Raw genomic sequence first — 57671 nt, 5'->3', positions numbered from 1 at the left:
CAGTGGGTAATCGGGGGATGGGATCAGCACTTCGTCCGCGGTGTTCAATAAGCCCTGCATGGCCATCATAATCAGTTCTGACACGCCGTTACCGATATAGACATCTTCGATATCGACGCCATAGATCCCCTGCGCTTGATAATGCTGCACAATTGCCTTGCGGGCAGAGAATAATCCTTTTGACTCACAGTAACCTTGGGCACTGGGAAGATTAAGGATTACATCGCGCACAATTTCTTCCGGTGCTTCAAAACCGAAAGGTGCAGGGTTACCAATATTGAGTTTGAGGATCCTATGGCCCTCGTCCTCTAAACGTCTGGCTTCCTTGTGCACTGGGCCGCGGATGTCGTAGCAAACAGTATCCAACTTGTTGGACTTGATGATGGGGCGCATTTACACCTCGAAACATGCAGTTAATTTTGGCTTAAGTTTGTGCACCATAACGAAATTATCTGGTTTAAGGAAGGGGCTTTGGGTATAAAAGCGAGTTTTTTTCATTAAATATTTCAGTTAAATATGCTTTAACCAAGCATTAAATAAATTAAAACAAGTTTTATATGCTGAATCTTTGCAGAATATAGAATTATTAAACTATCGACTTTAGCGGGGATAGCCTTTGTAACTATCAAGCTGCTAACTTGAGCTTCGGCTCATTTTTTCGAGACTGCGAAATCCCCCTCGGATTAAATGTTAACAAAATTGTTAATCAGTTTTTGCTTAACCGCTGATTTATTGACGGTGATCTGAGTTAATGCGGGTTTATCTAGTGTTCAGTGATTTTTCGATATTTAGGCAGATTAACTGAATGCTTATTAAGCATTTAAGGTCAAATAAAGATTTCTTCTTTGAGGTTTAAAGTTTTTTAAAATCATATGGATATTTCATTTTTTATTTCAGTGCCAAAAATTATTCTTTGTTAGCATAAATTTATAGTTGACTCGATATTCGATGCGCTTTATTTTCTGCGCGATGTTTTCGGCAGGGCACCTAAGATAACAAGCTTTTAGCAGGTTTTATCAGCGGAGTTAGTCATCATGAAGCAGCAATATTGGCGTGAGATATCGAGGCGATGTCTGGCGCTGTTCTAAAAACTTTTGCCTTTTAGGCGACTTATTTAGAGGACCTAAGTGCATGTCTGAACCGACAGCGTTAAGTCTTATTCCACCTGTGGTGGTATTGGTGTTGGCCATTTGGTTACGCCGTCCCATTTTATCTTTGATTATTGGTGCGGTAACTGGCTTTTTGTTACTCGATCCGACGCAAGTTTTAAATAATTTCGCAAGTACCTCATTAAAGGTCATGACCGATGAAACCATCGGTTGGTTGATTTTAGTGTGTGGCTGTTTTGGTGCCTTGATTGCGCTGCTAGTGCGCACCGGTGGCGCCTTAGCGTTTGGTCGAAATGCATTGAAATTTGCCAAAGGGCCAAGATCCTCCCTGTTTATGACTTTTATTCTCGGGATTGTGATTTTTATCGATGACTATCTTAATGCGTTAACCGTGGGTGAAACCATGAAACGTGTAACGGATAAGTTTAAAGTCTCCCGCGAAATGCTTGCTTATGTGGTGGATTCAACGGCGGCGCCAGTGTGTGTGTTAGTACCACTTTCCACGTGGGCGGTATTTTTTGGTGGTTTGCTGGTCGATAACGGTGTGGCTGCAGAAGGTCAGGGCATAAGCGTTTATATGCAAGCTATTCCCTATATGCTTTACGCTTGGTTAGCCGTCGCCATGGTATTACTTGTGTCATTGGGGATTGTACCTGCAATTGGTCCGATGAAAAAAGCGCAGTTACGTGCTGCAAATGGTGAACCTGCTGAGGCGCAAGTTGATTTAGACCAAGTGCAAACCTCTGATGAATATGCAATCGCGGCGATTGAAGAAGAGTTTAAGCATGCTGATAATCAAGGCAAGCTGCATAACTTTTTAGTGCCGATTCTGTTGCTGGTTGGCTTCACCGTTTATTTTGATATCGATGTCTGGAAAGGGTTATTAGCGACACTGGTTATCACGCTACCTTACTATGCAGTTCAGCGCTTGATGCCATTATCAGAGATGATGGATCAAATGATTGATGGCTTTAAGAGCATGTTGCCAGCCATTGGTACTGTAATCGCCGCATTTGTGTTTAAAGATGTGTGTGATGCGATGTTGCTACCACAGTATGTTATAGAGTCCTTAAGCCCATTTATGACGCCTAAGTTGTTGCCTGCGGTGGTGTTCTTATCGATGGCGATTCTGGCCTTTGCAACGGGTTCTAGCTGGGGGATTTTTGCGGTAACGATTCCTATCGTAATGCCACTGGCGCAATCGGTTGGTGCAGATATTCCATTAGTGATTGGTGCGCTGTTATCTGCGTCATCATTTGGTAGCCAAGCTTGCTTCTACTCAGATTCAACCGTATTAGCCGCACAAGGCTCGGGTTGTAATTTAGTCAGTCATGCAGTGACTCAGTTGCCCTATGCCTTAATTGCCGCTGTTATTGCATTCTTTGGCTTTATCCTGATTGCTTAATGTTTGACTTAATTAATAAAAAACCAGCTTCGGCTGGTTTTTTTATGCCTGAGTCATCATGAGATGTTAAATTCCTATCGAATTAGTGTGGGAGAATAATAAAGTCTCAATCCTTAGGGTGACTTGCTCACCCTTTATTACTCTCCGACATCTCAAAACGTCAACACACCCTAACTATTTGTTATTCAGTGGGAGTGCTACGCACTTTAGATAAGGCTAAGGGGGAAGGCATTGTGTGATGCTCTGCCAACTGCCTTAAATGTCGTATATAGCGCGTTATCTTGTAGTGAATATCTGCCGCCCTTTGTGAACCTTACAGGCAGTCTGCATTGCCTTAAAATGCAAAAAAGGCGCTGATGCGCCTTTTTATGGAAAATGAACCAAGGTTATTTCTTATCTTGTTCATTATCTGCAGGAGTCGACGACTTTTCGGGATTTTGCGTTGTGCTTTCAGCTGTTTCAGTTGAAGGGCGAGAAGTGGGGCCAGTTTTGAGCTGTTTATCTTTATCGTGTTGACCAAACTGTGGCAGTTTGAATTTGGCACTGTATTTCAGCGCGGCAAGATTGCTGGCAATCACACCTACCACCAAAATAATAATGATCCATACTTCTAAGTCCGACATAACAACTCCTTATTGAGCAACACCCTGATTAATCAACAGCTAAACGCTGCTCACACTTACGAATATCTTCCGGGGTGTCAACTTCGATAGAGTCGAAGGCGCTGATAGCGACCTTGATTTTATGGCCGTATTCTAAGGCGCGCAGTTGTTCTAACTTTTCCAGATCTTCAAGGCGGCCTAATGGCAGGGCTGCAAAGGCCTGCACAAATCTGCGGGTATAAGCATACACGCCTAAGTGTTTGTAAACAGGGTAGTCTTTAGTATCGCGACCAAAGGGAATACGTGCGCGGGAGAAGTAGAGCGCATAATAGTCGTTATCAAAGACCATCTTCACATGCATAGGATCGTCAAGTTCAGCTTTGTTGACAATTTCATAGCCGAGGGTCGCCATTTCAAACTCGCTAGGGTAACGTTCGAAGAGGCTAATAACCTGCTCGATGGAAGTGGGGTCGATAAGCGGTTGGTCGCCCTGCAGGTTGATGACCAGATCATCATCCTTCAAACCTAATTGGTTGATGGCATCGTTAATACGATCTGTGCCCGATGCCGCATCTGGGCTAGTCATGACCACTTTGCCGCCAAAACCTTCAACGGCGCTTTTGATACGCTCATCATCGGTTGCAACATAAATATTGGTGAGGCCTTTGGCTAACGACGCGCGTTCGTACACGTGTTGGATCATCGGCTTGCCGTTAATCGGGGCTAAGGGTTTGCCCGGGAAGCGGCTAGAACCGTAACGCGCCGGGATTAACAGAGTGACATTCATTAAATTATCCTATTTTATCAAAGATATGCAGTGTAGATAGACAAAAGGGCTCACAATGAGCCCCTTGTCATCTGCTTGAGAGCTTAAATGCGACGGAACAGGGCAGTCAACATTTCGTCAGTGACTTTCTCTTCCCATGTTGGGCCGTACACGTTTGCCCATAATGGACCCATGCTCTTAGTCACCGCAACCATTTTCGCGATAGTTTCATCTGGCAGATCTTTACAGATGTTCTTCGGCAGGGTGATGTTGTGTTTCTTCATCATCTGACGGAACTCAGCCACACCTTCTGGGTAGAATTCTTCTAACACGTCAAAGGCGATACAGTTACCGATACCATGGTGGTAGCCGAGGATATAAGACAGACCATAAGATACCGCGTGGCACGCACCTACTTGGCTATAAGCGATGCTCATACCGCCCATAAATGACGCCATCATCAGCTTGTCGTCTTTTTCTGGGTGATCTTCTAAGTACACTTGGCGGCAAAGCTCCATGGCTTTTTCAGCATAGGCTTTAGAGAATTCGTTTAAGAAGGTACCTTCTAAGGATTCAACGCAGTGGATATAGCAATCCATACCGGTGTAGAACCATTGGTCAGTTTCAACGCCGTCGATTAACTCTGAGTCCATGATGATTTGGTCGAACACAGTGTAATCTGAGTTCAGACCGAGTTTACGCACTGGACCACATAATACCGCGGTGCGTGACGCTTCAGCACCGGTACCAGAAATCGTTGGAATACCAATGTGGTGAACCGCTGGTTTTTTGATTAAATCCCAACCTTGGTACATAGCTGAGCCGCCTGGGTTGGTCAGCATTAACGAAACGGCTTTGGCTACGTCCATGGTTGAACCGCCACCTAAACCGACAACGCTTACTGGCAGTTTGCCGTTAAAGGCTTGCACTTGTTCAGTCAGGGCATCGATTTGAATCGTGCTTGGCTCTTCATCAACGTTAACCCAAATCAGTAAGTCTTGGGCTTTGACTGGAATGCGTGCTTCGAGTGGTTTGCCTTGGTGAACGTCATCGACTAAAAATACCACGAAGTCATCGTCGGTTTTACGCTGGGCAGCTAAGACGTCGTCTAACTGGGCGAAAGAGCCACGACCGAAGATCATCTTTTCAACTACTTTAAAATTTTTAAAACTCATTGCAAAAACTCCCGTTTAATTATTGGGCAAATGCTTTCTTAATGTTTTCAATACGCTCGGCAATCTGAGCATCGGTCCAAGACAATTTAATGAGCATAGAAATAGTGCGGCTCATAATGGCATCAGATTTCGGCACAGAAATTTGAGTATAGTCAGGTCGGTCGGCGATTAATGTGATTGGTAACGCAGCAGGGGCCTTAAGCTCCTGAATGTGTTTCCAGTTTTTCAGATAATGCCAGTTGTTTACGTACCAGTAGAAGCAGCCGTCTACACCATTAGCAGCTAATTTTTTGCTGATCTCTTGGGTACGCGCTTCGGTAGGTAACATAAAGCTTAAGAAGCCGGCTGAATCACCTTCAGGATCGGGGATTTCACGGAAACTGACTTCAGGAATGCTCGCCATAGCTTCTTTAATGGCTTTTTTGTTTTTACGTTGAATGTCGATAATGGTATCGAGTTTACGTAACTGGGCTAAACCTAAAGCCGCATTCATTTCAGAAATACGGAAGTTCAGACCCATAATCGGGTGTGACTCGGCGCCACGGTCTTTACCAATATGGTCATGGCCGTGATCGGAGAACTGGTGGGCGTTATCGTAAATTTCGGTGTTATTGGTGATCACCGCGCCGCCTTCACCACAGGTGATGGTTTTGACTGAATCGAAAGAGTAACAACCTACATCACCGATAGTGCCGAGGGCTTGACCTTTATAGCTACCGCCGATGGCTTGGCAGGCATCTTCAAGTAATACGAGGTTGTGCTTTTTGCAGATGGCTTTGATTTCGTCCATTTTGGCCATCGAGCCGCACATGTGCACTAAGTTAATCGCTTTTGTGCGTGGAGTGATTACGGCTTCAATGCCTTCTGGTGATAAACACAGGGTTTCGTCGATTTCGGCAAAAATCGGTACAGCACCCGCCATAAAAATCGCTTCTACTGACGCAACAAAGGTAAAAGGTGGCACGATAACTTCGTCGCCAGCGCCAATGCCCGCGGCCATCATTGCCGTTTGCAGCGCGGCTGTACCGCTTGATAACAGATGGGCATGCTTAACATTCATTTTCTCGCAGAGCAGTTGCTCCATATCGCGAGTCTTCCAGCGATCATTACGCATATGGTCGAAGTTATAACGGAAGGTAAAGCCGTGCTCCATCACATCGGCGACTTCTTGTTTTTCTTCTGGACCAAATAATTCAAAACCGGGCATGGAAGGTATCTCCTTAGAATTTGTGGCGCATGGTCGCGCTGCAATTAACTGGCGGATTATAACTGGGCAAAAGATCCCTTGCGACGTTTTCTTGATGAAAATAAGGTCATGTTGAGATTTTGAGCTTAGTTTTTGCTCACTTAGCAAAATTAAGTGAATGAAATGATAAATCTTGTCTACTACGATGAGGTTAAATGGTGACGTTGGGGATGAATTATTGCAACGGCCTTGCAAATCACTAAAGGGTTAATGTGCTTAACGGTGTTAAAAGCAAAAACCTGCACATTGGCAGGTTTTTGTGGTGTAACAGTATCGTGCAATCTAGGTTATTAACCTTTTATCGCAGTACGAGAATTTATACGATTGGCGCACGGTCCACTGTGACATCAAGATCCGTTAATAGGCCATTATCGATACCGTAAATCCAGCCATGGACAGCCAATTCTTGGCCGCGAGCCCAGGCTTCTTGCACGATAGTGCTGCTAGTGACGTTGGAAACCTGTTCAATCACATTGAGTTCACACAGGCGATCAAAACGTTTGGCTTCATCCATTTGCATTAATTCATCATGATGCAGGCGATAGACATCGCGTAAATGGCCGAGCCAGTTATCGATAAGTCCCAGGCGCTGATTTCCCATTGCCGCACGTACACCACCGCAGCCGTAGTGACCGACGACCATAATATGTTTCACTTTAAGCACATCGATAGCATATTGCAGTACTGAGAGACAGTTAAGATCGGTATGGATCACCATGTTGGCAATATTGCGGTGAACAAAGACTTCACCTGGCATTAAATCGATGATTTGGTTAGAAGGTACTCGACTATCTGAGCAACCAATCCAGAGGTATTCAGGATTTTGTTGTTTCGCTAATTGCTCAAAAAACTCAGGATGTTCTTGACTGATGCGTCCGGCCCAACGGCGGTTATTATCGAATAAGGGTTTGAGTAGTTTCATTTTAACCTATTGTTTCATCGACATAATAAAATGTCTGTTGCCCTAAATGATGCAAGCCGCACCTATTTTCGCGCCTGAGTATACCAGTAAATTTGCCGCGGCTGGTCTATCCAATATCCTTCATTGGCCCATGGTGTATTGGGCCTTTAGTTGTCATTGCAACACCCTAGATAGAAACTGACGTAAGTGCTCGGTGACAAATTTAGCTTGTTCTAGGCTAGAAATATGGCCAGCGTTTGGAATATGCACTAATTGGCTGCCATCGATGGCATCGCTCATCAGGTAACTCTCGAGTACGCTGCGGGCCTTGTCTTCTACGCCGACCATGATTAAGCAGGGCTGAGTAAATTGTTCGGCAAATTCTAGGGTATCGCGGCGGCCAAAAATGATCCGCCCGAGTTTTACAATGCTGGGAATGCGTTCTGGCCTTAACGAAGCTAAATTGGCTTCAAAACAGTGTACCAATTCGGGATTATTCGCTTTGGCATTATCAGCAAAAAACAGTGGTGAAATTGCGCTGATAAGCTGTGGTGGAATACTGCCTGCGGTTTGGATCATATCCAACATGCCAAAATATTTGGCTCGGGTGATTTCTGGCTCAAAACCAATAAAACTGTCTAGCATGACAAGCGCCTTGACGCGAGTTGGCGCTTTAAGTACTAGCTCTGCGCCCCACATGGCGCCAACGGATAAACCGATGAGTGAAAATGTCTCAATCTCGAGGGCGTCCATCAGGGCTAACATATGCTCACTGATATCTAGCAGACTATGACAGTTTTCCGGTACGGCTGCAGATTGACCGTGTCCCCAGAGATCGGGCACGATGCAGCGATAGCTTTTGCATAAGTTGGCAATCTGTGGCGCCCACATGGCGCTGTCCCATAGGTAGCTGTGACCAAATAACAGGGCAGGGCCTGTGCCAATATCAAGGTAACTGAGTTGGCTACCTTCGATGCTAATCTGTTGTCTGTATGAAGAAAAATCCATAAAACCTACTTAATCTATAAAACAAAAAATGCGAAGTGAAGAAAGCTAAAACGTGGCGTAAAAAGCCATTAAGGCTGGGCAATCCGATGTACATATTCCGCCACTAACTCGGGTAACCGCCGGATCACGGCGTCTTTTAGCAACATATCGCTATGCGCGATAATTTGCGCCAATGTTTGCACCTCAAATTGGGGTAACAGGGCTTGAGACACGGGGAAATAGCTGATATGCCAAGGCTCTGCACTTACCGCGCTTTGGCCACGCTGAAACGGAAAATAAAACCCAAAATTCTTGGCATTAGCCACTAGCCACAGGTGCAAGCGTGCGCAGGGGCCGCCATCACGGTATTCCGCCTCTACCAGACGCAGAGATTTGGCCTCAATTTGCTCGGCATCAAATACATCGATATCCGTGCCCCAATGGTGACGCGAAGCACCGGGCAATGCCGACCAGAGTAAAATCAAATCGACTAATTCATCATCGCTGAGTGGACTGATATCCACGGGCTGTTCATTGATATCCAGTACTGCACGTTTACCACTGGCCTTGGCGTTCCAAATGGCGAGTTGCCGATCGAAGGGGCGATAGGCTGAGCAAATCGCCAGCTTAATACCGTTTTTAGCGGCACAGTCCGCCATCGCCTTAAAGGCGAGGGCGGTTTGGGCTTCCAGCCTAAAGTGGGTTTCGCTAGGATGGTAAGGACTCAGCAGTTCGACTAGCTTCAGCCTATCCGTTGATTCTTGTGTAAAATCAGCGAATAAGCCGGTGTTTAAGCCCATTTCTAAACCGCTAGCTACACTATTCTCTATCCCACACTCTATCCCATAAAGTTGGGCGGTGTTGGCTAAGCGTGGCGTCGTGTTTAACACAGTAGCTGTTCCAAAATCACTTCGTAACACAGCGCTAATTGCTCTAGATCGTCGACCTTTACGCATTCATTCACTTTATGGATAGTGGCGTTCACAGGACCGAGTTCCAACACTTTTGCGCCCGTTGGCGCAATAAAGCGCCCATCGGAGGTGCCGCCGGTGGTTTGCGGATCGGTGTCATAGCCTGTAACTTGACGAATGGCATGGCGGGTAGCGTCTAACAGTGGGCCTTCGCCGGTTAAAAAAGGCAGGCCATTGAAAGTCCAATGGATGTCGTAATCCAGTTCATGGGCTGTTAATAAAGCTTCCACGCGTTCGATTAATATTTCGGCGGTCACTTCGGTGGAATAGCGGAAGTTAAACATCACTTCCAAGGCGCCTGGGATCACGTTCGATGCGCCCGTACCGCCGTTAATATTGGCGATTTGCATACTGGTGGGCGGGAAGAATGCGTTGCCATTATCCCAATGGGTTTGGCTTAACTCGGCTAAAAAGGGGGCGGCTTTGTGAATGGGATTATCCGCAAGGTGCGGGTAGGCTACATGGCCCTGAACGCCCTTAACGGTTAAATTGGCGGTGAGACTACCACGGCGACCATTTTTAACCACATCACCGAGTTTTAAGGTCGACGAGGGTTCGCCCACCAGCGCCCAAGTAATTTTCTCATTACGCGCTTCTAAGGTGTCGATAACTCGAGTGGTGCCATTGATAAATGGGCCTTCTTCATCGCTGGTGATCAAAAAAGCAATCGAGCCGGGGTGATTTGGGTGCTTAGCCACAAAACGCTCGGTCGCGACGATCATGGCCGCCAGAGAGCCTTTCATATCGGCAGCGCCGCGACCATAAAGATAACCGTCAATAATGGTTGGCTCAAAAGGCGGTGTGTGCCAGCGGCTTAAATCGCCCGCGGGCACGACATCGGTATGGCCGGCAAAACAAAATACAGGGCCCTCATTACCGCGACGCGCCCACATATTGGTGGTGTCTTCAAAGACCATGGGCTCAATATTAAAGCCTATGGCGGCAAGACGCTCGGCCATCAGGGTTTGGCAGCCTTCATCCAGTGGGGTGACGGAAGGACGGGCGATCAACTCTTTTGTAAGTTCAGTTACTGGCCTAGTTGTTGAAGAGTGCGCAGCGTCAGTCATAGGGAAAAGGCCTTCTTATATTCGGCTTCATTAAAGCCTAGGAGCACTTGTTCACCCACCACCAACACCGGGCGTTTAATTAACGTGGGATGAGTGAGCATCAATTGAATGGCTTTAGCTTGGTCAATATTGGCTTTATCCGCATCACTTAAGGCGCGAAAACTGGTGCTACGTTTATTAAAGACGGTTTCCCATCCGGCAATTTGACACCAATGCTGCAGATCCTTTTCTGCTAATCCATCCTCCCTAAAATCATGAAAATTAACTGGGAGTTGATGAGTTTCAATCCACTTACGGGCTTTACGTACCGTATCGCAATTTTTAATACCATAAAGAGTCAAGATGATGTTCCTATCGAGGGGCGCCGATGGCACGCATTGATTTTGCTCGCATTGTGGCATTGTGTGTTGGATGCTACAAGGGGATATCGGATTGTTCGGCTAAGTATTGAGAAAAAGATGAAGTGAATAAAGGGAATCGAGTTTTGTAAGTCGTGACGTTTAAATCTATTAACTTTTAACTCTATTTAAGACGTTTTGCGTTTATCTTTTTGTCCACATAACATAAATAAATGCCCATCGATGGATGGGCATTTACTACTATGTGAAACAGCCTAAATCAAGCATAAGCTAGGATTTAGAATTTTTGGTTGTAGCGAACATAGTATTCACGGCCAATAGGATCGTACAAGTAGGTGTCATATCCTGGGAAGCCCAAGTTTTCATTCATTGCAGGTTCTTCGTCGAGCAGATTACGAATACCTACATTCACCTTAGCATTCCAAGGTAAGTTGTAACCTGCTTGCGCATCTAACAACCACTGGCTTGGTGTTTTGCCATAGTCCTCATCTTCTTGGCTATCAGTATAACGGGCAAACAATGATGCCTCCCATTCACCTTGGGTCCAAGTTGTGCTGAGGTTGGCACGGAATTGTGGTTGACCAACATCACCGACAATATCTTCAAGCTCGGAATAAGGACCATCCTTTGACTCCCAGCTTAATACGTAGTTAGTTTCTGCGCCGAAGCGGAAATCACCCATACTGGTTTCAAGTAGGTAACGAATATTGAAGTCAATACCAGAAGTTTTTAATTCACCGAGGTTCATCTTCTGTAGAACAACATAATCAATTTTACCTGTTACAGGGTCTCTAAACAGAACATTTGACATATCAAAGCCATCACGCTCTTGGTTGATGACGTCTTGGGTTGACATGGTGCTAATCACATTGTCGATTTGAATGTCATAGTATGAGATTTCAAAATCTAATGCGTCGGTGACGTTCCAGACCAAGCCTAAAGAGAGTGAAGTCGACTCTTCGGGTTCTAAGTCATCATTCCCTTGATATTGAGCTTTGAATTGTTCTTGCACGCAACCATTTGGATTACCTGGACATTGCGTCCAGTCTTTGGCCCAAAGATAGGTTTCTGAAGCTGTAGCGTATAAGTCATCAAAGGTCGGAGCTCTAAAACCTGTGCCATAAGAGGCACGAACTAACAGCGAGTCCACGGGACGGTAACTTAAACCCACTTTAGGATTAAAGGTACTGCCAAAATCACTGTAGTCATCGAAACGTGCAGATAATTCTAAATCAAGTCCATCGATAATCGGGAACATGGTCTCAGCAGAGAAAGATAACACTTCTCTTGATTTACCTTGGATATTGTCGCCACCTGAAGTACCGATAATATTACCTAGGTTTGAACCCGCATCATTAGTCTTGTCGTACTCGGTACGCATAAATTCAAAACCGATGGCTAAGGGGACTGTGCCTGCTGGTAATTCAAATAAATCAAAGCTTGCACCACCATCGATTCCGTAGGTTTGGACGCGACCAGTGAAAATGCCTGTATGGGCGGCTTCTTGCAGTTGTAGCTCGTTTGAGCCTTCAACATAACCTGTACCCGCTGCAAAGTAATCTAATTTACCATTATCCAAAAACTCTTGGATCATATTGGCATTGGCTAATCCAGTTTGAATGGTGGTGACATCTGAGCGAATCCACTGAGCACCTAAGTTCCAAGCGGTACCGCCTAAGATGTCACTATGACCTTCAAGCGAGGTTAAGAAGTTGATATCGGTATCTTCAACATTAGTAACACGTGGCCCAAGTGGTGTCGTGCGCATTCTTAAATTGATAGTATCACCACCAATTAAATTACCTTCAGTATCATACTTCAGTTGACTTTTTAAGTAATCGTTGCCGTATTTATTAACTGTCGCTAGATAAATATCACTGTTTTCTTTTGTCCAACGCAATTTAGGAGCATAACTGTTTGGTGCGGCGGCATATTGCCCCTCGGTCCAAACGCGGCTCATCATTAAGCGGTTAGTCCAGTTAATATCTTCAGTTAACTCGTGGTCTACTTTTACGAAGGTTGAGAAACGTTCTTGTGCCGCCATCGTTGCCGACTCTGCTGCAGCATTATATGAACAAGTTTGATTTCCATCAGGTCCTGTGACTAAAGAGTTTCCCTCACCGCAACGTTCATCTGCAAATGATACTGTTTGATATTTTCCGGTTGGTTTTCCGTCCGCATCTAAAATTGGTTTTGTTTTATCAACATAAGAACCAGTACCTGGCCAGCCATGAGCGCTATAAAGGGTATCGCTGTAATCGCGATCCGCATCGTAAAGTGCTGCGCGATTATAGTATTCAACCGAGGCAACCATATTGGTTTTTTCGCCATTGACACCAAAAGTGAAACGAGCATTTGATTTCTCTGCTCCACCATGTTGAGTCGCACCTAAATCTGCATCAAATTCAACACCTTCAAATTCTTTTTTGGTGATAATGTTAATTACACCAGCAACTGCATCGGAACCATAAACCGCTGATGCGCCGTCACGCAGAACTTCAATACGTTCAATCGCTGCCATGGGGACAACGTTGAGGTTTTGTGTACCGCCACCAAAGGCAACCGACGAGCCCATACGACGACCATCGATTAGCACTAAAGTGCGTTGTGAACCTAAACCACGCATGCTTACTGTGGATTGTGAAGATTGTCCAGAACCAAAGCCTGATGCTTCGCGGAAAGAGCCAAAGCTGTTTTGCGATAGGTTACGCACAAAATCAGACACAGTAGCTGTACCAGAAGCATCAATTTCTGCGCGGCTGATAACTGTCACTGGAGAGGATGTTTCCATATCGGTACGTTGGATTCTTGATCCGGTTACAGCGATACGTTCAACTTTATCAGCATCTACAGCACCTTGTTCTGCAGCCATCGCAATCGGTGCAATCGAGGTGGATACTAAGGCTAATAAACTAAAACGAACCGCACGAGCTACGGTTGTTTGCGTAGTCATATTTTCATTCCCTTAACAATGCCGTGATGATCAGGAAGGTTTTCATCAAGGCTTATATTTATTTGCAACTGCCCTCCATAACCAGAAAATTATCATTAACAACTTTAATATCAACAGCTTAATTGTTGATCTGTTGATGCGTAAATGTTGCAGTTGTAATCCATGGTCGGCTAATTAAGTGAGATGCAAAATAAATAATGACGGCATAGCGTGCGTTTTGGGGTGGTTGTATCTGAATGTAACTAAACATTGTGTTTACAATGTCAGTTTTTGTACTAGGTCTTTAGTTTGATTGAGTTTTAGATTCTGTGAGCTAAATCAAGTTGGGATAAAAGCGGTAAATTGGGAGTATCTTATTAACTGTTGAAAATAAGTGCATTATTGTTGAGGCTTCAGAGATTTAACAAATCTCAACAGATAAGCGCATAACTCGGGCATTTTAAACTATGGCTTATTTCACAGTAGGGAGTTGGGTCCATTGGGTGGTATAGCGAGGAGAGAGTTGGCCACGCTTCATGCCCCAATCGGTATTAAGCCCTTGTCCTGCAAATTGGATCTTGGCTTTACCGCTGTGATTAACACAATCCAGTAGTTTCATCAATTCTTTACTTTTAGGTTGTGGTTTGACTTCATCAAATAATCCTAGCTGAAACACACCTGGTGCATAAAAGTCCCCCAGCATCACACCAGCCTTGGCATAAGCATAGCCATCACGCCAAAGTCTAGATAACAGCCGCTGTGCTAATGCAATGAAATCGCGGGTATCATCACTGGGATAAGCTAAGTTGCCCGTAAGTACCTGACTGCATTTGGGCTGAAGCTCAGTGAAATAACTGGTGCGAATAAATACAGATAGGGTGCGTGCAAGTTGGCCCTCTGCACGCAGTTTTTCGCAGGCTCGACAGGTATAGTCATTGATGGCCTGTTGCATTGCCGTGAACTGGGTAATGCGTTCGCCAAAGGATCGTGAACTCACGATTTGCTGTTTTGTTGCCACCACCTGCTGAATATCATCACAGGCGATACCGTTAAGCTCGTACACCGTTCGCTCAACCATGATGGAAAAATTGTCTCGGATAAGTGTAGGGGGAGTATCTGCGAGTTGCAGGGCGGTATGTATGCCCATCAGTTTTAGACGTTGCGCAATTTTTCGGCCAATGCCCCAAATCTCATCAATGGGAGTGAGTGCCATTAACCGGCGTTGGCGCTCCTTATCGCGTAAATCGACAACGCCTTGGGTGGCGGGATACTGTTTTGCGGCATAGTTAGCTAGCTTGGCTAAGGTTTTGCTCGGTCCAATTCCAACACAGACACTGATGCCAATCCATTGCTGGATCCGCTGACGAATATCCGTGGCTAACTGGTTAATATCTTGACACTTATCGAGCCGAGACAGATCCAAAAAAGCCTCATCGATTGAGTAGACTTCTACCCTAGGCACCATTTGCTCGAGAGTGGTCATGACGCGATTTGAAATATCGGCATATAGTGCATAGTTGGATGAAAAAACCGCCACATTGTGGGCGCGGATCATCTCCATCACTTGATAAAACGGCACGGCCATTTTTATGCCTAATTGCTTTGCCTCCAATGAACGCGCGACGATACAGCCATCGTTATTTGACAGCACAACGATGGGTTTGTCCTGTAGATCGGGCCGAAATAAGCGTTCGCAGGAAGCGTAGAAGTTATTGCAATCAACAAGGGCAAATAGCGAAGCAGTCATTTGAGTTTTTTCACCACACAAGTCACCACACCAAATAGGTTTAGCTCGGAATCATAGTGGATGGTAATGGCTCTAAATGCCGGATTACGGGGGATTAATTGCACTATCGGACGTAATTGCAATTGTTTAACGGTGAATTCACCATCAACGGCGGCGACCACAATATCGCCATGTGCCGCTTGCAATGACCTATCCACCACTAATATGTCGCCGCTGGAAATGCCCGCATCCACCATAGAATCCCCTTGTACTTTTACAAAAAATGTCGCAGTGGGATGTTTGATACAAAGCTCATTCAGATCAAGCGATTGCTCAATATAATCATTGGCGGGAGAAGGAAATCCCGCCGCCACCGATGTACTAAAGAAAGGATATTGGATTTTTGATTGTTCAGGAGTAACCATGATCATATGCATCTACATCTACATACTGTACATATACACAGTATAAGCTAACTTTAGCACATGTCGAAGGCGTTTATGTCATGTATTTGCTTAAGTAAACAATCACCCTATTGGAGTCTCGTGATCAAGCGTGCTCTTTGTGGCTCAAGCTCATTCAAACCTTGTTGATAGCGGTCTAAGGTTGGAGTGCTAGAGCAGAGGACAAATTTACCTAGCGGGTTATACATAAACTGACCGACGACAGCGATAGACAAATGAGCAGGGCAAGTCTGCAGAGGTGTTGTACCATCTAAAATCGCCGCGTAGCGATTCGCTGTGTCTTGATGTTGCATTAACGGCGTAAGTAACCATTGCGTCACGGTTGCAGTGATATCTTCATCATCAATTGTCTGTAATGCTTTGGTCATGCCTGTAAAGTAATACCATTCACCCGCTTTCGTGCTATCAAACGACATCACAGCTGATGGAATAGGCATTTGCCAGCTACCGGGAATAGCGCTGTTGAGTTGAGCGTGTGGTAATTGTTTCAAGACCAATTCGCCAAATTTCATATTTGTTGTGATGCCGTTTTGACTAACGATTTTTATGAGTAGCACATGGGTGTTGGCTGCTACGCGTTGCCAAAACAACATATCTTGATTAATCACTTCGGCAATCTGCTGCGCAGGCATGGTTTGAGCGTGAGCCAGTAAATCGATGAAGTAGAGTTTTTGTGCCGTGAGCAGATGTGAAAGTGATGGAGAAGACAAAAAGACATTAAACTGGCTGCCTTCTTGCCAAGTATCTAACTTAATTAATGTTTTATATCGCGCGATTAATTCGGCGTTTGTTGCGAGGAGTTCGTCAAAAGGCGTTTGTTCTGTCAGTACAGGGAGACAACTGGACATAAAATCATCACGATTAATGCACTCGTTGAATGGTGTTTGCGGTTTATCTATTGGAGTTGTGTTTCGTGTTGGGGAACGTTCCAAAATGCCAAGCTGTTGTATGGTTTTGAGTCGAGAAATCCCGGCATCCATAGGTGAGGCGCCACTATTCACATCAAAGCCCAGTGCATAGAGATACGCATTCTGAGCTTGGTTGTCGGCTAACGCTTTATCACTCTTTTGAATTGCGTCTAGGTAGGCTTTAGTCTGCTCTGAAGCTGGGCTATCTTTGATGTTGATGGCGACAAGGATCAGATAAAGACTCACTGGCACCAAGAATAGCGTGAGCAAAGTCCATTTGATTACGTTTTTTAAATGCTTCATCAAAACTCCATTTATTGACAAATTAACAAAATTGTAAACATATTAACATTTAAACCGACTTCTGTAAGTCAATTTTTTATTAAAGCAACTGCAATAAAAACAAGTATTCACGTAAAAATCAGAGAATGCGTTTACAGTACACAAATGGATGATGTGGGGCGAATTGAAGGAATTAAGTCGGTTCTGAATGAATACTACTGCTTTTCATCATAAAGCCCGCACAAAGCAATCTTGTACGGACTTTATTGACTCGAATCAGCATTAAAAACTATTTCAATGCCTCTGGGACGATAGGGTAGTTATCCCATACTCGACCATCGCTCATTGAACGCACCAGCTTGATATATTCAGCGTGGGTCCAGGCGAGCGGGGTGGCGGAGTTAGTGCCTTGGCCGAGTTGATATTGATAACGTGTGGCGTTACCTACACCATCCCATGCTTGCTCGGGGAGCATTAGACCCGCGTTGGCGAAGGTTTCCATCCCTTGTACATAGGTATTGATAAGTTGCTGCTTGGTTTGCAGTCCTTTCGTGCCAGTCAATTCTCCCTTTGCCCTTGCTAACGCCAACTCAAAATGGCCTCGTTCGCCAGTGAAGAAGGGCCATACGCGGCCGCGTTGGTTGTCGCTATTACTGCCCGATTCGGCGTAGTTCGCCCCCGTGACAGTATCTTCACCGTAGCCATCATTACCGTAACGTCTAAAGCCCGGAACACTGCTGCCGTCTTTTGCGGTAAAGCTATATTTGAGGCGGAAATTGTCTTCTAGCTTAGTGTTATCCACTAGCGCAAGACTTTGATTAATCAGCTTATCGGTGGCGCCACGCACGCCATAGCGCACCAATTCTAAAAAGCCTGCATCGAGGATCTGGCGTTGATCTAATCCCGCACGGCCATTATTAGCGGCGAGTTTCTCGGCGGTGTTTGGCTCACCGTTGGGACTTAAGCGTAGATAATAAGGCGCATTAATACCTTGGCTATCCGTGAGCAAACCTTGGGTCGTCACTAAGTGTTTTTCAAGTTGTTGATTAAGCGTTTTGGCGTTTGCGAGATAACGTTGACTGGCATCGCTGTCGTTTACTGCCTTGGCAATATCACTTGCGGCCACTAAGCCTGCGATCACTGCAGCGGTAGTGGAGGGGGAGTAACCCGCTTGTTCTTCCCAGCGTTCTTGCTGGGTTTTCGGTGGCGTAATTTGGGTGTGGTTCCAGTCGAGATTCACCTCGCCGCCGCTGACTAAAAAGTCCGCCGCGGCTTTTAGCATCTCTTGATACCAATGGCTCAATTCCGCTTGGCTTAGCACGCCTGCTTGCCAGAGTTTCCAGCCGAGCATGATCGGCATCGCCGTTTGGTCAAGCTGTACGCCCACCCATTCAATTTGGCCGTCAACATGGGTCTTTTGTAAAAACCAACCGGGTGTGCCGCTAAAGCCTGGGGTTTTATTGCTCACTTGCACCTTTTTAAGGTACTCAAAGGCGACCTTAGGCGTTTGGGTATCGCCCATGGCGAGAAATGCCATGGCGCACTGGTAAAAGTCACGTGGCCAAACGGCCTTGTAGCCTGTGCTGGGGGTGACTGCAGGGACGGTATCGCCCCAAGGATTAGAAAGCGATGCGATAAGGGCGCCCGCGTAGGTTTTATCTTCCTGCGCTTTGAGTACCATGGCACTGGTATACAGCAGTTTGCCATTATCTGTGGTGCTTTGCGCCATCGCAGGCATCGCGGGTAGCGATTGTAAATAACTGCGCCAACCGGCGTTGTATTGGCTCAGCACCGCATCATACCCCGCTGTTAAGCTGGCGTTGGCATTGGCTAAACTGCTGGCTTCATCCTGGCCAAATCCAATCGCTAAATTAATATTAAGCGGTTGATTTGGTGTTACTTCTGGATAACTTGCAGTAAAAGCGATATTGCCTTGAGTACGATTATCGGCGGCACTTGTGGCGCTATACAAGGTATCCAGTGTGCCGTTGTCGGCTAAATCGGCAAGTCCATCGGAGATACCCTCAAAGCCCGTGGTCGCCTGCGCAAAATCGATATCCGATTTAACCGTCATCACGCTGCTGTGGGGATCAGCGGTGCGAGCGATAAGGGCTTGATGATCGATTCTGCCAATATCATTCGCCCCCGCATTATCAATATGGGGATTAACGTATAAATGCGGTGTGATGCCCGCTTCAAAGGCGGTAAACGTCACCCGCATCATCAGCGTATCGCGGTCGGGATCGGTAAAAATGTGTTTTTCTATCTGATACTTACCTTCAACATCACGATTGATTATCTTATAAGCCAAGGATTGCGGTCGGCCATTAGCATCGGTATCTAAATATTCAATACTGCTGATCGTGTTGTCTTTCTCGGTATCGACAAAGCCATTTCCGGTGATCACAAATTGCAACTCTTTGAGCTGAGCATTGTGAATTAGGCCATACATGGTCTCGGTTAAAATCCCCTGCGCGATGGAGAACCACACTCGGCTAATGGGATTTTGCGCACTATCTTGGTATTGCTCTTGAGTATAAGGCTCGTATGAGGTGCCAATCCCGGTTTTGCCGGAGAACGCCCAAGTTGGTGTTTTGCCGGGGGCGCCGGGGGCAATTTGTGCATTTGCGTCTGTGGATTTGGTGACGATCGGTGTTGATGCGTCTGCATTGGGGGCCGAGGGTGAACAGCCCGTTAAACTGGCAACGCCGATAAGACTTGCGGCGATTGCAAGCGCAATCGGCTTACGGCTTAAGTTGCGGCGGTCTGAAAAGCGGCTAACTGTTGTTGATTCCATATTCATCAAAATCTCCCCAATCAATAGATGGTGCTTATTGCGATTTATTCTTGTTGTAAGCTAAGTGGCTATACGTATTGGCGTTTAGTTGTCCAAACGCCTAAACGGTATATTTGCCGAGTTGTAGGATCTGCGATTTACGCTTGAGTGTGCTGAGTATTAGGTTGCTCAACAAAGAGCACGGCAATCCCGGCGCAGAGCATCAGGATGCCGCCAGTGATCAGGGCGTAGATGGGCTGATCATCAAATAATCCATTAAGAATTACGCCTAAAACACTGGCCGCGAGTAGCTGTGGGATCACGATAAAGAAGTTAAAGATCCCCATATACACGCCCATTTTTTTCGGTGGCAAGGTGCCCGATAACATGGCGTAAGGAATCGAGAGAATCGAGGCCCAGGCGATACCCACGCCAATCATAGGCAGCCATAACAGGTTGGGATCTTTGATAAAATAGAAACTGATCAAGCCAAAACCACCGCAGAACATATTAAAGGTGTGGGTCAGTTTGATGCCGATACGTTTAGCAAGCAGTGGGATAAATAGGGCTGCAATGGCCGAAAATCCATTGTAGGAGGCGAACAGTACACCCACCCAATCGGCGCCATCGTTATAGGCCTTAGACAACACATCGCTGCTGCCAAAATGGTAGGAGGTCACCGCCGAGGTGGTGTAAATCCACATGGCAAATAGCGCGAACCAAGAGAAGAATTGCACTATCGCTAACTGATGCATGGCCTTAGGCATATGGAATAAATCGTCGACCACGTTAAACACTATACCCAGTTGTGTGCGCTGGCGCGGTTGGGATTGGCTTAAACGAAGCGCGCAATAGAGCTGTAATGGGCCAAAGGCAAAAATCCCTATGCTTAAAATATACAACTGTTTATCTAAATCCTGCGTCCACACCGCAAGAGTCAGTAGTGCGCCTACGACCATCCAAACGATAGCGGCAAATTGATAATCCTTGTGTGTGCGGCTGCGTTTGCATTGTTCTTCCACATCGGTCTTGGTTTTAGCATGGAAAGCCGCAAGCTCCTCGGGAGAGTACTCCTTGGTTGAAATCACTGTCCAAGTCACTGCAATAAATAGCACTGTACCGCCAAAATAAAAGGCATAACGCACCGAATCGGCAATTTCCCCTGCGGGCGCCGTATTGGCAACATGAAAAAAGTTGCTGAGAACATAGGGCAGGGCCGAGGCCACAACCGCGCCAATGCCGATAAAAAAGCTTTGCATGGCATAGCCTTGGGTGCGCTGTTTAGGAGGCAAATTATCCCCCACAAAGGCACGGAAGGGTTCCATGGCGATATTGATTGAGGCATCCATAATCCACAGCATGCCCGCCGCAATCCACAGCGTAGGGGAATGCGGCATCACAAAAATCGCGAGAGTTGTACAAATGGCGCCGATTAAAAAATAAGGCCGGCGGCGACCAAGGCGCCCCCAAGTGTTATCACTGAGATAACCAATAATAGGTTGAACTAGCAGACCCGTTAACGGTGCGGCAATCCACAGGATCGGAATTTCATCAATGGAAGCGCCAAGGGTTTGGAAAATGCGACTGACGTTGGCATTTTGCAGGGCAAAGCCGAACTGGATCCCCAAAAAGCCAAAGCACATATTGAAGATTTGCCAGAAATTCAGCTCGGGTTGCACCTTATGCACGGCGCATTGCGCCATATTGGACGAAACATTCTCTAATGGGGTAATCGTTTGTTGATCCGCAGACATGCAACTTCCCTTCAGTAGCGGGCAGCAAAGGGCTGCCTTGAGTCATTTATCGTTATAATTTGAAAGCCTAATCAATGGCTTTTTGCTCAGTTTACGCATTATTGTGCTAGTTCCCTGCGGTCGAGAAACAGACGTCCTGCGAGGCTGAAAAAATGGCGAATACACCTCTCCCTCAGAAGCATATTCGCCAATAAATTCAATTCATACTGTTAAGCTAGAAGCTGATGTAAAAGCTAATGAGTAGAAAAGAACCTAAGTCTGACAGCTATCCTCACAGGCTGCTACCAGAAACGACCTCACAGTGTTCAACCCCACAAGCAGAGGGTGGAACTAGCGAATTTATAGTAGCCGCAGCGCTAATTGGCACACAACCGCTTACATACGTATTCATCATCCATTGATAACTCAAGTTAAACAGCTGTGTAACCTAATAGCGGCCGATTTTACACTCCTGTGGGGGCTTGTGGGTAAAATCAATGGCAAAAGTCTCAGCAGCAGTAAGCAATAGACGTATGCTATTGATACTGCAAAAATAATGGAACAGTATGTCAGCAGATGCTCTCCTGTGGTCTTTCATTAGCACCTGTGTAAATTTATTATGTTTTTGAATATAAAGGATATCTATGTTTGTTATTAGCTTAACCTACAAAAAGCCACTTGCTGATGTTGAGCTGCATTTGGCGGCGCATATTGCTTATCTTGATGCGTATTACGCCAAGGGCGTTTTTATTGCCTCAGGCCGGAAGGTGCCACGCACGGGCGGCGTGATCTTCGCTAAGGCGGAGTCGCGTTCGGTGTTAGAGGCTATTTTGCAGCAAGATCCCTTCTACATTGAAGACGTGGCTGAGTTTGACGTGGTGGAATTTGTACCTACCAAAGCCGCCCCAGGATTAGAACAACTCATTGAGGTGCTTTAGCTATCGTTTGCTAAAGAATCAAATAGCGCACTGTTATTAATTGATTTAAAACACTCTTTTAAAAAAAATCAACTGCTTAGTCTACCCCCCTTGCAAGAGCGATAATATCATCGGCAAGCACAATCATCAGTACGCTTGCCGCTTTTTGTGTTGTCACTAAGCCCGATAATTTGAAGCTATCGAGAAAACACGCCCTAACATAGAGGCAATTAATATCAATCCTATTAAATCTCTATTTATGCAAGGGGAGTTCAACGCGCTTTAGGCAAGGCGAATGCTTCGTAACCTATAATGTGTAAAAATTAACTGTTTACACCGATGATATTTGCTATAAATGCAATAATTGCGGGTGTTGGCGCGGGAAAGAAAATGAAAACTCGGTCCGATGATTTAGAAATACTGCTTGCTGTCGTCGACAGTGGGGGTTTTTCTGCGGCAGCTGAGCTGTTAGATATTCAAGTTGCCCGCGTGTCTCGAGCGGTGAGCAAAGTTGAAAGCCAAGTTGGCGTTTCAATTTTAAATCGCACGACTCGCCGGCTCGAATTAACCGAGGAAGGCCGCCAATTTGTTGAAACCATCCGGCTTGGCTTATTACAGATCCAGCAAGCTGAAGAGGAGATCATCACTCGTGGAGAGCTACCAAGAGGCCGTTTGCGCGTCGATGCCGCAAGTCCCTTTGTGTTTCATCAATTAGTGCCGCTTATCCAGCCGTTTAAGCAAACCTATCCCGATATTGAATTGGAACTGACCTCCAACGAAGGTTTTGTGGATTTACTGGAAAAGAAAACCGATCTCGCGATCCGCATTGGCAACCTAACGGATTCGACTTTGCATGCTAGGCCGCTTGGGAAAAGTTTGCTTTACATTGTGGCCTCACCAGATTACCTCGCTAGGCGCGGTTTTCCCAATAAAAGCAGCGATTTAATTCACCACGATTCGCTGGGATTTTCTACTCCTAAAACCCTCAATGATTGGCCACTGAAAGGATTTACTCGGCTTACGCCTACATTAACCTCGAGTAACGGTGAAACGTTAAGGCAGCTTGCATTAATGGGTAATGGTATTGCCTGCCTATCGGGATTTATGGTGAAAAAGGATATCGCGGAAGGGCGTTTAATCCCCTTATTGGAGAGTGAAAAAATCACCAATAGCGGCCGAGAGCAGATCAATGCGGTGTACTATAAATCTTCTACCGTCGCGAAGCGTATCTCTGCCTTTATTGATTTTATTCAGCCAAAGCTAGCCCTGTAAGGCTTCATAACGATATCCATCCTACTGGCTTGGCCGTGGACACTTTTGCATTTATAACAAAAATCATTTGTCTTTATTGCGCTAAATGTCTCTTGTGGAGTTTGCTAGTATGCCTGCAACGAAATGAGAGGGTTATATTATGACGCAATCACTGTTTCAACTGATCAGCTTGGGTGCATTAACACTCAAAAACCGCATCGTTATGCCGCCAATGACTCGCTCTAGAGCCAGTCAGCCTGGCGATGTGGCCAATCATATGATGGCAACCTATTATGCCCAGCGCGCGAGTGCAGGACTTATTATCTCTGAAGGCACACAGATTTCTCCAACTGCAAAAGGCTATGCTTGGACTCCTGGGATTTATACGCCCGAACAGATTGCGGGCTGGCGTATTGTCACTGAAGCCGTACATGCTAAAGGCGGAGCGATTTTCGCTCAGTTATGGCATGTGGGCCGAGTGACTCATCCTGACAATATTGATGGTCAACAACCGATTTCTTCATCCGCATTAAAAGCGGAAAACGTAAAAGTGTTTGTCGACAACGGCAGTGATGACCCCGGTTTTGTTGATGTAGTTGTGCCTCGGGCCATGACAAAGGCAGATATTGCGCAAGTGATCGCCGATTATCGTCAAGCGGCGCTCAATGCCATGGCGGCTGGCTTTGATGGTATTGAACTCCATGCCGCTAATGGCTATTTGATCAACCAATTTATTGATTCAGAAGCCAACAACCGCAGCGATGAGTACGGCGGTAGTCTTGAAAATCGCCTACGTTTTCTAGACGAAGTGGTTGCGGCATTGGTCGATGCCATCGGTGCTGAGCGTGTAGGTGTGCGCTTAGCGCCCCTTACGACCCTCAATGGTACAGTGGATGCGAACCCGATTTTGACCTATACCACTGCCGCTGCGTTACTTAACAAGCATCGCATTGTTTATCTGCATATTGCTGAAGTGGATTGGGATGATGCGCCTGATACGCCAGTCTCTTTTAAACGTGCCTTACGAGAGGCGTACCAAGGCGTTTTGATTTATGCGGGTCGTTATAATGCGGAAAAAGCGGAGCAGGCTATCAACGATGGTCTGGCTGATATGATTGGTTTTGGACGACCTTTTATTGCCAATCCGGATTTACCCGAGCGGCTACGACACGGCTATCCCTTGGCTGAGCATGAGCCAACAACGCTGTTTGGTGGTGGTGAAAAGGGATTAACTGACTACCCAACTTATCAAGCTTAGGAGAAATTATGTTCAAGGCATTCAAAGGTCAAGCATTAGAGACCAAAAACCGTATCGTGATGGCCCCAATGACTCGCTCACGTAGTACCCAGCCGGGAGATGTGCCAAACGAGATGATGGCCACTTATTATCGCCAGCGTGCCAGTGCAGGATTGATTATTACCGAAGGCGCGCCTGTATCTGCGGTGGCGCGGGGCTATTCAATGACGCCAGGTATTTATACTCCAGCACAGATTGAAGGTTGGAAAAAGGTCACTGAAGCGGTGCACCAAGAAGGTGGGAAAATCTTTATCCAACTCTGGCATGTTGGTCGTCGCAGCCATTCGAGCGTGTCTGGCGCTGAGCCGCTCGCACCATCAGCGATCAAAATTCCAGACCAAGTATTCGGCCCATTGCCTGAAGGTGGTTTTGGCATGATTGAAACCCAGCAGCCTAAGGCGATGAGCGAGCAAGATATCCAAGCGACTATCAGCGATTTTGTCCAAGCAGCACAAAACGCGATGTTAGCCGGTTTTGATGGGGTTGAAGTGCATGCGGCCCATGGCTATTTATTTGATACTTTTTTGCGTTTAGAAAGCAATCAACGGCAAGATCGCTACGGTGGCAGCCAAGAGAATCGGCTGCGTTTTTTAGTCGACACTTTACAAGCCCTTACACAGACCATTGGATCAGGGAAAGTCGCTGTGCGTATCTCTCCCCATATTGGCGAGGGGTTTACTGGTGATAACCCTGAAATCATCCAATTAACACTTGCCTTGTTACAAAAGCTGCAACCTATGAAGCTTGCCTATGTGCATTTTTCTGAAAACATCTCGCGCTATGTGGAAGTCTCTGACGCTTTTCGTCAACAAGTGCGCCGTGTGTATCAACACCCCATTATGGTGGCGGGGAAATTAACCAAGCAATCTGCTCAGCGCTTACTCGACCAACACTACGCAGACTTTGTGGCCTTTGGCACGCCCTTTGTGACGAATCCGGATTTAGTCGCGCGCTTTGCCCATGACTGGCCATTAACCGAGTTTGATGCTGATGCTAGGCTTACCTTGTATGGCGGCGGTGAAGCAGGTTATATCGATTATCCTGCCTATCAGGCATAGCTTTAAAAAATAATGACTTAGCTTAGGCGCTAAATGTTCTCTTGGTGCCTAATGTTAAAAGAGCGTTGTAAAAATTGTGCTTTGTTTAAAAAGGAATTCCCATGGAACAACATCAAGTTTGGGCATACCAAACTAAAACCCACAATGTCACCTTGAGTTCTATGGACATCCCCGCCTTGGCCGCGGATGACATTTTGGTGCAAAACCAAGCCATCGGCATCAATCCTGTGGATTGGAAATTTATCAAGGCAAACCCCATCAATTGGTCGAATGGCCATGTGCCTGGTGTTGATGGTGCGGGTGTCATTGTCAACGTGGGGGCGAAGGTCGATAGCAAGATGTTGGGTAGGCGAGTGGCCTATCACACCTCGCTAAAATGTCACGGCAGTTTTGCCGAGTTTACGGTTCTCAATGCCGCTCGAGTGATGACGCTGCCCGATAATCTGTCATTTGAGCGGGCGGCTGCACTGCCTTGTCCTCTGCTTACCGCATGGCAAGCATTTGAAAAAATACCACTGACAAAACAGCGCGAGGTGCTGATCGTTGGTTTTGGTGCTGTTAATAATCTGCTGACGCAGATGCTGAACAATGCGGGTTACGTCGTTGATCTCGTGTCTGCAAGCCTAAGCCAAGCGCTCGCGGCAAAACGTGGTGTCCGGCATCTTTATCGGGAGCCATCCCAAGTTACACAAAAATATTTCGCCATTTTTGATGCTGTCAGTAGCAAAAATGCCGCGGCACTCGTGCCATCGTTAAAAGCCAATGGACACATAATCTGTATCCAAGACCGCATTCCCGCGCCGATAGATCCCGCATTTACCCGCACGATTTCTTACCATGAAATCGCCCTCGGGGCGTTACATGACTTTGGTGATCGTCAAGATTGGCAGATCCTCATGCAACAGGGGGAAGCACTATTAACGCTTATTGCCCAAGGTAAAATGGCGATCGCAGAGCCTGATATTTTTAGATTTGAGCAAATGATGGAAGCACTAGACCATAGTGAACAAACCAAATCAAAAACAGTGTTAAGCCTAAACCAGTGATAGCACTTTTGCTGATTGGTTAGGGCGTTGTCGATTTGAATTCCTTACGTGACCAGAGAGGAGCTTCAATAACATTGTTAACTGAGTCAGAACAGGCATTAAGGCGTCACTCAACCTGTGGCGCCTCAAATACCTAAGGTCAGATATAGGATGTTTGCGGGAATTTATCCGATATTTTGCCACTGAGTTTGCTATCATGCCGTTTTCCCCTTGAGACCTTACGCAGGTTTCCGCTGTTCGAGTCCCACTTTTATGTCTATTCAAACACTGTTATCGACGGCTTTGGCCAAGCGCCATGGTTTTTTCTTACAAGCAGAACAAGATCATACCGATTGTTTTCGGGTGTTCCATGGCACAGTCGAAGGCGTCAGTGGTTTGAATGTCGACCGTTATGGCGATACTTGGTTGGTACAGAGTTTTCACCAAACCTTGACCGTTGAAGAGTTAGCTGAAATAGCTGCGGTGCTGACGCAAGAAGTGGATTTGCCTGTGGTGTATAACGATCGCTCCGCTGGCCATTCCCGCGTGCTTAATGCATTAAGTCCTGAATTGGATGATATTGCCTGTGCCGAGTTGGTGATGCAGGAAAATGGGATTAAATTCACTACTAAACTGCGTCACGAAGGACAAGATCCTTTGTTATTCCTTGATATGCGTATTGGCCGCGAATATGTGCGAGCACACAGTCAAGATAAAACCGTACTGAATTTATTTTCTTACACCTGTGGCATTGGCACCGCAGCAGCCATGGGGGGCGCCGAGCGGGTAGTAAATGTCGACTTTTCTTCCTTCGCGCTCGCAGCTGGGCGAACCAATGCCGAATTAAACCAAGTGTCTGAGGTGTGTGAGTTTGTACAGAGTGATGCGTTTCCGGCCCTGCGCCAATTAGCAGGTTTGAGTGTGGGAGGGCGCCGCAATCAAAAATTACCCAGTTACCCTAAATTGGCGCAAACCCAATTTGATCTGGTATTTCTTGATCCGCCACGTTATGCCAAGAGCGCCTTCGGTATTGTCGATTTAGTCAATGATTATCAAGGGTTATTTAAACCCGCGTTATTATCAACTAAAACGGGTGGCACCATTGTATGTTGTAATAATGTCGCCAAAGTGGACCGTCGAGATTGGTTTGATAGCCTAGTACGCTGCGTTGAAAAACAAGGCCGAAGTGTGACTGAGCACACTTGGCTTGATCCCCATGAGGATTTCCCGTCATTCGATGATAATCATCCCCTTAAAATTGTGGCGTTGACCTTAAATTAATCGCATTGCAAACCTAATAGGGCGACCAAGATGGTCGCCCTATTACTTTGCTTAATTTTAAAGAGCCTTAAAGCGTATTGCCGTGCCGCCACTGCTGGCTAGCTGTAATGTCAGGCTATCTTTAGCACTCACTTCTTTAGTTTCAATTACATAATCATAGGGATTGGTTTTCCAATCTGCTTTGGCGCCATCGCGGTAAATCTGCGCTTGGTAGCGTTTGTGAGGATCGAGAAAATCCAGTTTGACCGTGACCGTGCGTGCGGTTTCATCTGTTAGGGCACCTAAGTACCAATCTTTTTGATCCTTCGCTTGGCGGGCAAACACCACATAATCACCCACTTCGCCAGCCAGTGCGATACTTTGATACCAGTCTGTTGGTACATCGCGGATAAACTGGAAGGCATCTAAATGTTTTTGATAATTGCGTGGCAAGTCGGCGGCCATTTGGATTGGGCTGTATAGCACCACATACAGGGCGAGTTGCTTCATTAAAGTGGTTTGCACGCGGTTTTCGGCATCTAAGCCCTTGGGGGCTAAGTCAAAAATCCCCGGGGTAAAGTCCATTGGGCCTGCCAGCATCCGGGTAAAGGGCAGCATGGCGGTGTGTTCTGGATTATTTGGCGGACTGCCCCAAGCATTATATTCCTGTCCGCGGGCACCTTCGCGGGCAAGCCAGTTAGGATAGGTGCGACGAAGCCCAGTATCTTTAATCGGCTCGTGGGTATTAATGCTGATATGGTGCTTAGCGGCTTCGGTGACACTGTGCAGATATTCGCCGACCATAAACTGACCGTCGTGCCATTCGTGACGGGTAATACCGTTCTCATCGATGCGTTTGATTTGTCCACCGTCAGCCACATAACCCGTTTTGACTTGGGTGACGCCATGCTTTTCATAAAGGGCGAAGGCATCACCCATTTGATTACGGTAATGGGTCACTGAACCTGCGGTTTCATGGTGGCCAATTAAGCGCACACCTTTTTGTGCTCCGTAGGCGGTAATGGCCGGCAAATCAAAATCATCATAGGCCTTGGTAAAACTGAATTGATCGCCATTATGAAACCAATCGCCATCCCAACCTTGGTTCCAACCTTCGACCAAAACGCCATCAAACTGGTACTTGGCGGCAAAATCGATATAGCGCTTAGTTTCGCTAGTGGTTGCGCCGTGTGTTGGGCCCGAGCCCCAAGTATTTTCATTGAGGTGCATACCCCACCAAATGCCGACGTATTTGCCGGGTTTAACCCAAGATACATCCCCCAGTTTATTGGGTTCATTCAGGTTGAGGATAAGGTGAGAATTCAGCAGTCCCGTAGCCTTATCGGCGATTTGAATTGTGCGCCAAGGGGTATAGAAGCCCGCTTGGGTTTTAACGCGAATGCCATCTGACCAAGGGGTAAGATCGGCCTTGAGCTTGCCATCGCGCTGTTGGTCGAGTGTCATCGAAGCAAAATCTACTAACGCCGCCTCGTGAATACTTAAATGGGTGCCATCGACCAGTTTAAAGGTAAAAGGAGTATGGGCTCGGTCGACTTGACTGAGCGCGCTGGTGCGATACAGATATTCGTAGCGGTTCCATCCCCGAGACGGGATCCACCAGGCGGTGGCTTTATCGCTTTGGCCAATATTAAATTCGGTCAACTCATCTGTGATTGCTAATGGGGTATGGGCTGGCAGAGCGGCTTGCTCGGCTAAGTGGTAGCGAAAACCAATACCATCGTCAAAGGCTTTAAACTCGAGATTTAAGTTTATTTTACCGTCGGTTAATACCACACTCAGTTGATTGTGTTGATCTTTAATCCATTGCTGCTCACCCCAAGGTTGCTGCCATTTTTCATCTGTGCTGGCGCTGTGGCTCGATTTGATCCGTAGACCTTGGCCTAATTCGCCAATCGATTGAAACACTAATCCCAAGCGACTTGGCTCTATGATTGTCTTACCGTGAAAGTCGATTTTATATTCGGCTCGGCCAGTATCGTCACTCAAGCTGATTTGAATGTGTTGATTCGGCGAGCTGAGAGTAACAGTTTGAGCCACAAGATTAGCACTAAAAAGGCTGCTGACGGCAAGGGCGATACACATAGGGCTTAATCGTCGTTGTAAGCGCGTTTGACTATATAAATTCTGCTGAAGCGTAGTTAACTGAAAAGGTTTGGCCTTGATGAACATTCCTTGATCCTTGTTTTTATAATGAATGTAACTCACAGCATACTAGTGGCGATGGCTTTTTAACCGCAACGGCTTGCATACGTATTCAACTTGTTCTGAGTAGGTGTGGAGTGAAGTGCGGCTAGGGCATCAACAAAAGGTGTGGTTTACTTTTGACTCGGGTAAAATGCGCGCCGTCATTATGATTAACAGCGCAATCTAGCGTGTTAAAAGCCGCAGTAGTTAGGTCAAATCGTGAAAATTAGTCAACGTTTACAACAGATAGATCGCATGATCCATGGTCATTACGATCATATTTGGGATTGCTGCTGCGATCATGGTCTACTCGGCATGTTATTACTGCAGAGAAACGCCGCGAAAAAGGTGCATTTTGTTGATTGCGTGATGCCCTTAATGCAGCAACTTTCTATTGAATTACAACGGTTTTTTCCTCAACATGAGGAAAGTGCTGCGGCGACGCTTGGTGCTAGCATCTGCCAGAGCCAGTGGCAAGTGCATTGCCATGATGCAGCAGCACTACCACTTGAATCCAGTGACATACAAGCTAACCACTTGATTATTATCGCAGGTGTCGGTGGGGAGTTATTGGTTGAACTGGTGCGCAGCATTTTGGCGCGCCATAGTCATCGTCGACTCGAGTTTATTTTGTGTCCCGTGCATCATAATTATTATGTGCGCAGTTCATTGGTCGAATTGGGGTTAGTTCTTAAGAGTGAATTGTTACTCGAAGAAAATCAGCGCTTTTACGAAATACTGCATCTAAGGCACGCGAAAGGGTCTTCATCGAAAAAGGAAGACGACATACAGTTGAGTTGCACTGGTTCCATTATGTGGCAGGGACTAAACGAGGATAAAAAGCGGCAGGCTAAGCGTTATCTAATGCAGACGATTGGCCATTATCAGCGTATCCCAGAGAGTCGATTGCCCAATAAACTGCCTATTTTGGCCGCTTATCAACAGATTTTGCAGCAATTGAATGACGGCGGCTAAGCTATAGCCTACTTATGTCCCAAGGCATCAATGCTCACTTCGCGAGTACCTTGCATAGCAGTTTTACTCTGTAAATCCATCAAGTTGGTTTATGCTAACAGGCCATCAATCTTGAGTTTTATTATGCGTTTATTGAAGTCCACCCAAGCTGCCAATATCGATCTTAAACAGGCACGGATCTTTTATCGCCAAGCGGCCCGTGCCATTGTGTTGTCGGGGGAAGATATTTTGCTGCTCTATACCCAAAAATATCGGGATTATGGCTTACCTGGTGGTGGTGTCGATAAAGGTGAGAGTCTTGAAGTTGGGCTTATTCGCGAATTACAGGAAGAAACCGGCGCTATTGCTGCTAATATTATCGCGCCCTTTGGCCGTTATGAGGAATATCGACCTTGGTTTCGTGAAGGCGCTAACGTAGTGCATATGGACTCCTATTGTTACCTGTGTGAAATTGATATGAGTTTAGGTAACCGTGGCTTAGGTGAGCCAAGACTCGAAGCCCATGAGATAAAAAATGGCATGCGACCAGAGTGGATCAATATCCATCAAGCCATTGCCCATAACGAAGATATTCAGCGCACCTTCCCCAATAAAGGCCAATCTATCGTTCGGGAAACCTTTCTGCTCAAACGAATCGTCGAAGAGTTGCTGTAGATAAAACCATGCTTGATGGGGTTATCAGCATAGTCGCATAAGTGCAGGTATAAAAAGCCATCCTGAGGATGGCTTGTGAGGATCTGTTGTGAGAGCAGCCTAGCGGCTAAATCACGGTTAAATAAATACAAAAGAAATGGCTCATCGCGCCCGCCAATACAAATAAATGCCAAATGGCGTGATTGTATGGGATGCGTTTACCGACATAGAAGAGCACTCCTAAGGTGTAAAACAACCCACCTAATAGCAGAAGCTTAAATCCTAGCGGTGACATCGCCGCAGTCAAATCGCCCATTACAGTCACACACAGCCAACCCATCACTAAATAGAGCACTAGGCTCATTTTTTTAAAGCGATGAATAAACAAGGTCTTAAATAAAATCCCACCAATAGCCAAGGACCAAATCGCCGTAAGGATAATGGTTGAAAGCTGTCCTTGCAGGCTGATTAACATTAGAGGGGTATAGGTACCCGCAATTAAGCAATAGATGGCACAGTGATCGGCAATTTTGAGTTTATGTTTCCAGCCTATATGCGTCACGCTGTGATACAGAGTAGAACTTAAAAACAACAGGATTAGGCTTGTGCCATAAATAATAACACCTGTGAGCTGAATGTTAGTGAGGTGGTCGATACCCTTGAGGATCATAAACACTAAGCCGACCACACCCGCGATCACCCCTAGGCCATGGCTGATGCTATTGGCAATCTCTTCACTAAGGCTATAGCCACTGATATTTAATGGTTTTTGATGACTCATTTGCGGCTCTATCAAACTCTGGCTTGGCATGCTGTTGATCCACTCGATGGCGATAATGCCTGAGTCTATCAGTTGGTAAGTTGGAATGCTATATTTGGCTTACACGTGTAAGCTAATTTATTTGAGGTTCACACTATCAAATAAGACTTAGGTGAGCCCACATCTAGTTGTATAACATTATGGTGTTTGTTTACGACTGAATCATGTCAGCACCTTGGAACTTTGTGCGGCGCGCTTTCTCTAATCCCCCGTATGATGTCATGGATTTTTTATGTACTTAATCCATTAAGTGCTAAGGGATGAATTTTGCCAGTTCGAACAAACATTGCCCCAGAAGATGGCCTCAGTATTGATGTGCACGGCCGCGTGACAAACAACGAGACCGCACTTTTTTCCGCTATACCTTTTTGTGCTACGTCTTTCAGCGCAACAGCCTCGGGTGCTACAGATTTGAACGCTAAACCTTTTAGCGCGTTGAGTGTTCATACAGAGTCTTTGGCGAGCGATATAAACCTTAATTTGAGTGAGACTAACCAAAGATCAATCGATAGCGCATTCCACATTTCTTCGGGATTAAGTTGGCGAGAGTGGTCGCATTATTGCAATCTTAAGCCATTGCTTTGGGTCATCTTGGGTCATGGCTTACTGCTGTTGTTATTGATTTTCCTATGGCGAAACCAGTCTCAACAGTTAGGGTTGTCTTTTACTGAATCTTCAGTTAACGCAGGTACTGCAACCAAAGCGTTAAAAGCTTATTTTATTTATGCACCATCAACACAAACCGCTCCAGTGTATTCGGATCAAAATATCGCCATGAAAGACTATGACGTTTCTAGTGAGCCGATAATTTCGCCGCTTAATACTGTAAAGCAGACAGCTGATGTTGAACCAGTTACAAAAGTGATACCAAAACTTGCAGAAACGCCGACACCTAAACCGATGGAGCAGATTGCAAAACCTCCCGAAGTCAGCGCTGCTAAATCAAGCACATTAGCGCCTAACACATCAACACAGGGGCAAACCCAGCAGAGTACAAAAGAAGCGGTTAAGCCTAAAAAGGCAGAAATTCAATCAAGCTCGGCACAAGCGGCAAAAACTCAGTTGTCTGCAGCCGATGAGCAAAGCGGAGGGATATCAGGCAGCGTAGGTTTATTTACCCAGCGTTATTTTGAACGTCAGCGTGAACAAGCCTTAGATGATTTAGTGTTAGAGCAAGCAAATCATTACAGCAAACGGTCGAATTTATCTGAAATGAGTCCCGAGATGGAGGTGCTTATTGTCCCTAATGCTGAGGATTTTAGTGGGCCAACTAGCTTAGATTTAGAACTGGATCCCAATCGAATTGTCCGTCAAGGTGATACCTGTTATCGGGTTGTCAAAGTAGGTACTCCAATTAATCCCTATGCAGAGAACTTAGGTTTCCCCTTCGATTGCAGTGGCAAGAAAATGAACCAAGAAATTGATGATGCCATTAAGGCGCAGCTTAATAAAATGATGGTAAAGCGGCCAAAAGGCTAAAAAATAATGATGATAAATTTTCAATCAAAATAATGATAATGATGATCATAAAAGTTAAATAGCATTAAATGCTTTAATATACAATTAGTTATGTGTTCTTTGTTTTTGATTGATAGTTAAGTTTTTGTCCTTAAATTACGCTTGTTTGTTCGCAGCGCTTCTGCCTATACTTTTGCCCATCTTGTCGGAGTGCCTCTTGGCTGAGACCGTTTATTCGGGATCCGTTGAACCTGATCAGGTTAAAACCTGCGAAGGAAACAAGCATAATAACTTCCATTAAATCGTTTCAGCGGCAATCTTTTGCCGTCTATTAACCCATCGATTTAGTCGTTATTGAGTCAGTAAATCCACTTACGGTTTACCAGGCTCAGCTCTCAACACTCAAGTCTCCAGACAAGCAACTCCATTTTTATTTGTTAAAGTGAGATTGCTTATGTCCAGTTTAGAATTGTCCTCAGAATCGATTGCCGTGAACACCCAAGGGCAAACTAGCCGCCGTGCAGCGCGTGCCCAGGCGCAAGCCTTTATCGATACCCTTAAACCATTACAACATCCTAATTCGCAAAAACTTTATTTGCAGGGAAGCCGTGAGGATTTACGTGTAGGGATGCGGCAAATTCTGCAAACCGATACGCGCATTGGCGGCTCGGCGATCGCACCCAACGTTGAGAAAAATCCTCCCATTCCGGTGTACGACTGCGCTGGCCCGTATTCCGATCCGGCTGCGCAAATTAACGTGCGCCAAGGTCTAGCTAAGCTCAGATTACCGTGGATTATTGAGCGCCAAGATACTGAAGTGCTTGATTGCGCAACCTCAGATTTTACCCAGCAGCGCTTGAAGGATGATGGGCTCGATCATCTGCGTTTCGAAGCTGGCTCAAGTGCGATTGTTCGTCCTCGCCGCGCCTTACCGGGTAAACGCGTGAGCCAACTACACTATGCCCGTCAAGGGATTATTACCCCTGAAATGGAGTATGTGGCGATTCGTGAAAATATGGCGCTCGCCCAGGTGCAGGACGAAATCTTAAACCGCCGCGGCCAAGGTGAATCTTTTGGCGCCGTAATAGGTAAACCGATAACCCCTGAATTTGTCCGCGACGAAATTGCCCGTGGGCGTGCCATTATTCCTTTAAATATCAATCACCCCGAAGCCGAGCCTATGATTATTGGCCGTAACTTTTTGGTGAAAGTCAATGCCAATATCGGTAACTCGGCGGTCACGTCCTCCATCGAGGAGGAAGTGGAAAAGTTAGTCTGGTCAACCCGTTGGGGCGCGGACACTGTGATGGACTTGTCCACTGGCCGGTATATCCATGAAACCCGCGAATGGATTATCCGTAACTCGCCGGTCCCCATAGGTACTGTCCCAATTTATCAAGCACTTGAGAAAGTGAATGGCGTGGCCGAAAACCTAACATGGGAAGTGTTTCGCGATACTTTGATTGAACAAGCGGAGCAGGGCGTTGATTACTTTACCATCCATGCAGGTGTGTTATTGCGTTATGTGCCGATGACCGCCAAGCGGGTCACTGGGATTGTGTCCCGCGGCGGCTCGATTATGGCCAAATGGTGTTTGAGCCATCATCAAGAAAACTTCCTCTATACCCATTTCCGTGAGATATGCGAGCTGTGCGTTGCCTACGATGTATCGCTGTCATTAGGCGACGGTATGCGACCTGGCTCCATTGCCGATGCCAATGATGAGGCGCAGTTCGCCGAGCTTGAAACCTTAGGTGAGCTAGTCAAAATCGCCTGGGAATACGATGTGCAGACCATTATCGAAGGGCCTGGGCATATCCCGATGCAGCTCATCAAGGAGAATATGGATAAGCAGCTTATCCACTGCGCCGAGGCGCCTTTTTATACCTTAGGGCCGCAAATTACTGATATTGCGCCGGGTTACGATCATTTCACCTCCGGAATTGGGGCGGCGATGATTGCATGGTATGGCTGCGCCATGCTCTGCTATGTAACGCCAAAAGAACACTTAGGTTTACCCAATAAGCAGGACGTCAAACAAGGGCTGATTGCTTATAAGATTGCTGCCCATGCGGCCGATATTGCTAAAGGCCACCCGGGCGCGCAGATCCGCGACAATGCGTTATCTAAGGCGCGTTTCGAATTCCGTTGGGAAGATCAATATAACCTCGGGCTCGATCCTGACACTGCGCGAGCCTATCACGATGAATCCCTGCCACAGGAATCGGCCAAGGTCGCGCATTTTTGCTCTATGTGTGGCCCTAAGTTCTGCTCAATGAAGATCACCCAAGATGTGCGCGACTATGCGGCAAGTTTAGCGGCGGGTACGTTAGCAGGGGCTTCGTCAAGCCAGAATGTTGAGAGCGCTGAAGCGTTTGCATCGATAAGCACTGCTCCACAAGGGCAAGCTAACACAGAAATAATCCAGCAGATCATCGTCAAAACCCAAGATGAGTTAACCACAGCCATGGCGCAAAAGTCGGCCGAGTTTGCGGCCTTGGGCGCTAAGCTGTATCTGCCGCTGGACAATGCCAATGCTGGCAATGAATCGGCCAAGCATAAGGACGGGACAAAGCTGCAATCTAAGCCGCAGGTTGCGAAGGTATGATGATGACCCCTACTAAGCATTTCAAACACTTACTGCCTAAACCTATTGTCTGGACTATTGCCGGTTCGGACAGCGGTGGCGGCGCGGGGATCCAAGCCGACTTGGCCACCATCAACGATTTGGGTGGTCATGGCTGCAGCGTGATTACCACATTAACGGCGCAAAGTTCAGTGGCGGTGGATTTAGTTGAGCCAGTAAGTGAGGCGATGCTGCTCACGCAGCTTTCGACCCTGTTAGCCGATCTACCGCCTCAGGCGATTAAAATTGGTTTACTTGCGGATCAGCAACAATTGCTGTTACTTGCAGATTGGCTCGCGAGCTTTAAAACTCACTATCCGCATGTACCCGTTATTCTCGATCCTGTAATGGTCGCAAGCTGTGGGGATGAACTAGGGGATAGGAGTACGCCACTGGATTTTAGCTGCTTTAAGGGCTTGATTAGTTTAATCACACCCAATGTGAAGGAGTTAGCCAGACTCACATCATTCGCTGATGATCAAATCACTTCGTCAAAAATGACGAAGGCTGATTTTGCCGCTGCGGCAATACAATTAGCTGAGCAATTAGGCTGTAGTGTGCTCGCTAAAGGCGGGGATATTCGTTTTGAGCCACATCTGGCTGAGGACCTGTTGGTGTGCCACGATGTTGCAGGTTGCTCTGAGCTTGATAGTCATGGCCATTTTTGGCTGGTTAGCGATCGTATCGACACCGTTCATAACCATGGTAGTGGCTGCACTTTATCCTCGGCGATTGCCTCGGTGCTGGCCTTTGGCTTTGTATTGCAGGATGCGATAGTGGTCGCTAAGGCTTATGTCAATCAAGGGCTAACCCATGCGGTGGGTGTGGGTCATGGCCCAGGGCCTTTGGCTCGCACTACTTGGCCGCATACATTAACTCAATACCCCAAAATTGTGGCGGTTTGCGCAGATAAACAACCGCAGCCTTATGCGTTTAAACGGCTTTCCGCAGATTTAGGGGTTTACCCTGTGGTTAATAACCTGCTGTTACTGGAGCAATTATTGGCTGCTGGCGTAAAAACTATTCAGCTGAGGGTGAAGTCTGACGCAGGAATTACTGCGGCAGAACTTGAAGCGCAAATTCAAACCGCGATTGCCTTGGGCAAGCATTACAATGCTCAGCTTTTTATCAATGATCATTGGCAATTAGCGATAAAGCATGGGGCATTTGGGGTTCATCTTGGCCAAGAAGATCTCGCTATGGCGGATCTTAACGCCATTCATGGCGCGGGATTGGCGCTTGGCATCTCGAGTCACAGTTATTTTGAGCTGCTGCGTGCCCATCAATATGCGCCATCTTACATCGCCCTTGGGCATATTTTCCCGACGACGACCAAGCAAATGCCGTCGGCTCCCCAAGGATTATTCAAACTAACTCAATATGTTGAGTTGTTAAATGCGCACTATCCCTTAGTGGCAATTGGTGGCATAGGGCCTTCGAATCTTGCCAAAGTCAAAGCCACTGGGGTGAGAAATATTGCCGTGGTGCGGGCGATTACAGAGGCGGATGATCCAACTGCAGCATTGGCCGAGTTGACTCGGACATGGGAGCTGGGCCGATGAGCGCAACCGCACAAAAACGACCATCACTTGATGATAAAGATTTTATTCGTTACTCACGGCAAATTTTCCTTCCTGAAGTGGGTGAAGCGGGACAGCTACAACTGAAACAGTGCCATGTGGTGATTATTGGCTGTGGCGGACTTGGGCTACTGGCCGCGCAGTATCTCGCTTGTGCGGGCATTGGCTCAATCACACTTGTGGATGACGATAGGGTAGAGTTATCCAATTTACCGCGGCAATTACTGTTTAGTGAAGCTGATATTGGTCAGCACAAAGCATTGGTTGCTAAACAAAAATTGGCAGTGCTTGCACCCAATTGTCAGTTATTTGCCTTTGCGCAAATGTTAACCCTTGATTCAGCGGAGAGCTTGCTTGCGCACGTTGCTACAGCTAATCGGCAACAATCAGCTTTACTGCTTGATTGCACCGATAATCTTGCTGCGCGCCATTCTATCAATCAACTGTGTATTGAGCATGCCTTACCTTTAGTAAGTGCGTCTATTGCCGCCTTTAACGGCCAATTGTTTGCGGTTGATCAGCGGCGATTTCCCGCAGGGGGCTGTTATCACTGTGTTTTTCCAAATGATACCTACGCACCACAAAATTGCAGCAACCAGGGTGTGCTAGGTCCGAGTGTCGGCGTGATGGCCTCCATGCAGGCATTACTCGCGATACAACTATTGCTCTCAGCCACCGCTCCCATTTTAGATCACTCAACAAAACCACAAGCCGGAGGAGTGGAGCATCTGCTCGGGCAATTTTGGCGCTTTGATGCTAAGTCGCTGCAATGGCATTCAGCACGTTTGACTCGAGATTCCGAGTGCGAGGTGTGTGCACCTTCTTGGAATGCAAACACCGCTCAGGCTCTCAAATCTGTCCATAAATGAGGTTTGTTGTGATTTTAATTCATCTCAATAATGTTCCCCAGACACTTCAACAACCGCTGAGTTTACAAGCCTTGTTAGAAGCACAAAATATTAGTCAACAATCAGTCGCCTTAGTGCTAAATGAGACCGTAGTGCCAAGGCATAGATGGTCATCAATCCTCTGTCATCATGAGGATAAAATCGATGTGTTTGCCGTGGTCGCAGGAGGTTAATATGTTAACAATTGCAGATGTAGAATTTGAATCGCGATTATTCACTGGCACGGGTAAGTTCAGCTCAAGTCAGCTGATGCTTGAGGCGATAAACGCTTCAAAATCGCAACTTGTCACTATTGCAATGAAAAGAATTGATTTAAAAACTGGGGCCGATGATCTGCTCTCGCCACTTCGGCAAGCGGGCGTGCGGCTCTTACCTAATACCTCGGGAGCGCGTAATGCTAAGGAAGCGATATTTGCCGCTGAACTTGCGCGGGAAATGCTGGGAACACAATGGGTTAAACTTGAAATTCATCCCGATCCAAAATACCTGATGCCCGATGCGGTCGAGACGCTAGCTGCGGCCAAAATCCTCTGTGAACGCGGCTTTATTGTGATGCCTTATGTGCATGCCGATCCCGTACTGTGTCGCCGCTTAGAAGAGGTTGGCTGCGCCGCTGTGATGCCATTAGCAAGCCCAATTGGCACCAATCAGGGGCTGGTGACGGAGCCTTTTATCAAGATGATTATCGAGCAAGCAAGGGTGCCGGTGGTGATTGATGCGGGAATTGGCGCACCATCCCATGCAGCCCACGCGATGGAGTTAGGTGCCGATGCCGTGCTGGTTAACACTGCTATCGCGAGCAGTACTTCTCCCATTCAAATGGCGCAGTGCTTTAAGGATGCGGTGGATTGTGGGCGCCGCGCCTATGAAGCGGGGCTTGGGCGAGTACAAACTCAGGCTGTGCATACCAGCCCGTTAACCGGATTCTTGCAGCAATGAGTTTTGTCGACCAATTTCCCCGTATTGAACGGGATAAGTTATTGCTGGCGTTGTATTCCTGCACTGCCGCTGATGTTGAACGTGCCCTAGTTCAACCTGAAGGCAACTTGCAGAGTCTACTCGCTTTGTTGTCGCCTGCAGCAGAGCACTATATCGAAGAGATGGCGCAGCACTCGGCGGCGCTCACTCGGCAACGCTTTGGGGCCAATATCGGGTTGTACTTACCGCTGTACTTGTCCAATCTTTGCGCTAACGAATGCGATTACTGTGGCTTTAGCATGAGTAATAAACTGAAGCGTAAAGTACTGAATGAACAGGAACTCGCTACCGAAATAGCGATTATAAAATCCCGCGGCTTTGATTCTATCTTGCTGGTGTCGGGTGAGCATGAAACTAAGGTCGGGATGGATTACTTTCAGCGGGTTTTACCTTTAGTAAAACAACAGTTTAGTTATGTGGCGATGGAGGTGCAGCCGCTTGAAGAAACCCATTACCGTAAGCTCGTCGAGCAAGGACTCGATGCGGTGATGGTGTATCAAGAAACCTATCAAGCCGCGACTTATGTTAAACATCATACCCGGGGCAAAAAACAGGACTTCGCCTATCGGCTTGCAACGCCCGATCGCGTTGCCCGTGCGGGTGTCGATAAGATAGGCCTAGGTGTGTTACTAGGATTAGATGACTGGCGGCTTGACGCGTTGATGATGGGCTATCATCTTGATTATTTAGAGCGGCACTATTGGCGCACTCGTTTTAGCATTTCGTTGCCACGTTTGCGACCTTGTACCGGCGGCACAACGCCAAAAGTGCATTTAACCGATCTGGGACTCGTGCAAATGATCTGTGCTTTTAGGCTCTTTAATCAACAACTTGATATCAGTTTATCGACCCGCGAGGCGCCTTCACTTCGGGACAATTTACTGCCACTTGGGATAACGCAAATGAGTGCGGGGAGTTCAACGCAACCAGGTGGTTACCAAGCACCTGACAGCCAGCTCGATCAGTTTGAGATCAGCGATGAGCGAACTGTTGAGCAAGTAATGACTCAAATGCGACTCAAGGGGTTTAATCCCGTCTTTAAAGATTGGGAATCCGCTTGGATTGCACCTAAAATGCGAGTTTAAAAATGTGTTAAAGACGACATTAAAATGCGGTTATAACGGGTGATAAACCTGTACTTTATACTCGGCTTGGTTAATAATTAATCGAGTGTTCACTAGGTGCAGGGATCCCTTTATGCAAATCCAATCAGCTTATGCTTCCGGTCTGCAAGGCTTACAATCGGCCCAATCTGGGCTAACGCAGGCAACGATTGATGTGGCCAAACCTAGCCCAGCGCAAAGCGCGGCACCCACCGAAACCACTAAGGCGGTTGATGAACCCGATAAAACCTCGGCGTTACTGACGGCAAACGAATCATTGAGACAAGGGGAAGCGTCGAGCGAAGTGCTTGAACGTGGTTCTGAGGCCATAGGTTCGATTATTAACATCAAGGTGTAACTATGTCGGTTATGGCGCTTTCATCTCAGGTTGGGGCGCCATCCTCTTCTTTTGTGGGGGCGGATAAGTCTTTAGAACTCAGCAGAGAGGCTAAACCTCATACTGGGCAGACTTATCAAGGTGGTGCAGGTCAAGCGGTTTCGATGTTTGCCGCTCAAACTGTGGGCCTTAACGCTCCCAAACTTGAAGCGAATGGGGCACTTGAACCATCATTGCACAGCCTTAGTCCTGTGATAAACCAAGCTATACCTGCTGGCGCGGTTAAGCCTAGTATATCGTTATTGAGCGGTGGTAATCTATCTAGTCTTTCTCCTAGCATTACTGACACCGGACTCGCTCAAACGGCGATAATGGAATTTGATACTAGTTTAAGTTCTTCTGTTCAGCGTTATTCAAACAATGCGAGTTTTAATCTATTAACGGGTCCACGATCGATTGCGGGAATGAGGGAAGGGCAAATTGCCGCCTCACCAACCACATCAACGCAAGGTGCTGCAATTTTAAGTGCATCGGGTGTGAGCCTCGCTGCTTTCTCGGGGGTGAATAGCACAATCGCAGACAGTACTATATTTGGCAGCGCTATCGGAACAACCATAGGCACCTCAACAGGGTTAACGAACTCATTCCCAGCCTCTTTGATGGGAGAGGTTTTACCTTCATTTGTTACGCCTTCTGTAGACTCCTCCGGTACTAATAGCGGAGCGAGTTCAGTCATGAGTCCTTTTGCGGCAGACATGACGGCGAGCGGAGTCACAGGTATTAATTCAACGGTTAAAACTGTGAACGATGTCACCGGCTCAATCAGTGCATCATCTCCTAGTAGTACCAGCGAGACCGTTTCGCCTAACAGCGGTAAAAAATCCAATCCTAAACAATCCAATCCTAAACAACAGTTTAATGCCATATTTGGTCGATCTGAAACGATAAGTGGACAAACAAATACTGATGAGTCTACCTCCGCGGTGCAAACAAAAGATCAGCAAGTTAAAGATGAACAAACCCAGCAAGCAAGAGAAAAGACCGCACAAGAGCAAAAACAGAAACAACAAGCACTAGCCGCGATTTTTGCGAAAGAGGCTCAACAAGCGCCAGCTCAGCAATCACAGGAGGAAACTAAAACCCGCGAGCAAGAGTTGGCGAAGGAACACATTAAGCAAGCTCAAGAAAAGGTGATTGAACAACATAAAGCGCAAGTGGAAGCATTAAAATCAAGGGATTCAGAAGTGAAAGCCCATGAGCACGCTCATGCGACTGTAGGTGGTCAATACGCGCAAAGTCCAAGTTTTAAATATGAGAAAGGCGCCGATGGGCAGCGCTACGCGACAGACGGTGAAGTACAAATTGATGTTTCCATAGTGCCTGGCGATCCATTAGCAACCATCAATAAGATGAAGCAAGTCTATGCGGCGGCAATGGCGCCAGTCGATCCTTCTTCTGCGGATATTCGTGTGGCCGCAGAAGCGCTTAAAAAAATGAATGAGGCCAGAACCAAGTTAGCTGAGGAGCGTCAGCAACAGGTTGCTGATCAACAAACCACTGAGACGTTGATTGGCGCGCAGGCGCAAATTGAAGGATTGCCACCGCTTAAAGAACGTCAAATCCAAGTAACGGGTGAGGTTGATGCTCAGGGCAATATCGCGGCGCCTCAAGATGAACCTTCATCTCCTGTCACTGACGTGATTGATAAGATTAAGCAAGCCATTACTGCGCAGATTGCGTCAAGTAAAACGTCCGATGCTATTGATGGTACAGCAGTTGATACTACCGATACCATTGAGCCACCCACTGCCACGCTTGCGATTGACTTGCCGCAAGCTGCTGAAGATAACAGCACGCAGCCTTTAACGAATACAGTTGCCTCACTCACTGTGATGACTTCATCTAGCCAAGACTTACTGCAAACAGGCCGTTCTGCGATGCGTTTTTATGGCTCGGTTGCTTTCGCCAATCTTACCAATAGCGATGGTATTAATGTGAGTCGAAGCGGAGTAAACACTCAAGTCGCTGCAGCGATAACCCATTCAGAAGAACCAAAAAATCAGAGTAATAGTGAGCAATCAAGCAAGCTAACTCTAGATTCACCCCATAGCCAAGACACTCGCGGTTTGTTTAATGCTCAAACCTTAGCTTTGCATCGTCCACGTTTTTTAGATGTGAGTGTCTGATCTGTCGCCTAGCGTCAATTCTAAATAATTGTCCCTGTTAATTGCCTACGCTACTTAACCTGAACTCGGGGTAACGAGTGTCGAAAAACCTCAATTTAACAAACTAAATCAACGTCATAAGTGATTATTTTGAAAAGATAAATCTATTTTATGACTGAATGCGCAGATTTTTGCGCATATCAAGGCTCTCTGTTGTACGCCATAGCTCGCTATGGTTGGACCAGAGCAAAGCAGAGAGGCCCGAAAAGATGCCTATTCAGCCGATCGACTTGTCCTTTGATTATTTTAGTTATTCTAGGTGGTGGGGACGTTTCAGGGTTTGTCTGGCAAGCCCTAGCTCTTACTTTCCATCATAAGAGCCTCTCGTCATTTGAGTAGAATAACGGCACATCACTCTTCGTTTCATGAGCAGAGCGTGCGAGAACGAACAAAATTTAATTTCGAAACGTCAACACGCCCTAGAGTAAACAAAGCCGCTTATATCGTATTTGGGGCTTTCACCCCATGGTGTTTCAAAATATAGGACGCAAGCAGTTTAGACGCGGGTCCTTGCTGATCGCGGTTGGGGATAATAAGGCTAAGCATAATGCGCCGTTTCTGGCTGCCCTGCAGGTGTAAACGGACTAATTTACCCGCGGCCAATTCTTCTTGAATAAGGAATGATGGTATCCAACAGAAACCAATCCCTTGATTTAAAATGACTTTAGCCTCATGGAAGTTGGACACGGTCCAGCGCTGCTCGGCCTTTAGCCAGCCGATATCAATGTTAGATTGTACGCCGGTGTCTTTTATGACTAATTGCAGATGCTGTGCTAACAGTTTGTCATCATCTAAGATGCCCATGTCTGCTAAGGGATGGCTCGGATGGCAAACGAGATACAACTCTTGCTCACACAGTGGCTCAGATAAATAGCCTTTGGGTGGAATGCCGGCACAAATCGCGATATCGGCTTTATTTTGTAGAATAAGCTCCTGCGTACCAGTGATCACCGAATCGAGCATAATAATGCGGGTGCCGCGGCTATGGGGCAGAAACTCACTCAGTGCACACACGAGACTGTCCATCGGATAGACAATTTCACGGGCAATAGTGAGTGTGGGTTCCCAGCCTTGTTCAAGATTACTGGCCAGTTGCTCTAATTCATTCACAGATTGAGTGACATGGCGAGAACGTCGCAGTAATACTTCGCCCTGCGTTGTTAAGTAAGCTTTGCGACCACGGACTTCGAGTAATTCTATTCCCAGTTGATGCTGTAACTTTGCTACGGCGTGGTTTAGGGACGATTGGCTCTTATTGAGTTTTTCTGCCGCCTGCGCATAGCCGCCATAATCTACGACAGCCTGCAAAATACGCCATTGCTCAAGGGTGGATTTAGCGCGAGTCATGGAGATCCTAATATTGACCAAGAGGTTTCTAAAAAAACCATAAGTTTCAAGCTATAGTGGCGAGTTATGATCGTTTTTTCAATAAAATCGGCGATTAAGTTGAGAAAACGCTAATCTCAGTGCGTGGCGCAGAAATTATCGCTGATGCAAAATGGATAGGTTAACGCTCGCCAAGTGGCCGTGATAGCGTGTGTAAATCGATAGTATGTGTAAAACGACCATGTTCGTCATCGCGTTAAGCTGCTAAAAACACAATGCTGAGTGGGGTTCTGCCCTCCAGAGACAGGGATAATCCTTTGGATGAGTGATGCAGCATCAACGGGATCGCCAATACTGGCACGCAATTGCTCGCTTAGCGTGAGTGCAGCTTCATTGACCACCAGCAGATTAAAAAGCCCAAGTTTATCTTTACAGTCTTGTGTGGATTGATAGACAAACTTAGCTAATTGCGTTTGCCATAGGGACTGATAATAGAGTGGGCCTTCATTGGCGATCGCCTTGAAACTATATGGATAATCAATTGGTTGTTCCCAATTTTCACCAAAACTCTTATTAAACTCCACTGTTAGATCGGAATAGCTTTGCTGGTTTAAGGACTGGTAAAAGTTAAGAGCCACTTTAGCACGAAAGACGCTAAGTTGTTTCCCATAGGCGTTAGCAAGCCTTTCCCTTTGATTCAAAAATCGCGGGGCAAATGGTGAAAACAGTGCTTCGCGTATCACATTGCCCAGCCAAAGGCTTGGTAACTGATTTGAATCCAGACTTGGGCCTAAGGTATTGTTCAGATAAAAATGGCTTCCACGAGCAAGTGACGTAATGGCATTGGCCAACGCGTTGGTAAAGTGTTCGATATCTTTGTAATTGAATAGCGTTGGATTAAGCTCGAGCGCCTGCTGGCCAAATTGTTGGCCAATCACACTTTGCCTTAGGGTATGTTGATTTGCTTTAGCATGTTGATTACCGATGGCAAGATACACTTCTCCAAGCAATCGCTGCTGGTGGTAAATGCGGATGATCTGTTGCTGCTCTTGAGACGCAGCAGGAGACTCTGTTGATGGAATATGCCTGTCTACCACCTCAACACTCAATCCATACTCACTTAAGATACCAAAGGCTCTTTCGAGCATTTCGCTGGTGTTAAGGCTGATATTTTCGGCACTATCTAATTGCGATAATCTGCGGCCAATATCCCAAGGTGCAACCTGAATCGATTCGGTTTGGCTGTCAAGAAACTGTTTGACCAACGTGGGAGAATAGAGTTGCTGTTTAGCCAAACTGTAACTGGCAAAATCCGCAAAGTGGGCATCATTCGCCATTTGTTGGCGTAATGTCGCAATACGATCCAATGCGAGTTGATTGTGCTCGCGGGTACGGCCTTGATAGGCTTGCCACAGTAACTGTCGACATTGTGGGTCCGGTTGTTTTAATAGGTAACTGGCGATAGTGTCAGAGAAAGCAGGGCTTGCTGTATCTGCGCTATTGTCAACGGCATTAAGTGCGATATTGGCTGTGCTGTTAGACGTCGTCTCTCGCACGAGTTGGCACTGAGTCCCTTGGATCGATAATTGAAACTGCTGACGGCTTAATCCTTGCCGAATTGTGGCCTGCGCCGTGTGTAGCTTCGCTTTATCGAGGGTAGACTGATGTTGCTCAAGTAGCGTTGTTAATTGCTCACCGAGTAAGCGTTGATCTTGGTTCAGATGCTCATTGTTATTCTTATCCGCCGCGTGGGTAAGCTCATCTGCAAGTTGGCGATATTCTGTTTGGATGATAAGGTGGCTTAGTACATCGGCAAGGCGTAATTGGCACTGCAGTAAGCCTTGGCGCTCTTCTCCCGAGAGTGACAAACCTCGGTAGTAGTTGAGTCTGTCATTAATGTTATTAAGCCCTATGGTTTGTTGCTCAAGCACTAAGGCTTTTTCAGAGAGCGTTAAGGCGGGTAAGCTATGCACATTGGCATAATGAATGTAGGCTCTGGCCAAATCGATATTCGGTTGACGCAAACATTGCTCAGCCAATAGCGGCACAGGGCTTGGTGCAGCATACACTGCACCAATGATGGAGGATAAACACCAGCCAAATAAGCTAGCTGCTAATATCGTTTTTTGCATAGGCAAGAGGTTCTGCAACTGTCATTGATTGGGATGACATGGCTTTGACATGCCTAAGTGTATCATGCCCTAGTTTAAATCTTGATTAGGCTGATTTTTCACTGCAATAATTGTTGCACGTTTCGGCGCCGGATATCCCTCGATCGTCTTAGTAATATCGTTAGGGTCAAGATATTCAACCAGTGATTCATTTGGCATCCAATCCGTTCGGCGCTGCTCAGCAAGGGCGGTGACATCGGTATCGACACAACGTATATCGGTGAAATCACACTTTTTAAGCCAGAGCATCAGTGCCGCAACGGATGGAATAAACCAAACGTTATTCATTTTCCCATATCTATCTTGCGGGACGAGTACCGCGTTTTCATCACCATCAATGACTAATGTCTCTAGCACTAATTCTCCACCCATGCGTAACTGATCGCGTAATTGCAACAGGTGATCAATGGGTGAACGTCTGTGATACAAGACGCCCATGGAGAATACAGTATCAAAGGCATCTAATGGCGGCAGTTCTTCAATACCAAGTGGTAACAGGTGCACAGGGTGATTTTCACCAGTTAAGCGTTTTACTGCTTCAAATTGGCATAAAAACAGCGGGGAAGGGTCAATGCCTACAACACGCTTAGCGCCAGCACCTAACATACGCCACATGTGATAGCCGCTTCCGCAACCCACATCGAGTACTGTTCGATTCTGTAGGGGAGAAATATGCGGTATCACCCGATCCCACTTCCAATCGCTGCGCCATTCGGTATCGATATGAATGCCATGAATATGGAATGGACCTTTACGCCAAGGCATAAAGAGTCGCAGTAAATTCTCGAGTTTTTCCTTTTCACCCGGCGTGAGTTGTTCGCCTGTGCCTATCGTGACACTATCAACCAAATCTACTTTGTCAGGGCTAGGATAGTGCAGTTTATTGAGCACTTTTTCCCATTTGGGTAAGTTGCCGTGTTTATGTTCTCTTTGCCATTTGCCAAGGATGGCTGGCAAGGTTTCAAGCCAATGCTGTAAATTGGAATCGGCAATTTGTTGATAAAAGGAACTGAAATTAATCACTTGATGGCCACCATAGAGGCAAAATTAAAACATTGGAACCAGGTACTAAAGTGGCTAAACCCTTGGTGGGTTAAGCGCTGCTGATGGGTACTTAACGTGTCTGGTTTCATGACATTTTCCAGCGCACTGCGTTTTTGACTGATTTCCAGCTCGCTGTAACCATTGGCGCGTTTAAAGTCCAGATGCAGTTCTTCAAGTACACTTTGAATGGGAGCGTCATCAAAGCGGATTTTTTCTGACAACACTAAGAGTCCACCGGGATTTAAGCCTTGATAAATCTTGGCGATTAGTGCATCCCTGTCCTCAGGTGGTAAAAATTGTAGCGTAAAGTTGAGCACCACTAAGGAGGCGTTTTCAATATCAATATCGCGAATATCGCCGCAGATAAGCTCAACCTCAGTATCACTGACATAGGCGTTGAGGTTTTCTTGGCAGCGGACCACCATAGATTCACTATTGTCTACGGCAACAATTCGACAGTCTCTGCCTTGGATCTGGCGACGAATGCTTAACGTGGCAGCCCCTAAAGAGCATCCTAAGTCGTAAACCTGGGTATTAGGTTTTACAAAACGATCCGCAAAATCGCCTATGGTATTGATGATTTGTGTGTAACCAGGCACTGAGCGGCGGATCATGTCACTAAAGACTCCCGCAACCCGGCTATCAAACTGGAAATCGCTAATGTGTTCGCTCGCTTGAGCGTAGATTGTATCTTGGGAAGCGTTCATTTGGGAATGTCTCGAAAATTCAACCCCGCATTTTAACGAATCCCGTTGACTAGCAGCAAGTCTCGGGCTAGTAATTTGCTAGAAATTTCTGTCTAATATGCGACAAATAACAAAGCGTTTACATTGTACATCAGGTACTAGGGACCTCAATTGAAGTTAGTGCTCCAGCTAATTGTGATCCTGTGTTGTGTTCTCTCGAATAGCACAGTTAACGCCGGTCAGGGACAGACAGAATCGCTTATTGTGGTGATGGGAGAAGACAGCTTTCCCTATCAATTTGTAGATAACAACGGCGAAGCGACTGGGTTATTAGTCGATCTTTGGAAGGAGTGGGGTAAACGCACCCATACGCCACTCGTCTTTGTTGCGCGGCACTGGAATGAGTCCCTTGCGCAATTGCAACAGGGAAAAGCGCAAGTGCATATTGGGATGGGCAAAACACCCGAGCGCGAGCAGCGCTTTGATTTTGCTGACGCTATTGTCAACGTCAGCACCTATTTATATCTGCATAAATCCTTGCAAGGCAAAAAAAATATCAAAGAACTGATCCCCTACCAAGTAGGGATTGTGTCCGGATCTTCCCATGAAGCTGAACTGCGCCGCCTCGAACCTAGGTTGGTGTTTAAATACTACCAAAGCCGTGAAACGCTACTTGCGGGTGTTGCGGCAGGTGAGACGGTCGTGTTTGCCGGGCTTGATGGTTATCTGCGCGATCCTGCTTCTAACCAAACGATAGCGGCAAATTACCCCCTCAATATTCGCATCCCTATCAAAGTCATGCAATTTGTTCCGGCTGTAATGAAAGGGAATACCGAATTACTGAATAAAATTAAGGCGGGATTTAATGGTTTTGACCCAAAATTTATTCAACAAACTGAGCGACGCTGGTTAGGTTTTAATGGGCAAAAACCGGGCATTGTGGTAGCTATGCAACTGGGAGTTGAGCCCTTTGTTGATTTAGGTGTTGATGGTTTACCCCATGGTTTTTATGTGGATCTTTGGCGACTATGGTCAGCGAAAACGGGCATTGATATTAATTTTATTTCGGGAGATATGAACGGCACAGTTAACGATGTACGCCAAGGTTTAGCCGATGTCCACATTGGTTATCCCGAAAGTGACGACATGAAAACCGGATTAACTCGTGCTTGGCAACTCTATACGGTGAAGAGTCGGCTGTTTTTATATCAGCAGCAATTAACTGACTTACAGAGTGTGAAAGGCAAGCGTATCGGTGTTGTGCCGACGGCACCTTATTTAGTGTCGCTGCGTAAAGCTCTGCCTGATGTGGCACTTCGCTACTACGACAATATGGATGCCATGGTCGCGGCAGCAAGAGCGGGTGAGATCATCGGGTTTGTGGCTGCGGGGGCTTGGACTTCCCATTATTTACTGCAAAACAAAGCATGGGCCGATTTTCATCAATATCCTGAACTGGAGTTTCCCACAGAGATTTATGTATTAACTCGAAGTGATGACCCTGGGCTGACTCAGCGGATCAGTAATGGATTTCGCAGCATTAGCATGCAGGAATTTGCTGATGTTGAGCAAAAATGGATGCTTAATCCTAAAGACAGGATCTTCAATCAAGCCGAATTGCACGGCATCCAACTTTCAGCCAGTGAACAAGAGTACCTTGCCAGTATAGAAAGGATAAAGCTGGGTTACCTTAAGCAGTGGCCGCCGATGGAGTTTACCGATGAACAAGGTCAATTTGCAGGGATTAATAGCGATATTATCAATATGCTTTCTGAGCAACTAGACCTTAAGATTCAACCCGTTGCCTTTGATGATTGGCAGTCGCTTATTGGTGCATTGCGAGCTGGGGACATTGCTCTGGCGGGCAGTATTGCCCAAACTGCTGATCGGCAAAAGCATATTGTGTTTAGTGATCCCTATTGGCCATCGCCTTGGGGCTTGGTATCACAGCTTGAGCAAGTCTCTGTCTTTAATCTGGCACAATTGGCGGGGCAAAGAGTGGCTGTGGTTGAAGGCTATCATCTTGTTACTCAACTGATGACGCTTCAGCCTTCGCTTAAGCTGGTGCTGGTACCCAACACGCAATCAGGGCTTTTAGCGGTGACTGAAGGCAATGCAGATGTGTTTATTGATAAGGTGGTGACGTTAGCTTCTGAGTTAAAAACGGGACAATATCCTTTACTTAAAATGTCATTATTAAGTGATTTAGCTGATCAGCACAGTCATTTTGGTTTGAATCCGCAATTTAGCTCGTTGGCACCATTAATCAACCGAGTATTAGCGCAGATTGATCAACAAAAGCAACAACAAATTTATTCCCACTGGGTCAGCTTTGCTATTGCCACCGACGATGGACAGTACTTGCGTTGGGTCCGCTATTTATTGTTTGGAGCGCTTGGATTATCTTTGTTGATGGTCGCGGTGTTAGTGGTTAATCGTCGTTTAAAGCGTGAGATAACTCGCCGTATTGCCGCTGAAAAACGTTTGCAACACGTTGCGAGCCATGATGTATTAACTCAGTTGCCTAATCGGGGTTTACTCGATGATAGATTATCGCAGGCATTATTAGCCCATCGTCGCGAACAGAGCCATTTTGCGCTGCTGTTTATTGATTTAGATGGATTTAAACAAGTTAATGATCAGCATGGACATCCAATAGGTGATGCCTTGCTTTTACGCGTGGCCGGGTTACTGACGCAAGCTATTCGCCATTCTGATACAGTGGCACGATTTGGTGGCGATGAATTTGTGATCCTGCTAAATCGTGTGCAAGATCTCGATGCCGCGATCCAAGTTGCTGATAATATTCTGCAGTCACTTTCAGCGCCATTGATTATTGAAGGCGTAACAGTAGAGGTTGCCGTGAGCATCGGTGTGGTGATTTATCCCCGTGATGGCGATACGGCAATTGAATTATTGAAAAAAGCGGATCAGTTAATGTATCAAGCCAAAACGGTGGGTGGCCGTTGTTACCGCGTGGCTTGATGTTTTTTTGAACGTTTATACGCAGATAGTGCGTTCGCCTCTAGTCAAGGGCGTAAAACTGTTTGATACTTCACCGCCTAAAAGTGAAGTACTTTGGTAATCGGCATTATTTGACTATAATGCCGCTTTTATCTCGTTTTGATTATTTCCAAAGCACCGGTTCCCGGATAAAGGATAGAGTTAGATGCGCAGTCATTATTGTGGAGACGTCAATAAGTCTCACGTTGGACAAGAAGTTACCTTGGTAGGTTGGGTTAATCGTAGCCGTGATTTGGGTGGCGTGGTCTTTTTAGATTTAAGAGACAGAGAAGGTCTGGTCCAAGTGGTTTACGATCCAGATTTACCTGAGGTGTTCAATGTGGCTAGCACACTGCGCGCCGAGTTTTGTGTGCAGGTAAAAGGCGTGGTTCGTGCCCGTCCTGATAGCCAAGTTAACGCGCAAATGAAAACTGGCGAAATTGAAGTGTTAGGTAAAGCACTGACTATTATCAACAGCTCTGAGCCGCTGCCGCTGAGCTTAGATAACTATCAAAACAACAGTGAAGAGCAGCGTCTAAAGTACCGTTATTTAGATTTACGTCGCCCAGAAATGGCGCAGCGCTTAATGTTCCGTGCGAAAGTGACCAGTGCTGTGCGTCGTTTCCTCGACTCAAACGGCTTCTTAGATATCGAGACACCGATCCTGACCAAGGCGACGCCTGAAGGTGCCCGTGACTATTTAGTGCCAAGCCGCACTTACAAAGGTCAATTCTTCGCGCTGCCACAATCACCACAGCTGTTTAAACAGCTGCTGATGATGTCAGGCTTTGATCGTTACTATCAAATCGTAAAATGCTTCCGTGACGAAGACTTACGTGCTGACCGTCAGCCAGAATTTACTCAAATCGATATCGAAACCTCATTTATGACGTCTGAGCAAGTGATGGCTAAGACCGAAGAAATGATGCGTGGTCTGTTCCTTGAGATGCTGAACGTCGATTTAGGCGAATTCCCACGTATGACCTATAACGAAGCCATGCGTCGTTTTGGTTCAGATAAGCCCGATTTACGTAACCCATTAGAGCTGGTGGACGTTGCCGATTTACTCAAAAACGTTGAATTTGCGGTATTCTCAGGCCCAGCCAATGACGAAGAAGGCCGTGTTGCGGCGCTGCGTATTCCTGGCGGTGCAAGCCTGTCTCGTAAGCAAATTGACGATTACACTAAATTCGTCGGTATCTACGGTGCCAAGGGCTTAGCGTGGATGAAGCTAAACGATCTGACTCAAGGCTTAGAAGGCATTCAATCGCCTGTGCTTAAGTTCTTGAATGAGAGCATTGTTAACGAAATCATCAGCCGCACTGGCGCACAAACTGGCGATATTATCCTGTTTGGTGCTGATCAAGCGACTGTGGTTGCTGAGTCAATGGGTGCACTGCGTCTTAAAGCCGGTGAAGACTTTAATCTGCTTGAAGGTCAATGGCGTCCACTGTGGGTGGTTGACTTCCCAATGTTTGAGAAGATAAACGGCAGCTTCCACGCAGTTCACCATCCGTTTACCGCACCGCGCGGCGTGACGCCACAAGAGCTAGAAGCCAATCCTGCTAACCGTGTGTCAGATGCCTACGACATGGTATTAAACGGCTGCGAATTAGGTGGTGGTTCGGTACGTATCCACAACCAAGAGATGCAATCTGCGGTATTCCGCATTCTGGGCATTACCGATGAAGAAGCGAAAGAAAAGTTCGGCTTCCTACTCGAAGCGCTACGCTACGGTACGCCACCACATGCGGGTCTGGCATTCGGTTTAGACCGCATCATCATGCTGATGACGGGCGCAAGCTCAATCCGTGATGTGATGGCATTCCCGAAAACCACCACAGCGGCGTGCCCGTTAACCAATGCGCCAGGTTTTGCTAATCCACAACAATTAGCAGAATTAGGCATTGCTGTGGTAAAAACTGCGAAAACTGAAGACTAATCCTTAGCGATTATCGAGTACCGAGGCGTAAGCCTCGGTCTATTTTTATCCCGTCATTTCATTTCTTATCAATATCTGCATTATCGACGTCACTTAATTTGCCGTCATTCACTGTGTAAAGGAACATTGAGTAAAGGCGCCTTATTGGAGGCACCGTCAAGGTTACCTTAGCTATTGATAAGATGTGCAATGGCTATGTGTAGAGGAGAACTCCCATGGCAGGTCATAGTAAGTGGGCCAATATTAAACACCGCAAAGCAGCGCAAGATGCTAAACGCGGTAAACTCTTTACTAAATTTATCCGCGAATTAACGGTTTCGGCCCGTGAAGGCGGCTCCGATCCCGATTCAAACCCACGTCTGCGTATCGCTATCGATAAGGCGCTGGGTGGCAATATGACTCGTGATACCATTGAGCGCGCAATCAAACGCGGTGCAGGCGAGCTTGAAGGGCAACAACTCGAAACCATTATTTACGAAGGTTATGGCCCGGGCGGCACAGCTGTGATGGTCGAAACCATGACAGATAATCGTAACCGTACCGTCAGCGGCGTGCGTAATGCCTTTAGTAAATCGGGTGGGAATTTAGGGACCGATGGCTCGGTTGCCTATTTGTTCACTAAGCGTGGCGTGTTGTCCTATGCGCCGGGCATTGATGAAGATGCCTTAATGGATGCGGCGCTCGAAGCGGGCGCTGAAGATGTGGTGAGTTACGATGATGGCGCTATCGATGTGTTTACTGAACCGACGGAGTTTTACGGGGTAAAAGATGCCCTCGATGCCGCTGGGTTTGTCAGTGATAACGCTGAAATAGCCATGATCGCCTCGACCAAAGCGGAGTTAGATGCCGAGACCGCGGAGAAGTTTATGCGCCTTATCGATACCCTTGAAGAGCATGATGATGTGCAAGAGGTGTATCATAATGCGGAAATCTCCGATGAAATTATGGAGAGTTTGGCTTAAGCCAACTTGTGGAGGCTCAAGTGTTTGCAAGCTAGATACTTGGTAAGACAAAGTGCCTCCTTTGATTGAATGAACGCGAGCAGGTTTTGAGTTGTTCTGAATGGCTCTTTAATCAGTCATGATTTGGCTGAAAGCATATAAAGATACGAATCGACCGATTGACGTAAGGCGCACGCATAAGGAAACAATGGCAATTATTTTAGGTGTTGACCCGGGATCGCGGATCACAGGTTACGGCGTTATCCAATGCCAAGGGCGGCAGCAACTCTATTTAGGCAGTGGCTGTATTCGTACCTCGGGTGATGATTTGCCGTTAAAATTAAAGCAAATCTTTGATGGAATAAGTGAAATTATTCGCCAATATCAACCCGATGAGTTTGCCATTGAACGGGTATTTTTGGCTAAAAATGCCGACTCCGCCTTGAAATTAGGTCAAGCCCGTGGCGCAGCCATTGTCGCTGCAACCGTGGCAAATTTACCTGTTGCAGAATACAGCGCCACCCAGATTAAAAGTGCGGTGGTGGGTACAGGCCGCGCCAAGAAAGAACAAGTGCAGCACATGATCCAGCAATTGCTTAAGCTCCCAGCCGCACCACAGGCTGACGCCGCGGATGCGCTCGGCGTTGCAGTATGTCATTATCACACTAATCAAAGTTTGGTTGCCTTAAGTGGCCGAGCAACAACAAGAACATATGGACGGTACAGATGATAGGTCGTTTACGTGGCGTATTAATTGAAAAACAAGCGCCAGAGGTGTTGATTGATGTGAATGGGGTCGGTTACGAATTACAAATGCCGCTGACCAGTTTTTATGAGCTCCCTGAGCTCAATCAACCGACCACGGTTTATACCCATTTTGTGGTGCGTGAAGATGCCCAGCTGCTGTATGGTTTTATCACCAAACAAGAGCGTTCACTGTTTCGCTTATTGATTAAGGCTAACGGTGTAGGTCCAAAACTCGCCTTAACGATTCTTTCTGGCATGACGGCCAGTGAATTTGTGGGCTGTGTTGAGCGCGATGATATAGTGACACTGGTAAAATTACCCGGTGTTGGTAAAAAGACCGCCGAGCGGTTATTGGTAGAAATGCGCGATAAACTCAAGAGCCTGATGGAGGCGTCAGTGGGCTCCGAGCGTGAGTTTGTGCTGCAGTCGAATTATTCACCTGCACCTATGGTCAACAGTGCTGAAGAGGATGCCATTTCAGCGTTGATCTCCCTCGGCTATAAACCGCCACAGGCGAGCAAAGCGGTTTCAGCAGCCTTTAAAGAAGGCATGGACAGTGAGACCTTAATTAAGGCCGCGTTAAAATCGATGCTCTAAGGCATGGTTTTGATTGAGGCAGTTTATTGCGGTGCGCGATTTTTGCAGCCAAGCAGGCTGCAACTGCAGCAAAATAGCAAGTGCCGCATGCCAAGAATGCAATGCGGTAACAGGAATAGTTAAATGATTGAAGCAGATAGACTGATACAGCCACAGCTGCAAGGTCAAGATGATGTTATCGATAGGGCAATGCGGCCTAAATTGCTCGATGAATACACTGGGCAGGATGATACGCGTGCCCAATTAAAAGTGTTTATTCAAGCGGCGAAGAATCGCGAAGAAGCTTTAGATCATATGTTGATCTACGGCCCACCAGGTTTAGGTAAAACCACCTTGGCGATGATTGTCGCCAATGAAATGGGCGTGAATATCAAATCGACCTCGGGTCCCGTGCTGGAAAAAGCCGGGGATTTAGCGGCGCTGCTGACTAACCTCGAAGCGGGTGATGTACTCTTTATCGATGAAATCCATCGATTAAGTCCGGTGGTTGAGGAGATCCTGTATCCGGCGATGGAAGACTATCAACTGGATATCATGATAGGTGAAGGACCGGCAGCGCGATCCATTAAGCTCGATTTACCGCCGTTTACCTTAGTGGGCGCGACCACGCGCGCAGGAGCCTTAACGTCTCCTTTACGGGCGCGTTTTGGCATTCCACTGCGACTTGAGTTTTATAATGTCAAAGATTTAAGCACCATTGTGACGCGTTCTGCCCAAGTGATGGGCTTAGCGATTGATAGTGAGGGCGCAACTGAAATAGCCAAACGCTCACGCGGTACACCAAGGATTGCCAATCGATTACTCCGGCGGGTGCGTGATTATGCCGAAGTGCAACACGATGGAGCTGTGACTCGACATGTTGCTGAGCTGGCGCTCAATTTACTCGATGTCGATGGCGAAGGCTTTGATTATATGGACCGCAAATTGTTGCTGGCGATTATCGATAAGTTTATGGGTGGACCCGTGGGTCTTGATAACCTCGCTGCAGCAATTGGTGAGGAGCGAGAAACCATTGAAGATGTGCTCGAACCTTTCCTTATTCAACAAGGTTTTATCCAACGCACACCCCGTGGTCGAATAGCCACAGCGAGGGCATATGTGCATTTTGGTATGATAAAACCAGAGTAATCCTCAAATCTCAAATCGCTT

The 57671-nt window shown here is 46.7% G+C and carries 46 protein-coding genes and 1 riboswitch (1 of these 47 running past the window's edge); of the genes, 24 read left to right on the top strand and 22 right to left on the bottom strand.

The genetic code is table 11. From position 1 onward, the window contains the following. Nucleotides 1–393, bottom strand: the start of a protein-coding gene (locus H9J30_RS05505; protein WP_240130117.1) for a pyridoxal phosphate-dependent aminotransferase. It extends 822 nt beyond the left edge of the window; 393 of the gene's 1215 nt are visible here — the first part of the coding sequence; the start codon lies at nt 391–393; its stop codon lies beyond the left edge, outside the window. Nucleotides 394–1131: 738 nt separating this feature from the next. Between H9J30_RS05505 and H9J30_RS05500 the strand changes: the two genes are divergently transcribed. Then, complete coding sequence (locus tag H9J30_RS05500) at nt 1132–2514, top strand: Na+/H+ antiporter NhaC family protein (protein WP_240130116.1); 1383 nt, start codon at nt 1132–1134, stop codon at nt 2512–2514. A 386-nt stretch (nt 2515–2900) separates the two neighbouring features. Here H9J30_RS05500 and H9J30_RS05495 read toward each other — a convergent pair whose 3' ends face one another. The 15 genes from H9J30_RS05495 to H9J30_RS05425 form a co-directional block, all read right to left on the bottom strand. Beyond that, nucleotides 2901–3137 carry a DUF2897 family protein gene (locus H9J30_RS05495; protein ID WP_240130115.1) on the bottom strand — a complete coding sequence of 79 codons (237 nt, stop codon included), beginning with the start codon at nt 3135–3137 and terminating at the stop codon, nt 2901–2903. A gap of 28 nt (nt 3138–3165) precedes the next feature. Continuing rightward, complete coding sequence (gene kdsB / locus H9J30_RS05490) at nt 3166–3903, bottom strand: 8-amino-3,8-dideoxy-manno-octulosonate cytidylyltransferase KdsB (RefSeq protein WP_240130114.1); 738 nt, start codon at nt 3901–3903, stop codon at nt 3166–3168. 83 nt (nt 3904–3986) lie between these two features. Continuing rightward, nucleotides 3987–5057 carry a 3-deoxy-alpha-D-manno-octulosonate 8-oxidase KdnB gene (gene kdnB / locus H9J30_RS05485; protein WP_240130113.1) on the bottom strand — a complete coding sequence of 357 codons (1071 nt, stop codon included), beginning with the start codon at nt 5055–5057 and terminating at the stop codon, nt 3987–3989. A 19-nt stretch (nt 5058–5076) separates the two neighbouring features. Beyond that, nucleotides 5077–6264, bottom strand: a complete 1188-nt coding sequence (gene kdnA, locus H9J30_RS05480; RefSeq protein WP_240130112.1) for an 8-amino-3,8-dideoxy-alpha-D-manno-octulosonate transaminase KdnA — start codon at nt 6262–6264, stop codon at nt 5077–5079. A 355-nt stretch (nt 6265–6619) separates the two neighbouring features. Beyond that, complete coding sequence (gene can, locus H9J30_RS05475; RefSeq protein WP_240130111.1) at nt 6620–7225, bottom strand: carbonate dehydratase; 606 nt, start codon at nt 7223–7225, stop codon at nt 6620–6622. 153 nt (nt 7226–7378) lie between these two features. After that, a complete protein-coding gene (locus H9J30_RS05470) occupies nt 7379–8212 on the bottom strand; it encodes an alpha/beta fold hydrolase (RefSeq protein WP_240130110.1) in 834 nt (277 codons plus the stop codon). 68 nt (nt 8213–8280) lie between these two features. Beyond that, nucleotides 8281–8991 (bottom strand): M15 family metallopeptidase, encoded by a 711-nt coding sequence (locus H9J30_RS05465; protein WP_240130339.1) that lies wholly within the window; start codon nt 8989–8991, stop codon nt 8281–8283. 83 nt (nt 8992–9074) lie between these two features. Further along, nucleotides 9075–10229, bottom strand: a complete 1155-nt coding sequence (gene dapE / locus H9J30_RS05460; protein WP_240130109.1) for a succinyl-diaminopimelate desuccinylase — start codon at nt 10227–10229, stop codon at nt 9075–9077. Then, entirely contained in the window at nt 10226–10570 is a 345-nt protein-coding gene (locus H9J30_RS05455) for an ArsC family reductase (protein WP_486669438.1), read from the bottom strand. Before H9J30_RS05455 ends, dapE begins: the two co-directional genes overlap by 4 nt. 295 nt (nt 10571–10865) lie before the next feature. After that, a complete protein-coding gene (locus H9J30_RS05450; RefSeq protein ID WP_240130107.1) occupies nt 10866–13541 on the bottom strand; it encodes a TonB-dependent receptor plug domain-containing protein in 2676 nt (891 codons plus the stop codon). A gap of 451 nt (nt 13542–13992) precedes the next feature. Beyond that, complete coding sequence (gene umuC, locus H9J30_RS05445; protein WP_240130106.1) at nt 13993–15267, bottom strand: translesion error-prone DNA polymerase V subunit UmuC; 1275 nt, start codon at nt 15265–15267, stop codon at nt 13993–13995. Beyond that, nucleotides 15264–15683, bottom strand: coding sequence for a translesion error-prone DNA polymerase V autoproteolytic subunit (umuD, locus tag H9J30_RS05440; RefSeq protein WP_240130105.1), 420 nt, complete (start codon nt 15681–15683; stop codon nt 15264–15266). Before umuD ends, umuC begins: the two co-directional genes overlap by 4 nt. A 95-nt stretch (nt 15684–15778) precedes the next feature. After that, nucleotides 15779–16921 carry a hypothetical protein gene (locus H9J30_RS05435; protein ID WP_240130104.1) on the bottom strand — a complete coding sequence of 381 codons (1143 nt, stop codon included), beginning with the start codon at nt 16919–16921 and terminating at the stop codon, nt 15779–15781. A 268-nt stretch (nt 16922–17189) separates the two neighbouring features. Beyond that, nucleotides 17190–19703 carry a glycoside hydrolase family 15 protein gene (locus H9J30_RS05430; protein WP_240130103.1) on the bottom strand — a complete coding sequence of 838 codons (2514 nt, stop codon included), beginning with the start codon at nt 19701–19703 and terminating at the stop codon, nt 17190–17192. Nucleotides 19704–19834: 131 nt separating this feature from the next. Then, nucleotides 19835–21379, bottom strand: coding sequence for an MFS transporter (locus H9J30_RS05425; RefSeq protein WP_240130338.1), 1545 nt, complete (start codon nt 21377–21379; stop codon nt 19835–19837). Nucleotides 21380–22053: 674 nt separating this feature from the next. On the opposite strand from H9J30_RS05425, the gene H9J30_RS05420 reads away from it, so the two are divergent. The 6 genes from H9J30_RS05420 to H9J30_RS05395 all read left to right on the top strand — a co-directional run bounded on the left by H9J30_RS05420 (nt 22054) and on the right by H9J30_RS05395 (nt 28238). Further along, nucleotides 22054–22347 (top strand): YciI family protein, encoded by a 294-nt coding sequence (locus H9J30_RS05420; protein WP_240130102.1) that lies wholly within the window; start codon nt 22054–22056, stop codon nt 22345–22347. Between the two features lie 369 nt (nt 22348–22716). Further along, complete coding sequence (locus H9J30_RS05415; protein WP_240130101.1) at nt 22717–23598, top strand: LysR family transcriptional regulator; 882 nt, start codon at nt 22717–22719, stop codon at nt 23596–23598. 139 nt (nt 23599–23737) lie between these two features. Continuing rightward, nucleotides 23738–24835, top strand: coding sequence for an alkene reductase (locus tag H9J30_RS05410; RefSeq protein ID WP_240130100.1), 1098 nt, complete (start codon nt 23738–23740; stop codon nt 24833–24835). Nucleotides 24836–24843: 8 nt separating this feature from the next. After that, nucleotides 24844–25932 carry an alkene reductase gene (locus H9J30_RS05405; protein ID WP_240130099.1) on the top strand — a complete coding sequence of 363 codons (1089 nt, stop codon included), beginning with the start codon at nt 24844–24846 and terminating at the stop codon, nt 25930–25932. Nucleotides 25933–26033: 101 nt separating this feature from the next. Next, a complete protein-coding gene (locus H9J30_RS05400) occupies nt 26034–26978 on the top strand; it encodes a zinc-binding dehydrogenase (protein ID WP_240130098.1) in 945 nt (314 codons plus the stop codon). A gap of 252 nt (nt 26979–27230) precedes the next feature. Beyond that, complete coding sequence (locus H9J30_RS05395) at nt 27231–28238, top strand: class I SAM-dependent rRNA methyltransferase (RefSeq protein ID WP_240130097.1); 1008 nt, start codon at nt 27231–27233, stop codon at nt 28236–28238. A gap of 57 nt (nt 28239–28295) precedes the next feature. Here H9J30_RS05395 and H9J30_RS05390 read toward each other — a convergent pair whose 3' ends face one another. Further along, entirely contained in the window at nt 28296–30407 is a 2112-nt protein-coding gene (locus H9J30_RS05390) for a glycoside hydrolase family 97 protein (RefSeq protein ID WP_427915899.1), read from the bottom strand. Between the two features lie 234 nt (nt 30408–30641). On the opposite strand from H9J30_RS05390, the gene H9J30_RS05385 reads away from it, so the two are divergent. Continuing rightward, nucleotides 30642–31397 carry a tRNA (adenine(22)-N(1))-methyltransferase gene (locus tag H9J30_RS05385; RefSeq protein WP_240130096.1) on the top strand — a complete coding sequence of 252 codons (756 nt, stop codon included), beginning with the start codon at nt 30642–30644 and terminating at the stop codon, nt 31395–31397. Nucleotides 31398–31520: 123 nt separating this feature from the next. Beyond that, nucleotides 31521–32051: an NUDIX hydrolase gene (locus tag H9J30_RS05380; protein ID WP_240130095.1), complete on the top strand. Its 531-nt coding sequence runs from the start codon at nt 31521–31523 to the stop codon at nt 32049–32051. Nucleotides 32052–32157: 106 nt separating this feature from the next. Here the strand turns inward: H9J30_RS05380 and trhA are convergent, their stop codons facing one another. Beyond that, entirely contained in the window at nt 32158–32841 is a 684-nt protein-coding gene (trhA, locus tag H9J30_RS05375; RefSeq protein WP_240130094.1) for a PAQR family membrane homeostasis protein TrhA, read from the bottom strand. 276 nt (nt 32842–33117) lie between these two features. Between trhA and H9J30_RS05370 the strand changes: the two genes are divergently transcribed. From H9J30_RS05370 to H9J30_RS05330, 9 genes are all read left to right on the top strand, one after another. Next, on the top strand, nt 33118–34329 hold the full coding sequence (locus H9J30_RS05370) for a hypothetical protein (protein WP_240130093.1): 1212 nt from the start codon (nt 33118–33120) through the stop codon (nt 34327–34329). A gap of 175 nt (nt 34330–34504) precedes the next feature. Beyond that, nucleotides 34505–34603: riboswitch (TPP riboswitch) on the top strand. Between the two features lie 159 nt (nt 34604–34762). Next, nucleotides 34763–36916: a phosphomethylpyrimidine synthase ThiC gene (thiC, locus tag H9J30_RS05365; RefSeq protein WP_240130092.1), complete on the top strand. Its 2154-nt coding sequence runs from the start codon at nt 34763–34765 to the stop codon at nt 36914–36916. A gap of 2 nt (nt 36917–36918) precedes the next feature. Further along, nucleotides 36919–38496: a thiamine phosphate synthase gene (thiE, locus tag H9J30_RS05360; protein ID WP_240130336.1), complete on the top strand. Its 1578-nt coding sequence runs from the start codon at nt 36919–36921 to the stop codon at nt 38494–38496. After that, entirely contained in the window at nt 38493–39383 is an 891-nt protein-coding gene (locus H9J30_RS05355) for a HesA/MoeB/ThiF family protein (protein WP_240130091.1), read from the top strand. Before thiE ends, H9J30_RS05355 begins: the two co-directional genes overlap by 4 nt. An 8-nt stretch (nt 39384–39391) precedes the next feature. After that, entirely contained in the window at nt 39392–39595 is a 204-nt protein-coding gene (gene thiS, locus H9J30_RS05350; RefSeq protein WP_240130090.1) for a sulfur carrier protein ThiS, read from the top strand. Nucleotide 39596: 1 nt separating this feature from the next. After that, nucleotides 39597–40361, top strand: a complete 765-nt coding sequence (locus tag H9J30_RS05345) for a thiazole synthase (RefSeq protein WP_240130089.1) — start codon at nt 39597–39599, stop codon at nt 40359–40361. Then, nucleotides 40358–41485 carry a 2-iminoacetate synthase ThiH gene (thiH, locus tag H9J30_RS05340; RefSeq protein ID WP_240130088.1) on the top strand — a complete coding sequence of 376 codons (1128 nt, stop codon included), beginning with the start codon at nt 40358–40360 and terminating at the stop codon, nt 41483–41485. Before H9J30_RS05345 ends, thiH begins: the two co-directional genes overlap by 4 nt. Before the next feature lie 112 nt (nt 41486–41597). Then, a complete protein-coding gene (locus tag H9J30_RS05335; protein ID WP_240130087.1) occupies nt 41598–41861 on the top strand; it encodes a chemotaxis protein in 264 nt (87 codons plus the stop codon). Nucleotides 41862–41863: 2 nt separating this feature from the next. After that, nucleotides 41864–44026, top strand: a complete 2163-nt coding sequence (locus tag H9J30_RS05330; protein ID WP_240130086.1) for a putative metalloprotease CJM1_0395 family protein — start codon at nt 41864–41866, stop codon at nt 44024–44026. Nucleotides 44027–44503: 477 nt separating this feature from the next. Here H9J30_RS05330 and H9J30_RS05325 read toward each other — a convergent pair whose 3' ends face one another. The 4 genes from H9J30_RS05325 to cmoA form a co-directional block, all read right to left on the bottom strand. Continuing rightward, nucleotides 44504–45412 carry a LysR family transcriptional regulator gene (locus H9J30_RS05325; protein WP_240130085.1) on the bottom strand — a complete coding sequence of 303 codons (909 nt, stop codon included), beginning with the start codon at nt 45410–45412 and terminating at the stop codon, nt 44504–44506. A 227-nt stretch (nt 45413–45639) separates the two neighbouring features. Then, nucleotides 45640–47523 (bottom strand): M3 family metallopeptidase, encoded by a 1884-nt coding sequence (locus H9J30_RS05320; protein ID WP_240130084.1) that lies wholly within the window; start codon nt 47521–47523, stop codon nt 45640–45642. Between the two features lie 69 nt (nt 47524–47592). Beyond that, entirely contained in the window at nt 47593–48585 is a 993-nt protein-coding gene (gene cmoB, locus H9J30_RS05315; protein WP_240130083.1) for a tRNA 5-methoxyuridine(34)/uridine 5-oxyacetic acid(34) synthase CmoB, read from the bottom strand. Next, the gene (gene cmoA / locus H9J30_RS05310; protein ID WP_240130082.1) at nt 48582–49313 is read right to left on the bottom strand and encodes a carboxy-S-adenosyl-L-methionine synthase CmoA; all 732 of its coding nucleotides are present in this window, start codon (nt 49311–49313) and stop codon (nt 48582–48584) included. The genes cmoB and cmoA overlap by 4 nt, the downstream gene beginning before the upstream one ends. A gap of 150 nt (nt 49314–49463) precedes the next feature. On the opposite strand from cmoA, the gene H9J30_RS05305 reads away from it, so the two are divergent. From H9J30_RS05305 to ruvB, 6 genes are all read left to right on the top strand, one after another. After that, nucleotides 49464–52277 carry a transporter substrate-binding domain-containing protein gene (locus H9J30_RS05305; protein ID WP_240130081.1) on the top strand — a complete coding sequence of 938 codons (2814 nt, stop codon included), beginning with the start codon at nt 49464–49466 and terminating at the stop codon, nt 52275–52277. A 184-nt stretch (nt 52278–52461) separates the two neighbouring features. Further along, nucleotides 52462–54237 carry an aspartate--tRNA ligase gene (gene aspS / locus H9J30_RS05300; RefSeq protein WP_240130080.1) on the top strand — a complete coding sequence of 592 codons (1776 nt, stop codon included), beginning with the start codon at nt 52462–52464 and terminating at the stop codon, nt 54235–54237. Between the two features lie 215 nt (nt 54238–54452). Then, on the top strand, nt 54453–55199 hold the full coding sequence (locus H9J30_RS05295) for a YebC/PmpR family DNA-binding transcriptional regulator (protein ID WP_240130079.1): 747 nt from the start codon (nt 54453–54455) through the stop codon (nt 55197–55199). Nucleotides 55200–55386: 187 nt separating this feature from the next. Next, a complete protein-coding gene (gene ruvC / locus H9J30_RS05290) occupies nt 55387–55908 on the top strand; it encodes a crossover junction endodeoxyribonuclease RuvC (RefSeq protein ID WP_011072406.1) in 522 nt (173 codons plus the stop codon). Then, on the top strand, nt 55905–56522 hold the full coding sequence (gene ruvA, locus H9J30_RS05285; RefSeq protein ID WP_037418847.1) for a Holliday junction branch migration protein RuvA: 618 nt from the start codon (nt 55905–55907) through the stop codon (nt 56520–56522). The genes ruvC and ruvA overlap by 4 nt, the downstream gene beginning before the upstream one ends. 123 nt (nt 56523–56645) lie before the next feature. Beyond that, nucleotides 56646–57650, top strand: a complete 1005-nt coding sequence (gene ruvB / locus H9J30_RS05280) for a Holliday junction branch migration DNA helicase RuvB (RefSeq protein WP_240130078.1) — start codon at nt 56646–56648, stop codon at nt 57648–57650. Nucleotides 57651–57671 lie beyond the last annotated feature (21 nt).

The organism is Shewanella cutis (assembly GCF_022410515.1).
GTDB classification, from domain to species: Bacteria; Pseudomonadota; Gammaproteobacteria; order Enterobacterales; family Shewanellaceae; genus Shewanella; species Shewanella cutis.
The sequence above is the reverse complement of the archived record's forward strand: the minus strand, read 5'-3'. Positions and strand labels throughout refer to the sequence as shown.

Coding starts and splice junctions, on each gene's coding strand:
- H9J30_RS05470 (WP_240130110.1), bottom strand. CDS start 8,212: ATGGATTTTTCTTCATACAGACAACAGATTAGCATCGAAGGTAGCCAA.
- H9J30_RS05330 (WP_240130086.1), top strand. CDS start 41,864: ATGTCGGTTATGGCGCTTTCATCTCAGGTTGGGGCGCCATCCTCTTCT.
- thiC (WP_240130092.1), top strand. CDS start 34,763: ATGTCCAGTTTAGAATTGTCCTCAGAATCGATTGCCGTGAACACCCAA.
- H9J30_RS05395 (WP_240130097.1), top strand. CDS start 27,231: ATGTCTATTCAAACACTGTTATCGACGGCTTTGGCCAAGCGCCATGGT.
- H9J30_RS05465 (WP_240130339.1), bottom strand. CDS start 8,991: ATGGGCTTAAACACCGGCTTATTCGCTGATTTTACACAAGAATCAACG.
- umuC (WP_240130106.1), bottom strand. CDS start 15,267: ATGACTGCTTCGCTATTTGCCCTTGTTGATTGCAATAACTTCTACGCT.
- H9J30_RS05295 (WP_240130079.1), top strand. CDS start 54,453: ATGGCAGGTCATAGTAAGTGGGCCAATATTAAACACCGCAAAGCAGCG.
- H9J30_RS05390 (WP_427915899.1), bottom strand. CDS start 30,407: ATGTTCATCAAGGCCAAACCTTTTCAGTTAACTACGCTTCAGCAGAAT.
- kdnB (WP_240130113.1), bottom strand. CDS start 5,057: ATGAGTTTTAAAAATTTTAAAGTAGTTGAAAAGATGATCTTCGGTCGT.
- H9J30_RS05430 (WP_240130103.1), bottom strand. CDS start 19,703: ATGAATATGGAATCAACAACAGTTAGCCGCTTTTCAGACCGCCGCAAC.
- H9J30_RS05400 (WP_240130098.1), top strand. CDS start 26,034: ATGGAACAACATCAAGTTTGGGCATACCAAACTAAAACCCACAATGTC.
- thiE (WP_240130336.1), top strand. CDS start 36,919: ATGACCCCTACTAAGCATTTCAAACACTTACTGCCTAAACCTATTGTC.
- cmoA (WP_240130082.1), bottom strand. CDS start 49,313: ATGAACGCTTCCCAAGATACAATCTACGCTCAAGCGAGCGAACACATT.
- H9J30_RS05345 (WP_240130089.1), top strand. CDS start 39,597: ATGTTAACAATTGCAGATGTAGAATTTGAATCGCGATTATTCACTGGC.
- can (WP_240130111.1), bottom strand. CDS start 7,225: ATGAAACTACTCAAACCCTTATTCGATAATAACCGCCGTTGGGCCGGA.
- H9J30_RS05325 (WP_240130085.1), bottom strand. CDS start 45,412: ATGACTCGCGCTAAATCCACCCTTGAGCAATGGCGTATTTTGCAGGCT.
- H9J30_RS05355 (WP_240130091.1), top strand. CDS start 38,493: ATGAGCGCAACCGCACAAAAACGACCATCACTTGATGATAAAGATTTT.
- kdsB (WP_240130114.1), bottom strand. CDS start 3,903: ATGAATGTCACTCTGTTAATCCCGGCGCGTTACGGTTCTAGCCGCTTC.
- thiH (WP_240130088.1), top strand. CDS start 40,358: ATGAGTTTTGTCGACCAATTTCCCCGTATTGAACGGGATAAGTTATTG.
- aspS (WP_240130080.1), top strand. CDS start 52,462: ATGCGCAGTCATTATTGTGGAGACGTCAATAAGTCTCACGTTGGACAA.
- H9J30_RS05380 (WP_240130095.1), top strand. CDS start 31,521: ATGCGTTTATTGAAGTCCACCCAAGCTGCCAATATCGATCTTAAACAG.
- ruvB (WP_240130078.1), top strand. CDS start 56,646: ATGATTGAAGCAGATAGACTGATACAGCCACAGCTGCAAGGTCAAGAT.
- H9J30_RS05420 (WP_240130102.1), top strand. CDS start 22,054: ATGTTTGTTATTAGCTTAACCTACAAAAAGCCACTTGCTGATGTTGAG.
- trhA (WP_240130094.1), bottom strand. CDS start 32,841: ATGCCAAGCCAGAGTTTGATAGAGCCGCAAATGAGTCATCAAAAACCA.
- H9J30_RS05410 (WP_240130100.1), top strand. CDS start 23,738: ATGACGCAATCACTGTTTCAACTGATCAGCTTGGGTGCATTAACACTC.
- H9J30_RS05500 (WP_240130116.1), top strand. CDS start 1,132: ATGTCTGAACCGACAGCGTTAAGTCTTATTCCACCTGTGGTGGTATTG.
- H9J30_RS05450 (WP_240130107.1), bottom strand. CDS start 13,541: ATGACTACGCAAACAACCGTAGCTCGTGCGGTTCGTTTTAGTTTATTA.
- H9J30_RS05320 (WP_240130084.1), bottom strand. CDS start 47,523: ATGCAAAAAACGATATTAGCAGCTAGCTTATTTGGCTGGTGTTTATCC.
- H9J30_RS05495 (WP_240130115.1), bottom strand. CDS start 3,137: ATGTCGGACTTAGAAGTATGGATCATTATTATTTTGGTGGTAGGTGTG.
- umuD (WP_240130105.1), bottom strand. CDS start 15,683: ATGCATATGATCATGGTTACTCCTGAACAATCAAAAATCCAATATCCT.
- H9J30_RS05425 (WP_240130338.1), bottom strand. CDS start 21,379: ATGGCGCAATGCGCCGTGCATAAGGTGCAACCCGAGCTGAATTTCTGG.
- dapE (WP_240130109.1), bottom strand. CDS start 10,229: ATGACTGACGCTGCGCACTCTTCAACAACTAGGCCAGTAACTGAACTT.
- H9J30_RS05335 (WP_240130087.1), top strand. CDS start 41,598: ATGCAAATCCAATCAGCTTATGCTTCCGGTCTGCAAGGCTTACAATCG.
- H9J30_RS05415 (WP_240130101.1), top strand. CDS start 22,717: ATGAAAACTCGGTCCGATGATTTAGAAATACTGCTTGCTGTCGTCGAC.
- H9J30_RS05405 (WP_240130099.1), top strand. CDS start 24,844: ATGTTCAAGGCATTCAAAGGTCAAGCATTAGAGACCAAAAACCGTATC.
- ruvA (WP_037418847.1), top strand. CDS start 55,905: ATGATAGGTCGTTTACGTGGCGTATTAATTGAAAAACAAGCGCCAGAG.
- H9J30_RS05435 (WP_240130104.1), bottom strand. CDS start 16,921: ATGAAGCATTTAAAAAACGTAATCAAATGGACTTTGCTCACGCTATTC.
- ruvC (WP_011072406.1), top strand. CDS start 55,387: ATGGCAATTATTTTAGGTGTTGACCCGGGATCGCGGATCACAGGTTAC.
- kdnA (WP_240130112.1), bottom strand. CDS start 6,264: ATGCCCGGTTTTGAATTATTTGGTCCAGAAGAAAAACAAGAAGTCGCC.